Here is a 56172-nt window from a genome sequence, read left to right on the forward strand (position 1 = left end):
GTACCGCTGGCCGAGGCCCTCGCGGCGCCGGCCGCACCCGCGGCGCGCGAGCCGGCTCCCGCCCCGGCGCCGCAGCCCGAGCGCGAGCAGGGCGAGGCCCCACCCGCGCCTGCGCCTGAGCTCGCGCCCGCCGCGGCGACGCCGTCGCCCGGCCCCGGCGCCGAGCCGCCGAGCGAGCCGGCACCCGCGAAGCGGGCGCGCACGAAGCCGGTGAAGCCGCGCGCGAAGCGCAGCGCCCCCAGGGCGCCGAAGAAGAAGAAGGCCCGCAAGGGGACGCGTCGCGAGAAGTGAACTCGCTTCCCGCCCGAGCCTTCTTTCCTTCTTTCCATTTGCCCGCACCCCGGCCGGTGGCTAGCATCCCGCGCATATGACGAGACCCACCGTGCTCCTCGCCGCGCTCGCGGCTGCCCTCGCCGCGCCCGCGGCGCGCGCAGCGACCCCCGCCGCCGGCGGACAGGGCAAGGACCAGTACGCCGTCTTCGAGACCTCGCGCGGAACGATCGGCGTGAAGCTGCTCCCGCGGAAGGCGCCGAAGGCCGTCGAGAACTTCGTGGAGCTCGCCCAGGGCAAGAAGACCTGGACGGATCCGACGACGGGACGGAGAGTGACCGAGCCGCTCTACGACGGCACCCTGTTCCACCGCGTCATCCCGAGCTTCATGATCCAGGGCGGCGATCCGCTCTCTCGCGGCGCGGCGCTCGGCGCGACGGCGGCGCCGAACGGCCGGCCGTTCGGCTCGGGCGATCCCGGGTACCGCTTCGAGGACGAGCTCGAGAAGCCGCCGGCGAAGCCCTTCGCGAAGGGGTGCCAGCTCGCGATGGCGAACAGCGGCCCCAACACGAACGGCTCGCAGTTCTTCATCACCGAGGTGGCGACCCCCTGGCTCGATCCCAAGCCGTGCAACGCCCCGGGGGGCGTGTGCGGGTACGTGCACATCGGCGAGGGAGTGTGCGGCTGTGAGCTCGTGGCGCCGATCGCGCGGGCCGGGAACGGCCAGACGAAGCTCGTGAAGGTCACCATCACGAACAAGGCGCCCACCTGCAAGTGAGCGGCGTCGCCCGGGCGGTCGAACCGCGCCGGGGAGGACGGGAGGACGGACATGGCTGAGCAGCTCTACGCGACGTTTCAGACTTCTCTCGGCGAGATCGTCGTGAAGCTCCTGCCGGAGAAGGCGCCGAAGACCGTCGAGAACTTCGTCGGCCTCGCCGAGGGGACGAAGGAGTGGACGGACCCGCGCACCGGCCAGAAGCAGAAGAAGCCGCTGTACGACGGCACGGTGTTCCACCGCGTGATCCCCGAGTTCATGATCCAGGGCGGCGATCCGCTGGGGACCGGCACGGGCGGGCCCGGCTACAAGTTCGGGGACGAGATCGGCCCGGACAACCGGTTCACGAAGGGCGGCCTCCTCGCGATGGCCAACGCCGGCCCGAACACCAACGGCTCGCAGTTCTTCATCACGGAGATCGCGACCCCCTGGCTCGACAAGGGGCACACGATCTTCGGCGAGGTGGTGCGCGGCGAGGAGCTCGTGCCCAAGATCGCCCGCACCGGCAACGCGAAGGTAAAGCTCGAGAAGGTCACCATCACCCGCGGCGCGCAGCCGTAAGGCTCCGCCGCAAGGAAACCCAGGCGCCCGCCGGTGGCCGTCGTGCCGCCGGCGGGCGCGATCACCTCATGACCAGCAAGAAGCAGCCCCCGTTCCGCGCCGGGTTCGTCGCCATCGTCGGGCGGCCGAACGTCGGCAAGTCCACCCTCCTGAACCGCGTGCTCGGCGAGCACGTCGCGATCGTCACGCCGCGCCCGCAGACGACCCGCACCCGCATCCTCGGGATCTGGAACGCGAAGGGCGCCCAGATCGCCTTCTTCGACACGCCCGGCCTGCACCGCGCGAAGGGGCCGCTCAACCGGCGGATGGTCGAGGTCGCGCTCACCACGCTCGACGAGGTCGACGCGGTGCTGATGCTCGTCGAGGCGGGCACGGGGCCCGACGGCCGGGTGGAGGTCGGCGAGTCGACGCGCTGGGCGATCGAGGAGGTCGCCCGGCGGCGGAAGCCCGCCATCCTGGGGATCTCCAAGATGGACCGGGCGCCGCGCGCGACGCTCCTGCCCGTCATCGACGCGTACAAGGGCCTCCACGCGTGGACCGACATCGTCCCGTTCTCCGGGCTCACCGGCGAGAACGTGGACACGCTGCTCGAGGTGCTCGGGAAGCACCTGCCCGAGTCGGAGGCGCCGCTCTTCCCGCCCGACCAGCTCACCGATCAGGCGGAGCGCGCCCTCGCCGCGGAGTACGTGCGCGAGCAGGTGATGCTCCAGACGCGCCAGGAGATCCCGTACTCGGTCGCGGTGGACATCGAGGAATTCGACGAGGCCGAGCGCCGCGACGACGGCGGGCTCGTCCGCATCTCGGGGGTGATCCTCGTCGAGCGCGAGTCGCAGAAGGCGATCGTGATCGGCAAGGGCGGCGCGATGCTGAAGAAGATCGGGACCCGCGCGCGGGAGAACCTCGAGCGGCTCCTCGGCTGCAAGGTCTTCCTGGGGCTGACCGTCAAGGTGGAGGAGCGCTGGAGCGAGCGCGCCACCGCGCTGAAGAGGCTCGGCCTGTGAGCGCGCCCACCGTCCCCGCGCCGCGCGCGCTCGTCGCGCTCGTCGGCCGCCCCAACGTGGGCAAGTCCACGCTCTTCAACCGGATCGCCGGCCGCCGCGCCGCGATCGTCCAGGACGTGCCGGGCGTCACCCGCGACCGGAACTACGCCGACTTCACCTTCGAGGGCCGGGCGCTGTCGGTCGTGGACACCGGCGGGTTCGAGCCGGAGTCGTCCGACCGGCTCATGGCGCAGGTCCGCCGGCAGGCCCAGCTCGCGGTCGAGGAGGCCGCCGCGGTGGTGCTCGTCGTCGACGGGCGCGAGGGGCTCTCGCCGGTGGACTCCGCCGTCGCCGACCTGCTGCGCCGCGCGGGCAAGCCGCTATTCGTGGCGGTGAACAAGGTGGACACCGCCCGCACCGAGGAGGAGATCCCGCTCGCGGAGTTCTTCCGGCTGGGCTTCGGGGACGTGCACACCGTCTCGGCCGAGCACGGCCGCGGGGTGGGGGAGCTGGTCGACGCGATCGTCGCGAAGCTCGCGCTCCCGGAGGCCCCGCCGGCCCCCGAGGACGCCGAGGAGCCGGAGGAGGTCAGCGAGGACGACCGGCCGAAGGGCGACATCCGCCTCGCCATCGTGGGCCGCCCGAACGTCGGCAAGAGCACGTTCGTGAACGCGCTCCTCGGGATGGAGCGCTTCGTCGTCTCCGACGTCCCCGGGACGACGCGCGACGCGATCGACTCCCTCGTCGAGCACCGCGGCCAGCGCTTCGTCGTCACCGACACCGCCGGGATCCGGCGCAAGAGCGCCATCGCCCAGAGCGTGGAGGCGTACTCCGTCGTGCGCTCGATGAAGGCCATCGACCGGGCGGAGGTGGTCGCCTGCCTGCTCGACGCGACGGAGGCCGGCGTGGAGCAGGACGCGCGCCTGCTGGGGCTCATCTCCGAGAAGTCGAAGGCGCTCCTCATCGTGGTGAACAAGTGGGACGTCGCGGAGCGCGAGGGCGCGACGCAGGACTGGTACCGCAAGGAGCTGTACAAGCGGCTGCCGTTCGTCTCGTTCGCGCCGATGCTGTTCGTCTCGGCGAAGGAAGGGCGCGGCGTCACCCGCGTGCTCGAGCGCGCCGCGCGGCTCGTCGAGCAGTACCGCGCCCGCTTCCCGACCCCGGCCCTGAACGAGCTGCTCGAGACGATCCAGGAGGAGCACCCCGCTCCCCTCGCGAAGGGCCACCCGGTGAAGCTGTACTACGTCGCCCAGGTCGCCTACGCGCCGCCCACCTTCGTGATGCAGTGCAACCGGCCGGAGGCGATCGGCGAGCCGTACCGCCGCTTCGTGGAGAACCGCTTCCGCGCCGCCTTCGGGCTGGAGGTGCCGATGCGGCTCGTCTTCCGGGAGCGGAAGCGCCGCAGCCGCCCGCCGCCGAAGCGGCGCGGGTGAGCGGCCGTCCGGCTTTCGCTTGACGGCCTCTGCCCCGGCCCTCTAGATTGGCCCGGTTTTCTTCAGGAATCTCGCGCGTTGCGCCCCCGAGAGGTGCCATGTCGTCGAAGCCCAGCGTCATCACCCGCAAGGACATGAAGGAGCCGGACAAGTTCCAGCACGCGGCGGAGCAGGCCGCCGGCTGGGTCGCGGCCCGGAAGCGGCAGGCCGTCCTGCTCGGCGGCGGGGCCGTCGTGCTCGTGCTCCTCGCGGTGGTCGTGCTCGTCGTGCAGTCGCACCGGTCCGAGGCCTCCGGCGCTGCGGTCTCGCAGATGCTCGAGACGGTCGGCGGGACGGTGTCGGCGGTGCCGCTCCCCGGCCAGCCGGGGCCGTTCTTCCCGACGGAGGAGGCGCACCAGCGCGCCATCGTCGGCGCGGCGGACCAGGTGCTCGCGCAGCACGGCGGCAGCGCCGCGGCGCTCGCGGCGCTCGCGAAGGGGGACGCGCACCTGCGCCTTCGCGAGTGGGAGCCCGCCAGGGCGGCCTACCAGCGGTATCTCGAGACCGCCGACAAGGACGATTCGCTCCGGTTCGGCGCGCTCGAGGGGCTCGCGCTCGCGGCCGAGGGGAAGGGTGACCTCGCCGCGGCGGCCGAAGGGTTCGCGCGGATGGCGAAGGAGGCGCCGGCGTTCGCCGATCGCGCCGATCTCGACCGCGCCCGCGTGCTCGCCACCGCCGGCAAGACGGACGAGGCGCGCCAGGTGCTGGCCGCGTTCCCCGAGCAGCACAAGGAGTCGCCCCTCGCGCCCGAGGCGTCGCAGCGGCTCGGCAAGCTCGGCGGCAAGTAGATGACGGCGCTCGCCCTCGCGCTCGCGCTCGCCGCGACGGCTCCCGGCATGAGGAGCGGGCTGCCCCCCGCGCCGCGGGAGCTCTACCGGTTCGCCTGGCAGCGGTCGGTGGTCACGCCGCAGGCGCTCGAGTGGAAGCCGCGCGAGCCCGGCGGCCTCGCCGTCGATCCCGCGAGCGGGATCGTGGTGTTCGGGACCCGCGACGGCTGGCTCCACGCGATCCGCGACGACGGGAGGGTCGCCTGGGAGCTCAAGACGGAGGGCGGCTTCTCGGGCCCACCGGCGATCGACGGCGGCACCGTCTACGCCGGCTCGAGCGACGGGCGGCTCTACGCGGTCGCGCTCGCGACGGGCAAGGAGCGCTGGCGCTACGACGCGAAGGAGGAGCTCGGGACCCGCCCGGCCGTCGTCGGCGGCACGCTCTACGTGGCGAGCCTGCAGGACACCGTCTTCGCGCTCGACGCGAAGACCGGCGCCTGGAAGTGGCATCACCGGCGCGAGCCGCGCCCGGGCTTCACCATCCGCGGCGCCGCGCCGGTGCAGGTGCGCGGAGGCACGGTCTACGCGGCGTACTCCGACGGCTTCGTGGCGGCGCTCGATCCGGCGACGGGCACGGCGCGCTGGGAGCGGATGATCGCGCCCGCCGGCGACGAGCTCGACGTCGACGGCCTGGTGGCGGAGGGGGATCGCGTGTACGCCGCCGCCTACTCCGGCGCGGTGCTCGCGCTCGACGCGGCCTCCGGCGAGACGCGCTGGACCTTCGAGGCGCCCGGGGCGGTGAAGCTCGCGCTCGCGCCGGGCGGGACGCTCGTCGCGGTCGCGACCGCCGGCGTGTACGCGCTCTCGGCCAAGGACGGCACGGTGCTCTGGTCGTCTCCGCTCGGCCGCGGCGTGCCTTCGGGCGAGCCGGTCGTCGCGGGTGCCTGGGTGCTCGTCCCCGCCACCACCGGCGGGCTCCGCTGGCTCGAGGCGTCGAGCGGACGGCTCATGCGCGTGCTCGACCCGGGGAGCGGGATCTCGGGGACCCCCGCCGTCGTGGACCGGCGCGTGTACGTCCTGTCGAACCGCGGCGAGCTCTACGCGCTCGACCTGCCGTGAGGCGCATCCGCGTCGTCGCGGCCGTCGTCCGGCGCGCGGAGCTGCTGCTCGTCACGAGGCGCCCCGACCGTGCGGGCGCGCGGGGGCAGTGGGAGTTCCCGGGCGGCAAGGTCGAGCCGGGCGAGGACGAGCCCGCGGCGCTGCGCCGGGAGCTCGTCGAGGAGCTCGGCTGCGACGCCGCGGTGGGGCCGCTCCTCCTCCGCCACGCTCACGCCTACCCGGAGCTCGAGGTCGAGCTCGCCTTCTACCGCTGCGCGCTCGAGCCCGGGGTCGAGCCGCGCCCGCTCGGCGTGGCCGAGATCGCCTGGGCACGCCCGGGCACGCTCGAGAGCTACGACTTCCTCGAGGCGGATCGGGCGGTGCTCGCCGAGCTCGAGCGCCTCGCCTCGGACGAGCCCGCCGATCGCGAGTGAGCGCTTGCCTCCGGGCGGTGGCCGGCGCGCTCCGCGTGCCCCGATAGCGCTGCCCGCTCGGGCGTTTCCCTGCTGCGGCACACGCTGGCTGCCTGCGGCGGCTCATCATTCATCACAAGTGCAGGTACTCGCCGGGCGAGCGGTGGGTGTTTCGACCGCGGTTTCGGTGCGCAGGGCGGATTCGGGCATCGACGGGATCTGCGCACGCGCTCCGGGCGCGACCCGATGAACGCGGGGGAGGCGGTAGAGCAGGCGAACGTCTCGTCGTGTCGGGCCGGCGTCGCAGCGTTTCTTCGCGCGGGTCCGTGCAGCAACACGCGTTCGCGCTCGCCCCGCCACATGGGCCGGAGCGTCGCGCCAGTGTTCACAATGCGTGACAGCTATCGCCAGCGGTAGTGCTCCCCGACGTCGCGGCTTCCCTCGCGCGAAGAAACGAAGCGTCCCTGTTGCGGTGGGTGAAACATTGCCCATTGACGCCTTCTCGCCTCGATCGCGCTCGGGCAAACGGGCGGCGCGTGAGGGCCGCTCTCGCGCACACACTTTGCGCGTGAAGCGCGCGCCGATCGGTTTGAGGCTCCGACGAGGGCGCAGCGGAGAACGCCGCGCAAGAGCGGGCCTGGAGCGTCTCCGGAGCTCCGGAATTCGCGTGTTACGAAGGGTGTACTGGAGGTGCATCCCATGTCCGCGCTCGCCCCCGCTTCTCTCGAGTCGAACGTCCTCGCCCTGCGCCTGCGCGAGCTCGCCGGAGAGGAACGAAACGTCCAGGTCGACTTCCTCCTGCACCTCGACGAGTTCGATCGGCGCCGCGCCTTCGTCGAGGCCGGCCATGCGTCCCTGTGGGCCTATTGCCTTGAGGCGCTCCACCTGCGCGAGGGCGCCGCCGGGCGGCGCATCCAGGCGATGCGGGTGCTGCGCCGCTTTCCGACACTGGAAGCTCCGCTGCGGGATGGGCGTCTTTGCCTGTCCACCCTGGCGCTCCTCGGCCAGGTGCTCACCGAGGAGAACGTGGACGATCTCCTCACTCGCGCCGCCTTCCGGACCCGGGCCGAGGTCGAGCACCTCGTCGCCTCCGTCCAGGCCCGCACCGCTCCGCGCGCTGGCCTCCGCAAGCTGACCGAGCGCGCGCCCGCCGCGGCGAGCGCAACGCTACCGCTCCCGGCGTCCGATGCAGGGGCCGAGGCGGCGCCACTGGCCGGCCCTGCTGAGCCGACCCTCGGCCCGGACCCCATCGCCGACTCGCGGCCTGCGCTCCCGCCCACCGTCGCGCAGCCGAAGCGAAGGGCCGTGACGCTCGCCGTCTCGGAGACGCACTGGTCGCTCCGGGTCACCCTCGACCGCGCCTGCAAGGAGGACCTCGAGACGCTCCTGTCACTCCTGTGCACAAGGTTCCGGACGGCGACCTCGCGGCGGTGCTCCACGAGGCGATCCGCTGCGCCATCGAGAAGCACGGCAAGCGCAAGGGCGCTGTCGCGCCGGAGCGGAAGACGAAGGACGCGAAGGAAGGTTCGAAGGAGCGCGCGAAGGAGGGCTCCGAGGAAGGCTCGACCGAGGGCGAGAAGCGGGTCGCGGCGAAGCCACCGGCGGCGAGGACCACGATCCCGGCGATAGTGCGCCGCGCGGTGTGGACGCGCGACGGCGGGCGCTGCGCCTGGGTCGGTCCGGACGGCTGCCGCTGCAACAGCCGCTGGAAGCTCGAGCTCGACCACCTCCAACCCGCCGCCCTCGGGGGGCCGTCCACGATCGACAATCTTCGGCTCGCCTGTCGAGCGCACAACCTGCTTCACGCAGAGAGAACTTTCGGGCGCGAGCACATGGATCGCTTCCGCCGCGACTCGGGTGACGGGCCGACGCCATTCGAGCAACCGGGCGTGGCGCCTCTGTCTACCGTCATGCATCTGGGACGTGGGCGCCGTGATGCTGCGGCGGCCCGCTAGGTTGCCGAACCTCCGGCTGACCGGGGATTCGCATGCGGCCGGAGCGACGGCTCGCCGCCCACGACCCACGTACGCCCGTGACGCTCAACGCTGTCAGCGGCGGCTGCGCCGCTTTCGCGAGGCGGGCTTCGCCTTCGGCTTCGGCTCGGGCTTCGGCGGCTCGCCCGCGACCAGCACGCCGAGGCTCAGCGGCGCGTACGCGCGGCCCGCGGCGTCGTGGATCTCGCGCGAGCGCGCGCCGTCGAGACGCAGCTGGTAGCGCGAGCCGGGGACGAGCGGCGCCGACGGCGTGAGCGTGAACGCGGAGGACGCGCCGACCTCGCGCGTGCCGCTCGAGGGCACGATCGCGTCGGCGCCGTCGAGCAGGACGAGCCGCGCCTCCGGGAGCTCCGCCGCGAGCACGAGCCGGAACGTGGTGGCGGGATCGACCACCGTCTCCTCCTCGCGAGAGAGGGGGATCGGGCCGGTCGGGTCGTTGGCGACCGCCTCGCGGACGAGGCTCGTCGCAGGGGAGGCAGGCGCGGGGGCGGGGACGCCCTCCGCCGGAGGGGCGCCGCCCTGCGCGACGGGGGCGGGGAGCACGGCCCCTGTGCCCTCCGGGGCAACGACGGGAACGACCGGGGCGGCCGGGCTGGGCACGTCCGCGCTCGGACTCGCGGGCGCCGCAGCCGCTGGCGGGGGAGCGCCCGCCTCCGCGGCCGGCGTGCGGTCGCGGCAGGCGGGGAGGGACAGCGCGACGGCCAGGGTGCCGAGCACGAGGGGGCGCGTCATCGGCCCGGAGGGTACCACGACCCGGGGGGTGCCGAGCGTGGGCGTGCGCTCGGGCGGTAGCCCGCCCCTCACGCGCACCGTTGGACTCCAAACGGTTCGCGCCCGGCCGGGCGCGGGGTCGCATGTCACCCGGGGAGGAGCGCGGCATGGCCGAGAAGGTGTACGTCGTCCTCGGGGCCACCGGCCACGTCGGCAGCCCCGTGGCGCGCCGGCTCGCGGAGGCGAGGCGACCCCTCCGCGTGGTCGCGCGGAGCGCCGCGGCGCTCGCCGCGCACGCGGACGCGGAGCAGCTGGTCGGCAGCGTCGAGGATCCCGAGCTCGTCCGGCGCGCGCTCGACGGCGCGGGCGCGGCGTTCGTGCAGCTTCCGCCGTACCTCGGTCCGGGCGCGCGTGCCTGGCAGGATCGGGTCGCGGGCATCCTCGCCGACGGCCTGGAGGCGGCGCGCGTTCCCTACGCCGTGGCGCTCTCCAGCCTGGGCGCGCAGCTCGCGAGCGGGACCGGCCCCGTGGCCGGGCTGCACACGCTCGAGGAGCGCCTCGGGCGCGTCCCGGGCCTGAGCGTGCTCGCGCTGCGCCCGGGCTACTTCTTCGAGAACCACCTCAGCGCCATCGGCGTCGTGCGGTCCGCCGGGTTCTACGCCGGCGCGCTCGCCCCCGAGCTGCGCATGGCGCAGATCGCCGCGGCCGACGTGGGAGAGGTGGCCGCCCGGCGGCTCCTCGCGCTCGACTGGCGAGGCCGGGAGATCCAGGAGCTGCACGGCGAGCGGGACGTGACGCCGGTCGAGGTCGCGCGCGCGCTCGGCGCCGCGATCGGCAAGCCGGACCTCGCCTACGTCCAGCTCTCCTACGCCGACGCGCACGCGGGCCTGGTGCAGGCCGGGCTGTCCGAGGAGGTCGCCGCGCTGTACGTGGAGCTGGCGCGCGCCCTCAACGACGGGCGCATCGCGTCCGACGAGCCGCGATCGCCGGCGACGACGACGCCCACCTCCATCGAGGCGTGGGCGCGCGAGGTGTTCGCGCGCGAGCTTCGCGCGGGGTGAGCTCGGCGGCGGCCGCCATGGCCTCGCCGAGGGCGCCCTTCGCCGGCGAGCCTGGGCCGGAGTCTCAGCGAGCGGCCTTCGGGTAGGCGCCGCGGATCGTCCGCGCGAGCCGCTGGAGCGCGGGGGCGAGCGGCGACCGGCGGCGCCACGCGAGCGTGATCGTCCGGTGCGGCGCGGGCGCCGCGAACGGGCGGAGCCGGAGGTCGCCGCGACGGGTCTCGGCCGCGAGCGACAGCTCGGGGAGCAGCGTCACGCCCGCGCCGCCCGCCACCATCTGCACCAGGGTGGGCAGGCTCGTCGCCCGGAACTCCAGCTCGTGGGCGCGAGCCCGCGCGCAGACGTCGAGCGCCTGCGCGCGAAGGCAGTGCCCGTCGTCGAGGAGCAGCACGTCGGCGCCGCGCAGCTCCGCCGCGGTGGCGGGCGCCGCTCGCGCGCCGAGCGGGTGGTCGCGGGCCGTCGCGAGCACGAACGGATCCCGGGCGATGTCCGCGTGCTCGACGTCGCCGAGCTCCGCCTCGAGCGCGAGGAGCGCGGCGTCGAGCGCGCCCGCCTCGAGCCGGCGCACGAGCTCGTCCGTCTTGTCCTCGACCCAGGTGAGGACGAGCCGCGGGTAGGCAGCCCGGAGCGCGGGGGCGACCCGGGGCAGGAGGTAGGGCGAGATGGTCGGGATGACCCCCAGCCGCAGCGGCCCGGCGAGCGGATCGCCCGCGGCGCGCGCGGCGCCGGCGAGGTCGTCCGCGTCGACGAGCACGCGCCGCGCGCGGGCGAGGAGCGCCTCGCCGGCGGCCGTGACCAGCACGCGCCGGCGATCGCGCTCGAACAGCCGCACGCCGAGGGCCGACTCGAGCTGGGCGATCTGGGTCGAGAGCGACGGCTGCGCGACCCGGCAGCGCTCCGCGGCCCGCCGGAAGCTCAGCGTCTCGGCGACGGCCAGGGCGTACTGGAGCTGGCGCAGGGTGAAGGCGTGGGGCGGGAGCGGAGTCATAGGCAGAGCCTAACGAAGTGGTCGAAAGGATGTATTGGGAAAATCAGCGCTCCGGCGGCACCTTCTGCCTGCGACGCGGCGATCCCGCCGCCCCGAAGGAGATGATCGAATGCTGACCGTGGGTGACCGCTTCCCCGAGTACCGCCTCAAGGCCGTCGTGAGCCGCGCCGCCGGCGAGGAGTTCCAGGACGTCACGCCCGAGAGCCACCGCGGGCGCTGGCGGGTGGTGTTCTTCTGGCCCATGGACTTCACCTTCGTGTGCCCGACCGAGATCGCCGAGTTCGGCCGGCGCGATCGCGACTTCCGCGAGCGCGAGGCGCAGGTGCTCGGCGTCTCCACCGACACGCACTACGTCCACCTCGCCTGGCGGAACGGCCACCCGGAGCTGAAGGACCTGCCGTTCCCGATGGTCGCCGACACGAAGCGCGAGCTCTCGACGGCGCTCGGGATCCTGCACCCGGACGGCGTCCCGCTCCGGGCGACGTTCATCGTCGACCCGGCGGGCGTCATCCGGCACGTGTCGGTGAACGACCTGTCGGTGGGGCGGAACGTGGAGGAGACGCTCCGCGTCCTCGACGCGCTAAAGACCGACGAGCTCACCCCCTGCAACTGGAGGAAGGGCGAGCCCACGCTGGAGGTGGCGCGGTGAGCGCGCTCGGGCGGCTCCGCGGGGCGCTCCCGGACGCGTCCGCGCTGCCCGCCTGAGCCCGACGGGGGTGCTCCAGGGCGGAGCGCCCTCCAGGCCGCAGCGCCGGGGCGTCGCGGTGACCTCCGCCGCTGCGGCCGGAGCCCGGCGCTTCGCCGCGACGAGCCACGCTGGAGCCCCGATGTCAGCCCGGCGTGTACGCTGGCGGTGTGGCGCTCCGGATCCTGCACACCTCCGACTGGCATCTGGGCCGCGCGCTCCACGAGGAGTCGCTGCTCGAGGACCAGGCCTGGGCGCTCGATCGGCTCTGCGAGCTCCTCCGCGACGCGCGACCGGACGCGCTGGTCGTGGCGGGCGACGTCTTCGACCGGGCGGTGCCGTCGGCGGAGGCGGTCTCGCTCCTCGACGACCTCCTGAACCGCGTGGCGGCGCTGGGCGTGCCGCTCGTCGCCATCGCCGGGAACCACGACTCGGCCGAGCGGCTCGCGTTCGGCGCGCGGCTCCTCGAGGCTCGCGGCGTCCACCTGCGCGGGGCGATCTCGCGCGCGGCGGAGCCGGTGGAGCTCGCGGGCAAGGGGTTCCTCTACCCGGTGCCCTACCTCGATCCCGAGGTCGTGCGCGGCGCCGAGGGGGACGACGAGCTGCGTGGCCATGCGGCCGCGACCGAGCGCGTGCTGGCGCGCGTGCGGGCCGACGCGGCGACGCGCGTGCTCCCGACGGTGCTCGTCGCGCACGCCTTCGTCCAGGGCGCCTCCGAGACCCCGGACAGCGAGCGCCCGCTCGCGGTGGGCGGATCCGGCTGCGTGCCCGCCGCGTCGCTCGGCGGGTTCGACTACGTCGCGCTCGGACACCTGCACGCGCCGCAGGAGGTCGCGCCCGCGGTCCGCTACTCCGGCTCGCTCCTCAAGTACTCCTTCGGCGAGGCGGGGCACGCGAAGGGCGTCGTCCTGGCCGAGGTCGAGCGGGGCGCGGCGCGGGTCGAGCTCGTCCCGCTCGGCGCCCGGCGCGAGGTGGTGCGGCTCTCGGGCACGCTCGACGAGCTTTTGCGCCGTCCGGAGCTCGCCGCGTTCGAGCGCGCGCTCGTCGAGGTGACGCTCCGCGACGAGGGGTACGTCTTCGACGCGAAGCACCGGCTCCAGGCGCGCTTCGCCCACGTGCTGAACGTCCTCCGCGAGGACCTCGCGGGCGGCGGGGAGGGGACGTTCGCGGCGCGGGTGGACGGCGCCGGGGGCGACGACCTCCGCCTGTTCGAGGCGTTCTTCGAGACGGTGGCGGGCGCGACGCCCGGCCCGGAGCACCGGGAGATCTTCGCGGGCGCGCTCGCGGAGGTCGTGCGCCGGGAGCGGGCGGCGTGAGACCGCTCACCCTCGAGCTCCAGGCGTTCGGGCCTTACGCCCGGGCGCAGAAGGTGGACTTCGGCGCGCTCGGCGGCGCCGATCTCTTCCTCATCCACGGGCCGACCGGCGCCGGGAAGACCACGCTCTTCGACGCCATGACCTTCGCGCTGTACGGCGAGGTGCCGGGGACGCGCGGCACCGGTCGGCTCCGCGCCGACCGCGCCCCGGAGGGCGCCGCGCCGAAGGTGGTCTTTCGCTTCCGGCTGGGCGAGGTGGTGTACCGCGCGGAGCGCACCGCGGCCTGGCAGCGGCCGAAGAAGCGGGGGGAGGGGACCCTCGAGGAGGCGCCCACCGCGAGCCTGTGGCGCGAGGGCGCCGACGCGCCGCTCGCGACGAAGCCGACCACCGTGACCGAGAAGGTGACGGAGCTCCTCGGCATGGGCGCGGAGCAGTTCACGCGCGTCGTGCTGCTGCCGCAGGGCGACTTCAAGCGGCTCCTCTGCGCGGACGCCCGGGAGCGGGAGGAGCTCCTGCAGCAGCTCTTCGGGACCGGCGTCTACAAGGACGTCGAGGAGCTGCTCGTCCGCAAGAAGAACGAGTTCGAGGCGGAGGCGCGGCGGCTCGCGGAGCGGCGCGAGGAGGCGCTCGGCGGGGCCGCGCCCGGCGCGCTCTCCGACGGGCGGGAGGAGCTCGAGCGCCAGCTCGCGGAGGCGCGCGAGGTCGCCGCGCGCCGGGCCGCCGAGGACACCGCGGCGCTCGCGGCGCTCGACGCGGGCCGGCAGCTGGCGGCCCGGTTCGAGGCGCTCGCGCGCGCCCGCGAGGAGGCGGCGCGGGCTGGGGCGGGCGCGGCGGAGCTGGGCCGCGATCGCGAGCGGCTCACGCGGGCCGCTGCGGCCGAGCGGGTCCGGGAGAGGCTCGTCGCCGCGCGGACCGCCGAGGAGTCTCGCGTCGCGCGCGGAGCCGACGAGGAGCTCGCGACCGGGCGGCGGGACGCGGCGGCCTCGGCGCTCGCGAGGGCGGCCGAGGCGCTCGCCCGAGCCGACGGGGACGGGCCCCGGCGCGCTGCGCTCGCGGCCAGGATCCAGCTCGTCGAGCGCGTCCTCCCGGAGCTCGAGCGGCTCGCGGTGGCCGAGCGCCGGCTCGCCGCCGCGCGCGTCGCGGCGGAGGCGGCCCGCGCGCGTTCGGACGGCGCCGCGGCGGCCCTCGCCGGCGCGGAGGCGCGGCCCGTGGCGCTGGAGGCCGAGGCGGCGCGGCTCCGGCCGATCGCGTCGGACGAGGGGGCGCGCGTCGAGGCCGCTGCGCGGGCGGAGGGCGCGGTCCGTGAGGCGCGGGAGCGGGACGCGCGCCAGGCGGAGCTCGAGCGGCTCGCGCGGGCCCTCGCCGCGGAGGAGCGCCAGGTTCGTGCGTCCGCGGAGGCGGCCCGGGAGGCGAGCGCGCGCGCGGACGCGCTCAACGCCGCGCGCGAGCGGGAGATCGCGGCCTGGCTCGCGAAGCGGCTCGCCCCCGGCCAGCCGTGCGCCGTCTGCGGCTCGCACGAGCACCCGGCCCCGGCGCGCTCCCGCGAGCGGATCCCGGAGAAGGAGGAGATCGCCGAGGCGCGCAGCGTCGAGCGCCAGCTCGCGGAGCGCGCGGCCGAGGCGGAGAAGGCGCGCGCCCGGACCGCGGGGCTCCTCGCGGAGACGCAGCAGCGCGGCGCCGACGCCGTCTGTGACGGGAGGCCGCTCGCTGAGCTCGAGCACGAGCTCCGCGTGGCCGCCGCCGCCCTGCGAGAGGCCCGCGAGGCGGCCGCGCGGCTGCGGAAGGTGGAGGCCGAGCTCGCGACCGCGCGCGCGGAGGTCGAGGCGGCGCGCGCCCTGCGTGACGAGGAGGCCCGGGCGCACGCCGCGGCCGTCAGGGAGGTCGCGGCCCTCGAGGCCTCGCACGGGGAGCTCGCGCGGCAGCTCGAGACCGCTGGCGTGGGCCTCGACGCGCGCGCGGGGCTCGCGGCCGCGCGGCGGGAGCTCGAGGCGCTGGAGGCCACGGCGGCGGCGGCGCGGGCGGCCGAGGGAGACGCCCGCGCGGTGCACGCCTCGGCGGTCGAGCGGCTCGTGGCGTGCGCCGAGGAGCGCGCGCGCGCCGAGGCGGCCGCGTCCGTGGCGCGCGCGGCCGCGGAGCGGGCCTGCGCGGGGGAGGGCTTCGACGGGCTCGCCGCGTGCGAGGCGGCGCTCCTCGGCGGCGCGGAGCGCGCCGCGCTGGAGGCCTCGATCGAGGCGCGCGTGGTCGCCTCGAAGGCGGCGGACGAGCGGGTCCGGAGGCTCGCGGCCGAGCTCGCCGGGACGGCGGCGCCCGAGCTCGCGGCGCTCGAGGCGGCGCGCTCGACCGCCGCCGGCGCGGCGCGGCTCGCGCGCGACGAGGGCGTCCGGCTCGAGAAGGACCTGGAGCGCCTGCGCGCGCTCGAGGCGCGCGTGGGGGAGCTCGACGCGCGGGCGGCGGTGGTCGCCCGCGAGCTCGCGGTGGCGGGCAAGGTCGCCGAGGTCGCCCGCGGGCACAATGCCCTCAACATGAGCCTGCAGCGGTTCGTGCTCGCGGCGCGGCTCGAGGAGGTCGCCGAGGCCGCCAGCCGGCGGCTGCTCCAGATGTCGCGCGGGCGGTTCCGGCTGCGCCACGACACCGCCGTCGCGCGCAAGAACCAGGCCTCGGGGCTCGCGCTCGTGGTGGAGGACGCCTGGACGGGCGTGACCGATCGCCCGGTGGGGGCGCTCTCGGGCGGCGAGAGCTTCCTCGCGAGCCTCGCGCTGGCGCTCGGGCTCTCCGACGTGGTCCTCCGCCGCTCGGGCGGCCTGCGCCTCGACGCGCTCTTCGTGGACGAGGGCTTCGGCGCGCTCGACGAGGACACGCTCGACGACGCGGTCCGGACGCTCGAGGACCTGCGCAAGAGCGGCCGGGTGGTCGGCGTCATCTCGCACGTCCCGGAGCTCAGGCGGCGCATCCCGGCGCGCATCGAGATCCAGCGGAAGGCCGAAGGCTCGGTCGCGGTCGTTCGCGCAGGGTGAGCGATCGCGCGGCCGGTCCGCTGCCTTGCGCCAGCACGGAGCGCCGGCCGGGCGGGCGGCCGCGCGCAGCGCCCACGATCGTGCGCGGCGGTATCCTGTGGTCGGGTCGGACGTGCTCGGACGCGGGAGGGGCGACATGGTCCACACGGGAGACTTGAGCGAGAACATGAAGGTGCGCGCGCGCGGCGGCGAGGTGCTCGGCACGATCATCCGGCTCGAGGACCGGAGCATCCTCGTGGAGAAGGGCGCCTTGATGAAGGACTACTCCGTGCCGCTCGAGCTCGTGGCCGAGGTCGTCGACGGAGACGCCTACCTGTCGATCACGGCCGACGAGGTCCGCGCCGGCGCGGGGTGGAAGTTCGCCTCCCGCACGCTCAGCGACGAGAGCTCCGAGTTCGCGCACGAGGGCCCGGAGCTGGCCATCGCCGACAACCTCCGGGAGCCGGGGGCTTGAACTAGGCGGGCCCGGCAGGCTCGCGGGGCGTGGCGTCGGGCGGCCCCGCGACGGGCAGCTCGACGCGGAACGTCGCCCCCGCGCCCGGGACGCTCTCCACCTCGATGCGTCCACCGAGCGCGCCAACGATCTCGCGCGTGATCCAGAGCCCGAGGCCGAAGCCGCCGTACCCGCGGGTGGCGCGCCCGCGCTCGAACCGCTCGAAGATGCGCTGCTGCTCTCCGCGAGGGATCCCCATCCCCTGGTCGGCCACCACGAGCCGGGCGAGGCGGCCGTCGGACTCGACGCGGACCGACACGGGCCTTCCTTCGCCGTACTTGAGCGCGTTCGAGACGAGGTTCGTCGCCACCTGCTCGAGCCGCAGCCGGTCCCAGCGCCCGGAGACGTCCCCGGCCGCCTCGACGTGGATGCGCGAGGGCGCCAGCTCCGCGTCGCCGCCGAGCCGGGAGACGACCTCGCGCGCGACCGCCGAGAGATCCACCGGCTCGAGCTCCAGCTGGAGCCGCGCCTCGTTCAGGCGCGACACGTCGAGGAGCGTGTCCACGAGCGCGGTGAGCCGGACGACCTGCCGCCGGATGGAGTCGGCCGTCTTCGCGAGCGGCGCGGCGACGCCCGCACGGGCGCGCAGGAGCGACTCGACCTGGAGCTGGAGCGAGGTGATCGGGGTCTTCAGCTCGTGCGACGCCATCGCCAGGAACGAATCTCGTGTGCGGACCGCCTCGGAGAGCTTGGTCACGTCGATGAACGCCGAGACGGAACCGCGGAGCCGGCCCAGGTCGTCGAAGATCGGCTCCGCGTTCCCCAGGATCGTGCGACGCGTCCCGTCCTCGAACGCGATCTCGAGCTCGATGTCCCGCGCCCTCGCTCCGGTGCGGGCCGCCGCCTGCGTGGGCAGCTCCTGGGGCGGGACCTCGCGCCCGTCCTTCAGCACGCGGAAATGGGGCGGCGGCCGGTCGCCGGTCTTGGACACGTTGCCGCCGGGCGCCATCCGGAGGAGCTCGTACGCGGCGCGGCTCCCGGTCATCTGCCGCGCCTCGGGGTCGTGGGCGATGAGGACGACGGCCGGGACCGCGTCCATGATGGCCTGCACCTCCGCCGCCCGCGCGCGCTCTCGCGCCTCGCTCTGCCGGAGCGTCTCGGCGGCCCGCTCGCGCTCGCGGAACCCGGCGCGCGCGGCCGAGCCGATGGCGGCGATCACCAGGGCGGTCGGGACGAACCAGGCGACGCCCAGGTGCGCGCTCGCGGGCGCCACGGCGGGCGCGCCGCCGGACACGAACGCGTACCCGAGCGCGGCCGAGAGCGCCACGGCGACGAGCCCGCCGACGAGCCCGCCGGCCCATGCAGCGAGCACCACCGCGAGCGTGAAGAGGACGTACGGAACACCGATGAACAGCTCGCGGAGCGACCACTCCAGGGAGAAGACCAGGAGCGGGAGTCCGGCCGCCACGCTCAGCGCCGCCGCGTCGGACAGCCGAGGGGGAGCAGGGATTCGGAACCGTTCGGCCATGGTCGATAGCCTCGCTGGTAACCGGGGTGGAGAGCCGTGCCGGCGAGGCCCAGCGAGGGGGTCCGATCGTACCGGATTGGAGCGCTCGTGAGCGGCAGAGCAGGCAGCGGCAAGGAGTCCGAGGGGCCCACCTTGAGTCCGATAATGTAGATTATGGTAACTAGCCGGGCGGCCGGCCGGACGGTCCCGGACACGCTCGAGCCTGGGCTCAGTTCGGGTCTTGGGCGCGCTGCCCCGCGCCTTTCCGGTCTCTCCCCCGCCTTCCAGTTGCGCCTGATCCCGAGACCGCGCGCTCCTCGCCGCGAGCGGGTTCGACGAAGCCGCCGACGCGGATGCGGTCGAGCGGAAGCGCGCCGCCGTGGGCCCCCGCGCTAGCACCGAGCCGGCCGATCGGGTCCCGTCACGCCGTGGCGAGCCAGATCGGCGGGTCTCCGCCTCAGGTCCCCGAGGTCTTGCGGACAACGGCCGGCGGAACGGCCGCGCGGGCATGCTCCGCCTGCTCGGCGGCGACCGGCGGGTACGGATGGTGCCCGCAGCAGCCCTGCTGGCGCGCCAGCACGCGCACGATCCGCGGCGCCCCGGCCTCCTCGGCCACCGCGCACGGGCACTGCTCGACGCCCGCGGACGACAGCCGCTCCTGGATCGTCGAGAGCGCGTCGAGGAGCTCGCGCTTCACGCGCCGGAGCCGCTCGAGGCGACGCTGGGCCTGCTCGAGGTGGCCGGCCAGGACGGACTGGAACCGGATGGCGAACTCGGCCGCGCTGTGGCAGCCGGTCCGCAGCTCGAGGATCGAGCGGATCTCGCAGAGCGACAGCCCGAGCTCGCGCAGATCGGTGATGAGCCGGAGCCGCTCGAGATCGTCCTCGGTGTAGCGGCGGTGGCCGCCGTCGCTCACCACCGACGGCTTGAGCAGACCTTCCTCCTCGTAGAACCGGATCGTGCGGACCGTGTTGCCGGTCGCGCGCGCGAGGTCTCCGGATGAGAGGTCTGCGCCCATTCGAGGCTCGTCTAACGGCGCGCGCGCGCCGTGTCAACGCACACCCGGTCTCTCGTGACGGCCCCACGACGGGCCGGAGTTGGTCTTGACCGGCGTCACCGTACGGGATTATTCGACGCGGGATCCCGTCGCCTCGGGACACGTGGAGGTGCCGAAAGACATGGGCAACGTGGTGGCGGTGAAGGGCCGCACGCAGCGCAGCGAGAGCGTCTTCATCTACGCCGAAGCCCCCCTCCCCACCCATCGCGGGCTCTTTCGCACGGTGGTGTTCCGGGAACCGCAGAGCGGCGCCGAGCACGTCGCGATGGTCATGGGCGACGTCGGCGGCGAGAACGTCCCGGTGCGGATTCACTCCGAGTGCCTCACGAGCGAGGTGCTCGGGTCGCTCAAGTGCGACTGCCGCGCCCAGCTCGATCGCGCGCTGGATCTCATCGCCGAGCGCGGCCGCGGCGTGCTCCTCTACCTCCGCCAGGAGGGCCGCGGCATCGGGCTCGGGAACAAGATCCGCGCCTACGCGCTCCAGGCGCAGGGCCACGACACGTACGAGGCGAACCGGCTCCTCGGCTTCCCGGACGACCTGCGGACCTACGGAGTCGCCGCGGAGATGCTGCGGCTCCTGGGCGTCCGCTCGGTCGAGCTCGTGACGAACAACCCGCTCAAGGTCGCGGGCCTGCAGGAGGCGAACATCGCCGTCCGCGGCCGCATCCAGCTGCCCTCGCCGGCGAACCCGCACAACATCGGTTACCTGCGGGTGAAGCGCGAGCGGACCGGACACCTCATCGAGCTCGACGAGGATCCCACCGCCCGCGCGGGCTGAGCCGGTCCCGCGCGGCGCTCCTTCACGGCGGGGCGCGCGCGTCTCAGGCGCCGGTCCACTGCGCGGGGCGCTTCTCCAGGAAGGCCCGCATGCCCTCCTTCGCGTCCGCGCTCCCGAAGAGCGCCGCGAAGGCCTGCCGCTCGAGCTCGTTCGCGGTGCCGAGATCCGGCTCTGCGCCCCGCCGGAGCACCCGCTTCGCCTGACCGACGGCCACCGGCCCCTTCGCCGCGATCTTCCGCGCCTTCTCGCGGGCGTGCGCGAGCAGGTCCGCCGCCGGGACGACGTCGAGGACGAGGCCGATCGCCTTCGCCTGGGCGGCGTCGAGCTGATCGCCGGTGAGGACGATCTCGAGGGCGCGCATCACGCCCACGCGCCGCGCGAGCCGCTGCGTTCCGCCGAAGCCCGGGATGAGCCCGAGGTTCACCTCCGGCTGGCCGAAGCGCGCCCGGTCGCTCGCGTAGACCAGGTCGCACGCGAGCGTGACCTCGCAGCCGCCGCCGAGCGCGTAGCCGTTCACCGCGGCGACGGTCGGGATCGGCAGCCGCTCGAGCCGCTCGAGCACGTCGTGCGCCGACTCCGCGAAGCGCCGCGCCTCGATGGGCCCCATCGTCGACATGGCCGCGATGTCGGCGCCGGCGATGAACGCCTTGTCGCCCGCCCCCGTCAGCACGATCGCCCGCACCCCCGCGTCCGCCTCGACCGCGCGCACGACGTCCGCGAGCTCCTCGATCGTCCGGGTGCTCATCGCGTTCAGGACCTTCGGACGGTTGAACGTCAGCGTGCCGATGCCGTCCTGCACATCCCACAGGAGGTTCTCGTAGGTCATGGTCGTCTCCAGCGGCCGCGGGCGGCGGGGCGTCAGGCGTCGTACCGGTAGAAGCCGCGACCGGACTTGCGGCCGTACCACCCCGCCGCGACGTACTGGCGGAGCAGCGGCGCGGGCCGGTACTTGTCGTCGCCGAGCTCCCGGTGCAGCACCTCGGCGATGTAGAGGCAGGTGTCGAGGCCGATGAAGTCGGCGAGCGTGAGCGGGCCCATCGGGTGGTTGAGCCCCAGCTTCACGCCGGTGTCGATGTCCTCGGGCGACGCGAGCCCCTCCTGCAGGGCGAAGCACGCCTCGTTGAGGAGCGGGATGAGGATCCGGTTCACGATGAAGCCGGGCGCGTCCTTGGACGTGACGGTCGTCTTGCCGAGCTTCTTCGCGAGCGCCACGACCGTGGCGTAGGTCTCGTCGGAGGTCTGGAGCCCGCGGATGATCTCGATGAGCTGCATCACCGGCGGCGGGTTCATGAAGTGCATGCCGATGAACTGGCCGGGGCGCTTCGTCGCCGCGGCGAGCGCGGTGATCGAGATGGAGCTCGTGTTCGAGGCGAGGATCGCGTGCGGCGGCAGGAGCGCGTCGAGCTTGCGGAAGAGCTCCGTCTTCACGCCCTGGTTCTCGACGATCGCCTCGATGGCGAGATCCGCCCCGGCGCAGTCCTCGAGGCTGGCGGCGGGCTTGATGCGGCCGAGGATCGCGTCCCGGTCGGCGACCGCGATCTTCCCCTTCTCGACGAGCTTGCCGAGCGTCCCCCCGAGCTTCTCCACCGCCTTGCGGGCCAGCTCCGGCGCGGCGTCGCCGAGCACGACGGAGAGCCCCGCCTGCGCCGCCACCTGCGCGATGCCCGACCCCATCTGCCCTGCCCCGATGACCGCGATTCGCTCGATGGCCATGCGTCCCTCCGTGGTGCAGGCCGCCGTCCAGGAGGCGGTCCCGCCGTCTTGTGGATGAGCGGGCCGAGCGTGTTCCGAATGGGCTGGTGGAGGCGAGACCTCAGGCGGGGCGCGCCGGCAAGAAAACCGCCCGGTCCAGGCGTGTTCCGCGGGTGGGCGCCGCTCCGACCGTCCCGTCAGGACGGCGGGAACCGTCCGCCGCGCAGCGCGTCACGGGCGCGGGCGGCCTGGGTGCGCCGTCCGCGAGCGGTTCCCGAAGAACAGCACCGCTACCCCGCGCGCGAGGACGCGGCGCGCGCCTCCTCGCGCGAGGCATGGGCGCGGAGGTGCCGGTAGGCGATCGCCGCGAGCTCGTCGAAGGTGGGTACCGGAAAGTCCGCGTCGTGCGCGGCGCGGTGCCACTCGCAGAAGGCCAGGAACGCCTCGAGCTGCTCCGGGCTGGGCGAGATCACCGGCCGGGCGTCCTTGGCGCGCGAGAGCGCCTCGAGCGGCGGGTGCCCGCGGGCCACCAGCACGCACAGGGCGAGCAGCGCGCTCCGGCCGATGCCGTACTGACAGTGTATGAGGACGCGCTCGCCGCGCGCGAGCGCGCCCGTCACGAAGGCCACGCCGTCCCGGATCATGCGCTGCGAGATGGCGCGCGTGTCCTGGGTCGGGAGGTGCAGGAGCCGGATGCCGTGGAGCGCGAGGACCGCCTCGTCGTCGCACGCCTCCACGCGGACGTCGACGACCTGGGTGATCCCGTGCTCCTGGGCGAGCCGGGCGGCGGCCCCCATCGGGAAGTGCGCACCCAGCGCGAGCCCGTCCGCGACGAAGTGCAGGTCGATCATCTCCACCAACCTGGGCAGGCCCGCGCGCCCCGGCACGCGGCGACGACGGCCCCGCTATCGCCCCAGGGGGAGGACGATCGTGCCCTCCTCCTCGACGTCGAGCGTGCGCTCGCCGGAACGTGCCCCCGCCGGGCCGGTGGCGCGCCAGGCGAGCGCGTACGCTCCCCGCGGGAGCCGCAGGGCATGGCGGACCTGCCGCTCGGGGCCGCTCACGCGGAACTCGGCGTGGCGCACGAGCGCGTCGCCGCGCCGGAGGTCGACCTCGAGGGCGGTCGTCCCGGGGGCGTCCCCCAGGTCGTAGACGAAGACCACGTCGCGCGGTGACGACGAGAAGAGGAACACCCCGACGGCCAGCGCGCCGAGGAGCGCGACGAGCCGCGCCGCGCGCTTCACCGCTTGGCCTTGCGCCGCGCCCGCTTGCCCCTCGTCGCGGCGGTCTTCACCTCCGCGCGCGGCGCGCCTTCCGCGTCGGGCCGGACGCGGATCTCCATCTTCACCTCGATGGTGCGGTCGGCGAGCGCGTTCAGGAACTCCCGGCGCAGCGCCTCGGACTGCAGGAAGCCGCGGATCTCGTCGCTCACGGCGCGGAGGATCTCGTCCTTCGCGGCGTGGGCCTGGTTCCCGACGAAGGCGATCACGTCCTTCGGCAGCTTCCAGTCGCGCGCGAGCCGCCGCGCCCCCTCCTCCGTCATGAAGACGGCGCCGACGCCCGCGAGGATGGCCTTCTTCACCGCCTCCGGGATGAGCCCGCGCGAGCCGGCGGCGTCGCCGCCCGCCTCGAGCTCGAGGTCGTCGGGCGCGAAACCCTCGTCTTCACCCTGCGGCGGCGGTCGCTCCATGGGGGCCTCTTCAGGCGCGCTGCTGCGCGCCGATGACCGGCAGGCGCGGCGCCTTCAGGATCTGCGTGCTCACCGCGCCCGCGACGTTCTTCGCGACGGCGAGGAACGCCTCCGCCTGCGGGCTGTCGGGCTGGCCGACGACGATCGGCACGCCCTTGTCGCCGCCCTCGCGGATGGCGAGGTCGATCGGCACGTCGCCGAGGAAGCGGATGCCCATCTTCTCCGCCGCCGTCCGCGCGCCGCCCTTGTCGAAGATGGCGGTCTCGGTGCGGCAGTGCGGGCAGACGAAGGCGGACATGTTCTCGACGAGCCCGAGCACGGGGATCGAGACCTTGTCGAACATGAGCTTCGCGCGGATGACGTCCGCGAGAGCGAGGTCCTGCGGCGTCGAGACGAGCACGACGCCCGCCGCGCGGATGTTCTGCGCCAGCGTGAGCGGGATGTCGCCGGTGCCCGGCGGGAGGTCCAGCACGAGGTAGTCGAGCTCGCCCCAGTTCACGTCGCGCAGGAGCTGGATGAGCGCGCCGGTCACCATCGGTCCGCGCCAGATGAGCGCCTGGTCGGGGTCGATGAGGAACCCGATCGACATCACCTTCATGCCGTGCGCCGTGAGCGGCTCGAGCCGCTGGCCGTCCTTCGAGGTGGGGCGCTCGGTGACGCCGGTGAGGATCGGGATCGACGGACCGTAGATGTCCGCGTCGAGGATGCCGACCTTGGCGCCGGTGCGGGCGAGGCCGGCGGCGACGTTCACCGCCACCGTGCTCTTGCCGACGCCCCCCTTCCCCGCCCCGACCAGGATGATGTTCTTCACGCCCGGCGTGAGCTGCGCCTGGGAGACCCCCGGCGCGGAGCGGACCTGGGCGCCCCAGGACAGCTCCACGCGGCGGAAGCCCGCGCCCTCGAGCGCCGCCTTCACGTCGCGCCCGATGGTGTCCTTGAGCGGGCAGGCCGGCGTGGTGAGCTCCACCTTGAGCCGCACGGCGTCGCCCTCCACCGCGACGTCCTTCACCATCCCGAGCGACACGAGGTCGCGGTGAAGCTCGGGGTCCATCACCTTGCGGAGGGCGTCGAGGGCGGTCTTGGGGTCGAGCGGCATGGGAGCGCCTTTATAGCCGCCACCCGAGGGCTTCTCAACGCCGCGTGGCGCCGCTCCGTCACTCCAGCGCGTCGACCTTCCAGCCCCCGTCCTCCAGGACCACCACCGCGGCGTGATCCCCCCCGAGCGGGAGCCGGGCCACCCTGCCTTCCCGGACGAGTGGCGACCCCGCGTCGAGCGCCGAGAGGGCGCGCGCCGCCGCCTCGCGCCCGGCCGGCCCCGCGCCGGCGAGGTCCTGGGCGAGGCGGCGCGGCGTGTACGCCTGGCGCCAGCGGGCGGAGAGGAGCGCGTGCGCCGCCTCGAACCGACCGCCGGCGAGCGCCGTGGCGAACGCGCGGAGCGCGGCGTCCGGCGCGTCGGCCCGGGTGGCACGGGCCGCCCGGCCGCCGGCACAGCCGAGCGCCGCGGCGACGACCAGGGTGCCGAGGATGACGAGGAGCCGGCGCACGAGCGCCTCGCTTACACCATCGCGCGGCGGCCCGCCATGGGATGCTAGGCTGCGCCCGGTGCGCGGGCCGTGGCCAGCGCGGGGAGGCGAGCGCGTGCGGGTGCTGCGGTGGGACGAAGGACGCGTGCGGGCCGGCGGGCGCGAGCTCGTCGAGCCGGGCGCGCGGCTGTGGATCGACGCCGGGCCGGACCCCGAGACGCTCGCCTTCCTGGGCGAGACGTTCGGGTTCCACCCGCTCGCCCTGGAGGACTGCGCGCACGAGGATCAGCGGCCCAAGTACGAGCCCTTCCCCGGTAGCCTCTTCTGCGTCGTCCACCGGGTCATCCCCTCGGCCGACGAGAGCGAGGTCCTCTCCCACGAGCTGCACGCGTTCCTCACCGCGGACGCGCTCGTGACGGTCCACGCGGTCCCCATCGCCGAGGTGGACAAGGTGTTCGCCCGCTGCGCCGGCGAGCCGGCGCTGCTCGAGCGCGGGCCGGACTTCGCCCTCTACCTCGTGCACGACGCCGTCACGGACGTGCACTTCGCGCTCGTGGACGCGCTCACCGAGGAGGTCGAGGCGCTCGCGGACCTGACGTCCGAGCCCGACGGCGGCGCGATGGACGAGGACGTGCTGCCGCGGATCGTCGCCGCGCGCCGGGCGCACGGGCACCTCCGCCGCCGCCTCGCGCCCCAGCGCGAGGTGTTCGCCGCGCTCGCCCGCCCCGGCCAGCCGTTCGTGCGGGACGCGACGGCGGTCTACTTCCGCGACGTGGTCGATCACGCCGTGCGGCTCGCGGAGGAGGTGGACACCGGCCGCGATCTCCTCGCCTCCACGATGGAGGCCTACCTGTCGCGCACCAACAACCGGCTCTCGGCGCTCACCGCCCGCCTGACGCTCGTCGCGACCATCTTCCTCCCGCTCAACTTCGTCGCCGGCTTCTTCGGGATGAACCTCCAGATCATCCCGCCGCGGGTCGCGGCGCCGCTCGTGCTCGTGCTCGTCGCCGCGACCCCGCTCGCGCTGTGGGCGATCTTTCGCCGGAAGCGGTGGCTGTGACGCGGCCGGATCGCCACGGGGCGGCTCAGCTCGGCGCTGCGCTCGCGGTCCTCTCGGCGGCCGCGCTCTTCGGCACGACGGGGACCGCGCAGGCGCTGGGGCCCGGCGGCACGACGCCGCTCGGGGTCGGGGCGGTGCGGCTCGCCATCGGCGCGGTCGTGCTCGCCGCCGTCGCCCTCGCGGGAGGATCGGCGCGGCGCCCGCGGTGGCGGTCGCACGCCGCGGCCCTCGCGATCGGCGGGGTCGCGGTGGCCGCGTACCAGCTTGCCTGGTTCGCGGGCCTTCGCCGCACGGGCGTGACGCTGGGGACGATCGTGGGCATCGGGAGCGGCCCGGTGTTCGCGGGGCTCTTCCACCTGACGCGAAGGGCCGGCGCGCTCTCGCGCGCGTGGGTGCTCGGGACCGGGCTCACCGTCGCCGGGGCCGCGCTGCTCGCCGCCCACGGCGCGGCGGACGGCGCGCCTCCGGACGCGGTGGGGCTCTGCCTCATGCTGGGCGCCGGCCTCAGCTACGCCGTCTACGCGCAGGCCGCGAAGCACGCGATGGACGCCGGCCTCCACCCCGCGCAGGCGATGGCCGGGGTCTTCGGGGTGGGGGCGCTGCTCATGGCGCCGCTCCTCTCGCGCGAGCCGATGGCCTGGCTCGCCAGCCCGCGGGGGAGCGCGATGGCGCTGCACCTCGGCGTGCTCACCGTGGGCCTGGCGTACTGGCTCTACGGCAAGGGATTGCGCCGGCTGGCCGTGCCCACCGTGGTGACGCTCACGCTCGCGGAGCCCCTCACCGCCGCGGTCCTGGGCGTGGGCGTGCTCGGCGAGCGGCTCGGGCCCATGGGCTGGGTCGGGGCGGCGGCGATCGCGCTCGGCCTCGCCGTCGCGGGCCGCGGCGACCGCGCGCGAGTGACCGAGGCGCTGCCCGCGTGAGGCGCGCCGGGGCTCGCGCTACCCCGAGGTGAGGGGCACGACCTCGGCCGCGCCGCCGGCGGGCTGCACCCGCACCTCGCCCTCCCCCTCCTGACCCTCGACGATGGCGATCTCGACGTCGAGGAAGCGCCGGATGATCGCGGCGTTCGTGGTGAGGTGCTTCGTCACTCCGTCCACGGTGTAGCGCGTGACCGGGACGATGCCTGGCGGCGACGGCACGAGCCCGGCGGCGAGGAGCGCCGCGGGGAGCAGGAGCTGATCCCCGAGGTGGCGGTCCACTGCGGCCCCGCCCGTGAGGTACGCGCGGAAGCCGCCCACCGCCTCCTCCGCGATCTGCTCCGGGGAGCGCTCGCGCGCGCTCACCGCCCCGTGGCCGGCCCGGGCGCGCTGGAAGGTGGAGACGACGAGCACGTGGCCCCCGCGCGACGCGCGCGAAGGCATGGGCACCCGCTCCGCCTGCGCGGCGATGCCCGCCTCGCGCAGGAGCCGCAGCGCGCGCGCCGCCTGCCGCTCGGCGACGTCGAACCCGAGGCCGCAGACCATCGAGACGACCTCGACGTCCTGCAGGGTCCCCCGGTGACGCAGGTCGAGCGGGGGCATCGGGTGGGCCGGCTCCACCCGCGCGGTGAACTCGCCGCCGCCCTCCGGGTAGAACCCCGCGGCCTGGAGCGCGAGCTCGAACCGGAACCCGAGCCGCGCGACGGCCGGCGCCCACACGAGCGCGAGGTAGTGGAAGCTCGGCGCGTGGTCCTGGTGCGTGCCGCCGCGGAGCGTGAGCGTCGAGCTCTTGCCCGCGAGCGCGAGCGGCCAGCACACGGTCTGGAAGAGGAGCGGAGTCGAGCCGGCGGTGCCGATGTCGAACGCCCAGTCGCCCGCCTGCACCGGCCGCCGCGGGTGGAACTCGAGCCGCTCCGAGCCGACCTCGTCGCCGGCGAGCCGCGCGTCGCACAGGCGCGCGACCGCCCGGGCGGCCTCGCGGTGCTGCGGGCGGAGGCCCGGCTTCTCGCGGTTCGCGCGGATCCGATCGATCGCGAACGGCTTCCCGGTGATCGCGGAGACCGAGAGCGCGGTGCGGAGGATCTGGCCGCCGCCCTCGCCGGTGCTGCCGTCCAGGACGATCGGGAGATCGGGGGGCACGGCAGCAATGTAGCCCTTGCGTGGCGCGCCGAGCGAGTTCGCGCGGGGCCTCGCCTCGACCCGGCGGGGGACTCCCGTGGTAAGTACGTGCCGTGGTCGCCGCCGTCGCCGTGTTCTCCGTGACGTACGTGGCGGTCGCCGCGGGTCGCCTGCCGTTCCTGTCGCTCGATCGGCCGGCCGCGGCGCTGCTCGGTGCCGTGCTGATGGTCGCCTCCGGCGTCCTGACGCCCGGCGAGGCGGGCGGCGCGGTGAACGGGGACACCCTCGGCCTGCTGCTCGGGATGATGCTCCTCTCGGCGTATCTCGCGGAGGCGCGCTTCTTCCGCTGGACGAGCTTCCGGATCCTCGGCGCGGTCCGCACGCCGAGGTCGCTCCTGTGGGCGGTCGTCTTCGCCGCGGGGACCCTCTCGGTGCTGCTCGTGAACGACACGGTGTGCGTGATGGTCACGCCCATCGTGCTCTCGGTCGTCGAGGACGCCGAGCTCCCGCCCCTGCCGTACCTGCTCGCGCTCGCCTTCGGCTCGAACGCGGGCTCGGTCGCGACCCTGACCGGCAACCCGCAGAACATGATCGTCGGGACGCTGTCGGGGATCTCCTACGCCCGCTTCGCGGCCGCGCTCGCGCTCCCGGCGCTCGCGTCGCTCGTCGTCGTCGCGCTCGTCCTCGAGCGCGTCTTCCGCGAGGACCTGCCGCGCCGCGTGCTCGCGCCGACCCGGGTCGCGGCCCCCGAGCTCGACAGGCCGCTCCTCGCCCGCGCCCTCCTCGCCACCGCCCTCGCGGTGGCGGGCTTCCTGGCGGGCTTCCCCCTCGCCTGGACCGCGCTCTTCGCCGCCGCGCTCTGCATGGCCGTCGCCGGGCGCGCGCCGCGCGAGGCGCTCCAGCGCGTCGACTGGCCGCTGCTCGTGTTCTTCGCGGGGCTCTTCGTCGTGGTGGCCGGGATCGGGAAGGCGGGCATCGCGTCGCGGATGTTCGACCTCATCGTCCCCGCGCTCGGCCATGACGCCGTCCGGCAGTCGGCCGTGTTCTCGCTCTTCACGGTCGGGGCGTCGCAGGTCGTCTCGAACGTCCCGTTCGTGCTGCTCGCGGGCGAGTGGATCCCGCGGCTCGCCGAGCCGCGCCTGGCGTGGCTCGCGACCGCGCTCGCCGCCACGCTCGCCGGCAACCTGACGGTGCTCGGATCGGTCGCGAACCTGATCGTCCTGGAGCTGGCGGGCTCCCGGGCGGGCATCGGCTTCTGGCGCTTCTTCCGGATCGGCGCGCTGGTCACGGCCGCGACGCTCACCGTGTCCTTCGCGATCCTGCTCGGAGAGCGAGCGCTCGGGCTCGTCTGAACGCAAGCGTCCGGATCGACTGAGGTTTACCGGGAGGACGCCCGGAGGCGCGCCCACCACCCGCCCGGGCGGGCCTGCGCGAAATAGAAACCCGCGCGATCCGTAGGGTTCTTCATGATTGCGGCCGCGGCGCTCGCCGATCTAGGTTTCGCCCTCTCGTGGCAGGTGGAGGAGCGCTCGTTGGCGCCACCGGTGGTGACCGGCGAGGCCGCCCTGACGCGCTCGGCCGCGAAGGGCGACCGCAAGGCCTTCGGCCAGCTCGTCGACGCGCACAAGCGCGCCGTGTACGGGCTCTGCTTCCGCCTGCTGCGCGAGCCCGAGGAGGCGCGCGACGCCGCCCAGGAGGCCTTCGCGCGCGCCTACGCGGCGCTCTCCACCTATGACGCCGCCCAGCCGTTCGTCCCGTGGGTGCTCCGCATCGCGCGCAACCACTGCCTCGACGTCCTGCGCCGGCGCCTGCCGGACACCCAGCGCGTCGAGCTCGACGCCGAGCCGGACGAGGGCGCGCCGCGCGAGCTCGCCGATCCGGCCGCCGTCCGTGCCGACGACGCGCTCGAGCGGCGCCAACTCGCGGGCGCGCTCGAGGCGGCGGTCGCGGCGCTGCCCCAGAACTACCGCGAGGTCGTGCACCTCTTCCACGTCGAGCACCTCTCCTACAAGGAGATCGCGGCCACGCTCGACGTCCCCCTCGGCACCGTGATGACCTGGCTCCACCGCGCGCGCGCCCGCCTCAAGGAAGCGCTCGCGGAGCCGGGCGCGGAGAACCTGCGATGAGCCTCTTCGACGGACACCTCACGGACGCCCAGGCCCAGCGGATGGTCGACGGCGCGCTGCTCGAGCCCGAGACGGCCTCGGTCGAGCGGCACGTGGCGGAGTGCCCCGAGTGCCAGGCGGCGGTCGAGTCGTACCGGATGCTCGCGATCGCGCTCGAGGACCTCGAGGTCCCCCCGCTCCCCGCCGACTTCACGGTGGGCGTCCTCGCCCGCATCGACGCGGCCGAGCGCGCCGCCGCCCGCGAGCGGCGCTGGGCGCTCGGCATCCTCGCCGGCGTCGCCCTCGCGACGATCGTCGCGTTCGTCGCGGCCGGCGCCCGGGCCTGGGCGCCCTCCGTCTCCGGCGTCGCCGAGCGGCTCGGTGACGTCGCGCTCGCCGTCCGCGTCGGCGCCGGGTTCCTCCCGGCGCTCGTCGGCGTCTTCCGCCTGCAGATCATCCTCGTCGCGGCCGTCGTCGCGATCCCCCTCCTCGTCGCCCTCGCGCGCCTGATGCCCGCGCCCGAGGCGCGGGCCGAGGTCGCCTGATGGAGACCCCCATGCTCGCGCTCCTGCTCGCCGCCCTGGTCTTCCAGCCCTCCCCGGAGACGCCCTCCGCGCCTCCCCCGCCGGCCGCCGCCCGCCCCGGCGCCGAGCTCCCGGCGCCGCCGGTGCCGGCCCGTCCCGGCGCGGCGCCGAGGCCCCCGGCCCGTCCGTCGGCACGCCCCACTCCGCCCCTCCCCGCGCTCCCGCCGCCGACCGGCGCCGCCGATCCGCTCGTCGGCGAGTGGCCCGCCGAGCCGTCCGGCAAGCACGTCACGATCTCGGACACGGTCTCCCTCGACGACGCGCTCGAGAAGATCGCCGACGCGGCGGGCTGGAACCTCGTCCTCAACACGGGTCGGACCGGCAACATCCAGCTCGTCCTGAAGCTCCGCGACGTGCCGGTCGAGGACGCGCTGCGCGCCGCCCTGAGCGGCACGCTCCTCGAGGCGTCGCGCCGGCGCAACACGGTCGTGGTCGCGCCGTCGAGCGGCCCCGTCGCGCGGCAGCCCACGCTCGTGGGGTTCGAGAAGCCGAGCGGGAAGCGCTTCACGGGCGAGTTCGAGGAGACCGACGTCGACGACGCGCTCCGGCACGTCGCCGCCGCGGGTGGGCTCTCCATCGTCATCCCGCCGGGCGTCCGCGGCGAGGTGTCCGGGGTGTTCAACGCGACGCCGGTGGAGGAGGCGCTGCGGGCGGTGCTCGATCAGGCCGGGCTCGCGGCGGAGCTGCAGGGCGGCGTCGTGGTGGTGCGTGCGCAGCCCCTCGGCGGGTTCGCCGGCATCGGCGCGGAGGCGCGCCGCACGGCCGAGCGCGCCATCCGCGACGCCAGGCGCGAGTGGGACGACGGGCGCGAGACCGGGCAGGACGCCCGCGACCGCGTCGAGAACGGCGACGTCACGATCCACCCGGGCGAGGAGGTCCGCGACGTCGTCGCCATCCGCGGGAACGTGCGCCTCGAGCCGGGCTCGACCGCGCGCAACGTCGTCGCGGTGCTCGGCGGCGTGAAGCTCGAGGCCGGCGCCACCGCGAGGGAGGTGACGGCCGTGCTGGGGAGCGTCGAGCTCGGCCCGGGCGCGGTGGTGGAGCGGAACGCGACCGCCGTCGGCGGGTCCGTGAAGCCCGATCCGCACGCGACCATCGGGGGCGACCAGACGAGCGTCTCGGTCCCCGGGCTCCCGGGGATCGGCGGGATGTTCGGATCGAGCCTCCTCTTCGGTGGCCGCGAGTCGGTGCTCTGGTCCGTCGGCCAGGTGCTCGCGAAGTTCGCCCTCTTCTTCGCGCTCGGGCTCCTCGTGGTCGCGCTCTTCCCGCGCCGCGTCGACGCCGTCGCCGAGGCGATGCTCGCGAGCCCGTGGAAGTCGATCCTCACGGGCCTGCTCGGCCTCGTCGCGACGCCGGTCCTCGCGCTCCTGCTCGTGGTGACCATCATCGGCATCCCGCTCGTCGCGGTGCTCGCCCTGCTCGTCCTCGCGGCCGGGGTGCTCGGGTTCACGTCCCTCGCCATCCACGTCGGCCGCTCGATCCCGCTCCCGCAGCAGCGCAGCGCGTGGGTCCTGCAGCTCGCGATCGGCACCGCGATCGTCGTGCTGGTGACGGCCGTGCCGTTCCTCGGCGGGCTCGTCTGGATCGCCGCCGCCCTCGTCACCTTCGGCGCCGCGCTCCGGACGCGGTTCGGGCAGCAGAGGCCGGTGCTGCCGACGACGATGGCGCCCGGGATCTGACGGGGCAGCGTGGAGCTGCGTCCCCGGCCCGCCGGCGGCGGACCGCCGGGCGCGCCGTTCGCGAGGCCAGGTCTACGGCCGGGGGCGCGGCGCGCCCGACGGGAGCTTCGCGAGCGCCTCGACCGCGGCGCGGCGGACCCGGCCGTAATAGTCGCTCCGCAGCGCCTCGAGCCGCCCGGAGGCGGGCTCGTAGGCGAGCTTCCCCAGCGCGCGCGCTGCGGCGGCGCGGACCTCGGGACGATCGTTCGTGAGCTGCGCGGCGATGACGGGCGCCGCGTCGCGGGCGCCGAGGGCGGCGAGCGCGTCGATCGCCTGCGCTCGCGCCGGAGCGTCGGGACGGGCGAGGTAGGCCGCGAGGGGCGCCGCCGCCCCGGGCGCGCCGCTCCTCGCGAGGGCCTCGGCGGCGCTCGCCGCGGCGGGACCGTCGAGGAGCGCCGCGAGCGCGGGCACCGCCTCCGCGCTGCCCGCCTCCCCGAGGGCGCGCGCGAGGGCGTCCGCCCACTCCGGCTCGCGGAACCTCCCGGCCGTCGCCGCCTTCGCGAGGGCGACGGCGCCGCGGGTCCCCTGCCGGCCGAGCGCATCCGCGGCGACGAGGCGCACCCGCGGCTCCGGGTCGCCGAGCGCCGCGACCACGCGCTCGACCGCGCCCGGTGACCCGAGCTGGGCGAGCCCCTCCACCGCCCCCGCCCGTACCGCGGCCAGCGGATCCGAGGCGCCCTGGCGCAGCAGCGCGTCCGCGCCGTCCGCGCGCAGGCGCCCCGCCGCCTCCAGCAGCGCGCCGAGCTCTTCCGCCTCCTCCGCCCCGAGCGTCCCCGCTGCGCCCGCGCGCTGCGCCGCGATCGCCGCCGCGCGGCGCATGAGCGCCGGGCCGGCCGAGGTCTGGCTGGCGCGCGCGAGGAACCGCGCGGCGGCCGCGCGGGCGGCGGCGTCGCCGCGTCCGGGGTCGAGCGAGGCCGCGACGCGCGCGGCGGTCTCCGGCGACGGCGCGCCGAGCGCGCCGAGGGCGGCGATCGCCGCGGCGCTCCCGGGGCGGCCCAGCCTGGAGACGAACGGGCGCGCCGGGCACTCGGCCTCGCGCGCGGCCGCGGCCTGCGCCGTCAGCGCGGCGATGGCGGGATCTCGCGTCCGCTGCGCGACGCCGCAGAGGGCCACGCCGACCTCCGGTGCGGCCGGGAGCGCGGCGAGCGCCTCCGCGGCCGCCGCCGCGATCCGCGCGGGGCCGTCCGCCGCGACGAGCGCGAGGGGCGGCGCCGCGGCGGGGTCTCCGAGCCGGGCCAGCGCCGCGGCCGCGGCCTCCGCGGTGGTCACGTCGCCCTCCGACAGGAGCGCCTCGAGGAACGGTCGCGCGCTCCAGTCCCCCGCCTCGGCGAGGCCGCGCGCTGCCGCGGCCGCGAGCGGCCGATCCGGGTTCCGGTTCGGATCGACGAGGGGGAGGAGCCGCTTCACCGCCTCCGCGCGGGCGCTCGCGCCGATCTCCTCGGCCGCGCCGGCGCGGGCCGGCCCCGCGTTCGCCGCGAGCGCCGCGACGTTCCGCTCCCACAGCGCGCGCGCCTCCGCCTCGACGGCCTCGCGCAGCGAGACCCCGAGCGCGTCGAGCGCCTCCGCGATCGCGGTCCGCGCGGCGGGGCCCGCCGCCCCGTAGGCGCGCACGAGGTCCTCGCGCCCGCCGCTCTCCGCGCCCAGGCCGACGAGGCCGCGCGCCGCCGCTGCGGCGACGTCCGGCGCGGGATCGAGCAGGAGCGCGCCGAGCGCCTCCGCCGCGCCGGGCCCTCCGCGCGCGGCGAACGCCTCGGCCGCCGCGCGGCGGACGAGCGCGCTCGGGTCGCGCTGGGCGACGAGGAGGACCGGCAGGTCTCCGCGGCCGAGCGCGCGCACCGCGGCGGCGCGGCGCTCCGGATCCGACGCCTCGAGATCCCTGCGCGCGCAGGCGAGGACGCCGAGCGCGGCGGCGAGGACGAGGGCGCGTCGCGAAAGCATGGGCGGGCATGCTCCGTCAGGAGGCCGCCCAGGCGCAAGGAGGTCGGCGTGCGCCTGCGGAGGCGGAGACCCCTGACCCCTGAGCTGGATCGCCACTGCGGCGCAGGCTGGCTCGCTGCGCCGGGCAGCCCTCTCCCTGCGCTGCTCGCCGAACCTCGAAGGCCCCGCCCTCGCTGCTCGGCCCGGCTCGCCGACGCCACACGCGAATCGTGAGGCGATCCGATCGACCGGGCGGCGCGCTAGCGCCCGCGCCGGGAGCCGCCACCGCGCGGGTCGCGGCGTCCGGCGCGACCGCGACCGTCTCGCGCGTCTCCGCGCGGCGAACGTCTGTCGGTGCCCTGCGCGCCGCGGTCCCGGCGGCCGGACTGCTCCGGCGGGTTCGTCCGATCTCGCCGCTCGGGGCGACTCGCCTGCTCTGCCCGGTCGCGGTTGCCGCCACGGTCCGGCCGCTCCGTCCGGTCGCGCTGGCCGCCCCGGTCCGTCCGCTCCGACCGGTCGCGGTTGCCGCCCCGGTCCGTCCGCTCGCGGCGATCGCCTCGCTCTGCCCGGTCGCGGCTGTCGCCCCGATCCGTCCGCTCGCGGCGATCGCCTCGCTCCGTCCGGTCGCGGCTGCCGCCCCGGTCCGGCCGCTCCGCCCGATCGCGCTGGCCGCTCCGATCCGTCCGCTCGCGGCGATCGCCTCGCTCTGCCCGGTCGCGGCTGCCGCCACGATCCTTCCGCTCCATCCGGTCGCGCTCGCCGCCGCGCTCGCGGCGATCGCTCCGCTCCGTCTGCTCCGCCCGGTCGCGGCCGCTGCCGCGCTCTGGCCGCTCGGACCGCTCCGCTCGCTCGCGACGGTCGCCCTCCGGACGAGCCGAGCGCTCCGGCGTATCCCCCCGCTCTTCGCCGCTGCGCGAACCCGCCCCGCGCGGCGCGGGGGCCTCGGGCGGTGGCGGCGGCCCGTGGCCGTGCCGGCGCGCCGCGCGCGGGAGGACGCGGGGCGGCGCCGCCGCGGCCCCGGCCGCAGGAGCGGCGCCGCCGAGACCGATGGAGGTCTTCAGGGCGCGCAGCTCGACCGGCGTGAGCGCCCGGAACTGACCGGGCCGGAGCCCCTCGACGGTCACGCCGCCGAACTCGGGCCGGTAGAGCCGCTGGACGAAGAGGCCCACCGCCTCGCACAGCCGCTTCACGAGGTGGAAGCGCCCCTCCCCTACCACCACGCGGATCCAGACGTTCTTCTCGGCGTGCTCGTGGGGGACCGCCTCGAGGGCGCGGGCGGGCCCGTCCTCGAGGCGCACGCCCGCCACCATCCGCTCGAGCGCGCCCGGCGGCGGCTCGCCGCGCACCTTCACGAGGTAGGTCCGGCGGTGGCCGTAGCGCGGGTGCGCGAGCCGGTTGGCGAGCTCGCCGTCGTCGGTGAAGAGGACCGCCCCCTCCGCGTCGTAGTCGAGCCGCCCGACCGAGAACACGCGCTCCTTCACGCCGCGCAGGTACTCCAGCGCGGTGGGGCGGCCCTCGGGGTCGGACGCCGTCGTCACGCAGCCGGGCGGCTTGTAGAGCAGGTAGTAGCTCTTCGTGTCGCGGCGCGAGACGAGCTTCCCGTCGACGGTGACGAGATCGCGCTCCGGGTCGACCCTCGACCCGAGCTGGGTCACCCGCTGCGCGTTCACCTTCACGCGTCCGGCGAGGATGAGCTCCTCCGCCTTCCGGCGCGAGGCGACTCCCCCCTCCGCGAGGAACTTCTGCAGCCGTACTCCGTCCCCGCCCTGGGCGCCGGTCACCGCTCCGCCTCCGGACCTTCGTCCTCTTCCTTCTTCTGCTTCTCCTCCAGCGTGGCCTGCACCGCCTGACTCTTCTCGTCGGCCGCCTCGATGGCGCGCTCGAGCTCCTCGAGGGCCGCGTCGCTCTCCGCGCGCTTCGCCTCGAGCTCCGCGCGGAGCTTCTCGTCCGAGAGGTCGGCCACGATGCCCGAGATGCCGCCGTCCTGCGGCTCGGGCTGCTTCTCGACGATCTCGCGGTGCTCCTCGGAGAGCTCGTGGAACTCGCGCAGCGTCGGCAGCGAGGCGAGGTCCTTGAGCGCGAAGAACTCGAGGAACTCCCGCGTCGTGCCGTACAGCATCGGGCGCCCGGGCTCCTCCTTCTTGCCGAGGATCTTGATGAGCTTGCGCTCGAGGAGCGCCTTCACCACGGCCCCGCAGTCGACGCCGCGGATCTCCTCGATCTCGGGGCGCGTGACCGGCTGGCGGTAGGCGATGATCGCGAGCGTCTCCAGCGCGGCGCGGGTGAGCCGCTGCGGCTTCACCTTGAGCCAGCGGCGCGCGAAGGCGGCGTTGTCCGGCGAGCTCCGCAGCTGCCAGCCCCCCGCGACCTCGTGCAGCACGATCCCGCAGACGCCCTCGCGATAGTGGCCGGAGAGCTTGTCGAGGGCCTTCTCGACCCGCTCGACGTCGATGCCGGTCGCCTGGCGCAGCTCCTCCGATGAGAGCGGCCGCTCGGCGAGGAACAGCAGGGTCTCGAGGATGGTCCGCACGCGATCGGCGCTGAGCCGCTTCGCGGCCGCCGCGAGCTTCTCGAACGGCTCCTCCTTCTCCTCGTCCGAGCCGGGGGCGTCGATGGCGGCCGACTCGACCTCCTCGAGCTCGGGGTCGCCGGCCTTCGCCTCCTCCGCGGCCTGCATCGCCTGGAGCTCGGCCTCGGACAGCCCGCCCGCGCGCGCGCCGGCCCGAGCCGGCGTCTCGGCCGGGGACGCCGGCGGCGCGTCCGGCGTTCCACCGGCTCGCTCCGCCGCAGCCTCACCCGGCTGCGCCTCCGGCCGGGCTGCGAGCTCCGCCGTCTCCGGGGCCGGCGCGCTCGGCTCCCCCTCCGCGGCGGGCGCCGCGCTCGGGGTCGTCGGGTCGTCGTGATCCACGGTCATCGATAGTCCTCTCCGCCGGGCGCGGGAACGTCGTCGCCGAGGGTGTCCTTCGCCTCGACGAGAATCTCCGCGCCGGGGCCCGCCTCGTCGAGCGGGGGCTGGAAGATCCGGACGAGCTTCAGCTTCGCCATCTCGAGGATCGCGAGGAACGTCGCGATCACGTCGGCGCGCGTGTGCCGCCGCTCGACCGGGCCGGAGAGGAGCTCCTCGAACGTGGCGCGGCGCTGCAGGCGCAGCACGTCGGCGACGCGCGCGATGGCGTCGGTGATGGTGAGGCGGTCGGTGACCACCTCGTGCGTGTGCTCGGGGCGCGCGTGCTTGAGCGCGCGATCGAGCGCCTCGATGAGCTTGAAGACGGAGACGTCGGCGAGCCCCTCGGGCCCTTCGGGCGCCTCGGAGCGCTCGACCCGCACCTTCCGGGCGAACACCGTGCGCTCGAGGATGTCGCGCTCGCCGAGCTCCTCGCCGGCGGCCTTGTACTTCTGGTACTCGAGCAGCCGGCGCACGAGCTCCGCACGCGGGTCCACCCCGACGTCCTCCGCGCCGGGCGCGTCCTCGGCGACCTCGGTCCTCGGCAGGAGCAGCTTCGACTTCATCAGCATGAGCTGCGCCGCCATGTGGAGGAACTCGCCGGCGATGTCGATGTCGAGCTCGCGCATCGCCTCGAGCGTGGCGAGGTAGCTCTCCGTGATCTGCGCGATGGGGATGTCGAAGAGATCGACCTCGTGCTCCTTCACGAGGTGCAGGATCAGGTCGAGGGGGCCCTCGAACGGCGGCTGTCCGGCGCGGAGCGGGGGGAGCGAGACCCGGAACGCGTCCGCCGCGGCGCGCGCGGAGGCCTCCTCCGTCGCCTGCTGGGCGCCGGCGGTCGCGTCGCTCTCCGGGTGGTGCCTGGCCATCGCGAAGGGACGCCCCCGTGCTCCTCAGGCGAGCTTCAGCTTCATCGCCGCGCGGACCTCGTCCATGGAGCGGGCCGCCACGGCGCGCGCCTTGGAGGTGCCGAGCTGGACGAGCGCGTCGACCTCCCCGGGCCGGGCGAGCAGCGCCTCGCGCCGCTCCCGCATCCGCTCCTGCTCGGGCAGGAGCTTCTCGAGGAGCTTCTTCTTGCAGTCGACGCAGCCGATCCCCGCGCTGCGGCAGTTCACGTCCACCCAGGAGATGGTCTCCGCGTCGCTCGTCACCTTGTGCAGGTAGAAGATCCCGCAGACGTCCGGGTTGCCCGGATCCTGGCGGCGCTTGCGCGCCGGATCCGTCACCATCCCCATGATCTTCTTCGTCGTCGACTCGGCGCTCTCGCCGAGGTCGATGGTGTTCCCGTAGCTCTTCGACATCTTCCGCCCGTCCGTGCCGAGGATCTTCGGCGCGGCGGTGAGGAGCGGCTGGGGCTCGGGGAACACCGGCCCGTAGTGGTGATTGAACCGGCGGGCGATCTCGCGCGAGAGCTCGAGGTGCGGGACCTGGTCCACGCCCACCGGCACCCGCGTCGCCTTGTACAGGATGATGTCGGCGGTCATGAGCACCGGGTAGCCCAGGAAGCCGTAGAGGGCGAGATCGCGATCGGTGATGTTCTCGCGCATCTCCTTGTACGACGGCGAGCGCTCGAGCCAGCCGAGCGGCGTGATCATGCCGAGCAGCAGGTAGAGCTCGGCGTGCTCCTTCACCTCGCTCTGCACGAAGAGCGTCGCCTTCTCCGGGTCGACGCCGGCGGCGATGAAGTCGACGAACATCTCCCGCTCGGCGGGCTTGATGATCGCGGTGTCGTGGTAGTTCGTCGTGAGCGCGTGCCAGTCCGCGCTGAAGAAGAAGCAGGTGTTCTCCTCCTGCAGCCGCACCCAGTTCGCGAGCGCGCCGTGGAGGTGGCCGAGGTGGAGGCGGCCGGTGGGCCGCATGCCGCTGACGACGATGGGGCGCTGTTCGGACATCGGACCTAGGTGGCGATCGAGAGGGTCAGCTGCTGGAGGAGCCCGAAGACGAACACGACGGGCGGGTAGATGAGCCCGCGTCCGAAGACGATGAGGCCGAGGAGGATGAACGGCGAGAACCGCGCGAACTGCTCCCAGGCCGGCCGGAAGCGGTACGGCATGAGGTTCTCGGCGACGTGGCTGCCGTCGAGGGGCGGCACGGGCAGGAGGTTGAAGATGGCGAGCCCGGCGTTCACGATCATGAGCCGCTGCAGGAGCTCGAGCGCGCCGCCGCCGGGCCGGACCGTCTCCGGGGAGAACCGGAAGACGAGGCCGAGCGTGATGGCGGCCAGGGTCCCGAGGAGCAGGTTCGAGAGCGGCCCCGCCGCGCTCACGATGATGTCCCCGGTCGACTGCCGGACGCTCTTGCGGAACCGCGCCGGGTTCACCGGCACGGGCTTCGCCCAGCCGATGGGCGCGCCGAGGAGCGGCAGGAGCAGCGTCCCGATGGGATCGATGTGCGGCACCGGGTTCAGGGTGAGTCGGCCGAGGCGTGCCGCCGTGTCGTCCCCGAGCCGCCAGGCGGACCACGCATGGAAGAACTCGTGGAACGTCAGGGAGAGCAGGAGCACGATGAGGTTCAGCACCCGCTCGAGGATGAGGGCGTTGTCCAACCTAAAGCCTCGCAGGGAAAGGGGGTTCTTTAGCAGCACGAGGGGGGCCGGTCAACGCGGACGACGGCCGCTCGCCCCCTCGGAGCCGGGGCGCGCGCGGGCGGCGCGGCCGCCTCAGGCCCGCGGGTGGAAGCGGTCGTACAGCCGCTTCACGTGGCTGCGATCCACGTGCGTGTAGATCTGCGTCGTGGAGACGTCCGCGTGGCCGAGCATCGCCTGAACCGCGCGCAGGTCCGCCCCGCCCTCGAGGAGGTGGGTCGCGAACGAGTGCCGGAGCTTGTGGGGCGAGACGCGGCGCCGGATGCCCGCGGCGCGGGCGTAGCGCCCGAGCAGCTTGGCGAAGCCCTGTCGCGTCATCCGGCCTCCCCGCGGCGTGACGAAGAGGTCCTTGGAGCGGCGCCCGCGCAGGAGCCGCTCGCGGGAGACCGCGAGGTACGCCTTCACCGCGTCCGCCGCCGGCGCGCCGACGGGCACGATCCGCTCCTTGTTCCCCTTCCCCCGCGCGACGAGCACCCGGGTCTCGAGGTTCACGTCGTTCACGCCGAGCGACACGAGCTCGGAGACGCGCAGGCCGGTCGCGTAGAGGAGCTCGAGCATGGCCCGGTCGCGCAGGCCCGCCGCGCCGCGAGGATCGGGCGCCGCGAGGAGCCGCGCGATCTCCTCGTGCGAGAGGAGCTCCGGCAGGCGCCGGCCCGGCGCCGGGGAGTCGATCTCGTCCGCGGCGTCGAGCGGGGTCAGCCGCTCCGCGAAGAGCAGCCCGTGGAGCGAGCGGATCGCCGAGAGCGCCCGCGCCTGCGAGCGCGCCGAGAGCCCGCGGCGGACCAGCTCGCCGAGGTGGGCCTGGATCTCGGCCCGGCCGACCCGCTCCCAGGCGGTGACGCCGAGCGCGTCGAGGTGCTCGACGTAGCGTCGGAGGTCGCGCAGATACGCCTCCACGCTGTTCTCGGCGAGGCCCTTCTCGACGCGGACGTGCGCGATGAACAGGTCGAGCGCGGGCTCGAGCGGGGACATGGCGCGACGATAGCGCGGGGCGACCGCGGGTCCAGTTCGCGTCCCTCGACCTCGCGCTGCCGCCGGCGCGGCGGCGCCGCGGTGGGACGAGCGGCCGACGCACCCGCCTCAGGCGAGCAGGTCCGAGACGTCGCCCTTGCCGACGCGGAGCACCCGCGGCTCGGCGCCGGAGAGCTCGATGACCGAGGACGGCTCGTTCGGCTTGTAGCCGCCGTCGAGCACGAGCTCGAGGCCGTGCCCGAGCTTCTCCTTGATGTCGTGCGCGTCGATGAGCACCTCGCCGTCCGGGGTCGCGGCCGAGGTGGAGATGAGCGGGTGGCCGAGGCGCCGGACGATCTCGAGCGCGATGGGGCTGTCGGGGATCCGGATGCCGACGGTCTTCTGGCGGCGCAGGACGAGGTCGGGCACGAGCCGCGTCGCCGGGAGGATGAACGTGTACGGCCCGGGCACCTTGCGGCGCAGCACGCGGTAGGCGGCGTTGTCGACGATCGCGTAGCGCGCGATCTCGGCGAGGTCCTGGCAGATGAAGGACAGCTCGTGCGAGCGGGGCAGCTGCTTCAGCTGGTAGATCCGCTCGATGGCGCGCTTGTCGAAGAGATCGCAGCCCAGCCCGTAATAGGTGTCGGTCGGGAAGGCGAGCAGCCCGCCGGACGAGAGCACCGAGACCGCCCGCTCGACCACGCGGGGCTGGGGGTGCAGCGGATCGATCTCGACGATGGGGGCGACCGGCATGGGCGCCTCCTTTTCTAGCAGCTTTCCGCAGTCGGTGGGAGGTTCGGGACGCCCCACCTTTCCAGCGTCCCGTGCGTGGCCGCGCACTGTCAGCAAAAACGAGCACGCCCGCCCGGGATCCCCGGACGGGCGCCTCGCGGCGTCGCCGCCGCGCTCGACTCCTAGCCGACCTCAGCCGCGGGACTTCCCGCGCTCGATGAGCTCGCGGACCTTCTGCCCGCCCTTTCGGCCGATCTCCTCGTAGAACGAGTGACCGCGCTCGTCCCGGACGGCGATGCCGCCCTTCCGTCCCGCCTCCGACACCGTCATCCCGCGGCGACCCTCTTCCGGCTCGCCGCGACGCGCGCCCTTCTCTTCGTCCGCCATCGTACCCCCCTCAAGAGCACCTCATCGGTGCGTCAACGCTCGCCGCCCGTGTGACCGGCGCCGGCGTCCTCCTCCGCCCCAGCCTTCCCCTTCTCGATGAGCTCGCGGACCTTGTGGCCACCCTTCCGGCCGATCTCCTCGTAGAACGGCGTCCCCCGCTCGGCCTTGATCGTCTCGCCGCCCTTCTTCCCGATCTCCTCGTAGAAGCGGGGCCCGCGCTCGGCCTTGACGGTGTCGCCACCCTTCTTGCCGATCTCCTCGTAGAACTTGCGACCGCGCTCGGCCTTCACGGTCTCGCCGCCCTTCTTCCCGATCTCCTCGTAGAACTTGCGGCCGCGTGTCTCGCGGACGCGCACGCCGCCCTTGCGACCGGCCTCCGAGACCGTCATCGCTCCCTTGCTGCCGCCCTTCTTCTCCTCAGCCATTTGTCGCCCCCATCCAGTCAGGAACAATGTGGTCGCTGGCCACGCGCCGGCGCAGCGCCCGACCGAGCACGTGCTCGGCGATGGCCTCCGCCATGTCGAGGCCCGTGGCCTCGAGGATCCCCTGCCAGCTGGGGTTCCCGTTCACCTCGATGACGGTGGGCCCTTCGGGTCCCACCACGACGTCGACGCCCGCGTAGTCGAGCCCGATGGCCGACGCCGCAGCCTCGGCCACCGCGGCGAGCGCGGACCCGAGCGGCACCGCCTCGGCCCGTCCCCCGGTGGCCACGTTCGTTCGCCAGTCCCCGGGTGGCGCGTGCCGCTCGATCGCGGCGCGTGCGCGCCCCCCGACCACGAACACCCGGACGTCGCGTCCGGGATGAGGAACGTAGCTCTGGAGGTAGACCGCGCCCTCGCGCGCGAGCCGGTCGCGGAGCACCGCCCTCCCGGCGGCGTCCGCGCGAACCCGCTCGACCCCGTCCCCGAGCGAGCCTGCGATGGGCTTCACCACGGCCTCGCCGAGCGCCGCGAGCGCGCCCTCCGCGCCGCGCGCGGTCTGCGCGACCGCGGCGCGGGGCGTTCGCACCCCGGCGCGCGCGAGGAGCCACGACGTCCTGAACTTGTCCTGCGCGGCGAGGAGCGGGTCGATGCGGTTCACGACCACGGCGCCGCTGTCCTCGAGCGCGCGGTAGATCTCGAACTGCACGTCGGCGTCCCCGGCGCGGCCCATCCCCCGCGCGAGCACGAAGGCATCGAAGGCCTCGGCCTCACGCCCCTCCGCAGTCACCGTCACGCCGCCGTCCCTGTCCACGATCGCCGCGAGCTCCGCTGGATCGATCACCGCCGCCTCGCCGTGGCGAGCGCAGGCGCTGACGAGCCGCTTGCTGTGCCAATCGTCCTCGGGCCAGGCGGTCACGATCCCGATTCGGATGACATCGTTCATGCGACGCTTGCTTCCCTTCCCCTACCCCGACCGCCCGCGCAACACGGTGTCCACGCCCGGCCGGCCGGACAAGAGCGCGCCATCCCGCATCTTTTCGGTGGTGCCCGACTGAGCCCCGCCGCGCTCCCCAGGGAGGACGCGAGCGACGTCTCGCCGAGATCGCGCGCCCGGAGGGCGGCGCAGATGGGCTCCGCGTCGGCGCCTAGGGGAAAGGCCCGGAGCCCTGCTCGGGCCGGGCCAGCGCCGCGGTCAGGGCGGCGACCACGCGGGCGGCGCGCTCCCCCTCGAGCGGCCTACCGTCGGGCGTGCGGACGTAGAAGGCGTCGGACGCGCGGTGCCCCTCCGTCGCGATCCGGGCGAGATCGACGGAGAGCTCGAGGTCGAAGAACGTGCGGGCGAGCGTGTGCAGGAGGCCCACGCGATCGGCGGTGAACACGTCCACGACCGAGTGCGTCCGTGCGCTGTCGTTGTCGATGACGATCTTGGTGGGCACGCGTGGCAGCGGCTTCTCGGGGAGCGAGGAGGCGCGCAGGCGCCGCGCGAGCAGCGCGTCGAGCGACTCCTCTCCCGCGAGCACGCGCGCGAGATCGCCGCGCGCCCCGCGCCAGCGCGCCGGGTCGACCGCGCCCTCCTCCGGTCCGCGCAGCTCGAACACGTCGAGCGCGCGCCCGGCGAGCCACCCGAGGCCCGGGTCGTCCGCGGACGAGAACACCTCGGCGGCCTGGATGTCGATCCGGTGCGCCGCGAGGACGCCGGCGACGGTCGCGAGGAGGCCCGGCCGATCGCGCGCGGCGAGGGACAGCTCGGAGTAGCCGAGCGCCGGGTGGTGGCGGAGCGCCGTCGCGACGGGCAGGTCCCGCCCGCGGCGCAGGAGCCGCAGGTGGCGCGGGGCGAGCGCGGGGTCCACGGTGACGAAGTAGCGCGCCGGCATGGCCTGGACGAACCGGGCGTGCTCCGCGTCGGCCACCCCCGCGCGTGCGAGCAGCGCGGCGGCGACGCGCTCGCGGCCCGCGGCCTCGGCGGTGCCGGGCTCCGGGCGGCGCTCGCCCTTCTCGAGCACCTCGCGCGTCTTCCCGTAGAGCTCGCGGATGAGGCGCGCCTTCCAGTCGGTCCAGGTGCGCGGCCCGACCGTCGCGATGTCCGCGTAGGTGAGGAGGTAGAGCTTGTCGAGCCGGTCCTTCGTCCCCACCTCCTCCGCGAAGGCGTGGATGAGGTCGGGATCCGAGAGGTCTCGCCGCTGGGCGATGGCGCTCATGCGCAGGTGCTTCAGGACGAGCCACTCGATGTCGGCGGCGTCGGCGGGATCGAGCCCCATCCGCACGCACGCCTCGGCGGCGATCTCCGCCCCCCGCGCCGAGTGATCCTTCCCGGCCCCCTTGCCGATGTCGTGGAACAGCGTCCCGAGGTAGAGCGCGAGCGGCCGCTGGACCGCGCGCGCGAGGTCGCCGAGGCCGTCCTCGCTCACGTCGCCGCAGCGCAGCGCGAGCAGGCGCCGCACCGCGAACAGCGTGTGAACGTCCACCGTGTACACGTGGTAGACGTCGATCTGCCGCCGCGCCGTCACCCGCGCGAACTCGGGCAGCACGCGGGGGAGGACGCCGATCTCGTGCATCTGCGTGAGGAAGCGCCCGCGCGTCCCGGGGCGCGTGAAGCACGCGAGCAGCTCCTGGTTCAGCTCCGGGTCGCTCGCCGCCTCCGGCGCGAGCTCCTCCGCCGCCTGCCTCGCGAGGTCGCGGGCGTAGGGGTAGAGATCGAGCTGCTCGCGGTCGGCGGTCGCGAAGAGGCGCACGAGCGCGGCGGGGGACCGCCGCAGGACGTCGGTGTCCACCACCGTGAGCCGCCCGCGGAACACCTTGAACTCCCCGCCCGGCAGGAGCCGCTCCGACGCGCGCGGCGGCCGCCCGCCCAGCACGGGCACCGCGAGCTCGGCGCCGAGCGTGGCGGCGGGAGGCGGCACCATGCGCCAGCCCATCGCGGCCTGCGGCTCGAGGCAGCGATCCACGATCGCGTCGCTCGCGACGAGGACCGTCTTCGCCGCGAGGTAGTAGTGGCGCATGAACTCCTCGACGGCCGAGCCGTGCTCGGGGTCGAGGTAGCCCATCGCCCGCGCCACCTCGGGCTGGACGTCGAAGGTGAGCTGGTCCCACTTGCGGCCCGCGAGGTAGTGCATCTCGTTGCGGACCCGCCAGAGGAAGTCGCGGGCGCGCCGCATCTCGCGGATCTCGCGCTCGGGGAGGAGCGCGCGCGCGAGGAGCTCCGTGATCCCGGCGACCTTGAAGCGGACGCGGGCGAGCCAGAGCGCGGACTGGAGGTCCCGCAGCCCGCCCTCGGACTCCTTCACGTTCGGCTCGAGGAGGTAGATCGAGTCGCCGAAGCGCTCGCGCCGCGCGCGGATCTCGTCGAGCTTGTCGGCGAGGAACTTCTCCACCTTCTGGGCCGAGAGCCCGTGCAGCTCCTCGCGCTCGAGCTCCGTGTACAGGGCGCGGTCGCCCGCGAGCCAGCGCAGATCCAGGAGCGCGGTGCGCGCGGTGTGGTCCTGGGTCGCGAGCTCGTCGCAGGCGCGGAGGTCGCGCACGCCGTAGCCGACCTCGAGCCGGAGGTCCCAGAGCGCGTAGAGGAACCGCTCGCTCGCGGCCTTCACGAAGGCGTCCGGCTCACCCGGGCCATGCAGCACGAGGAGGTCGAGATCGCTGTGCGGCGCGAGCTCGCGGCGGCCGTATCCCCCGAGCGCGACGAGCGACACCGGCGAGGGCGCCTCCGCGTCCCGCGCCGCGGCGCAGGCGCGCTCCCACAGCGCCGTGACGATCCGGTCCATGGCCGCGCTCTGGAGGCGGACGACGGTGTGGCCGCTCCCCCCGGCGCGGTGCACCTCCTCGACGAACCGGCGCTGCGCGGCGAAGTCCGCCTTGACGTCGCCGGTGAGCGCCGGGAGCTCGGCGAGGCGGGCCTCGAGCTCGAACGGCGCCGCGGCCGGCAGGGTCGGGTGGACTTCGGGCGGGCGCATCACGCGAATATAGCCGGGCGGCGGCTCACCGCACGGCGGCGACCCGCGCCTCGCTCCGCGCGAACGCCGTCACCGCCCGCGTGATGCCCCAGGCGACCTCGTCCTGGTAGCCGGCGGACGCGAGGCGCTGCTCCTCGAGGCGGTTCGAGATGAAGGCGGTCTCCACCAGCACGGCCGGCATGCGCGCCCCGAGGAGCACGTAGAAGAGCGCGCTCTTCACCCCGAGGTCGCGCACCTCGCCGACGCGCGCCCGGACGCCCGTCGTGAGCTCGCGCTGCACGAGCCCGGCGAGCCGCTCCGAGGCACCGGCGCTCGCCTTCGCGTCGAGATCCGTGAGGATCCGCCCGACGTCCCCGGCGCCCCGGTCGGACGGGTCCATGCCGTTCTCCCGCGCCGCGAGCCGCGCCGCGTAGCGGTCGTCGGCGACGTTGAGGAAGTAGGTCTCGACGCCGCTCCGGTTGCGGCGCGGGTGCGCGTTCGCGTGGATCGACACGAACAGGTCGCCGCCGGCGGTGTTCGCGATCGCGGTGCGCTCCTCGAGCGCCAGGTACCGGTCGTCCTTGCGGGTGAGCACGACCTCGAACCCCTCGGCGCGCAGCCGGCTGGCGAGCCGCTTCGCGATCGCGAGGGTCACCTGCTTCTCGCGCACGCGGCGCGGGCCGATGGCGCCCGGATCGTGCCCGCCGTGCCCGGCGTCCACCACGATCCGCCGGATGCGCGTGGGCAGGTCGTGCTCGGGCGCGCGCTCGACCCGCGCGAAGGACGCGGGCCGCGGCGTGGGCCGCCCCGTCGCGGCGGGAGGCGGCTCGGGCGCAGGGTGCGCCGGCTCGGCGGGCGGCGGCGCCTCGGCGACGCTCCGGCGGGCGGAGACCGTCCCCACGTCCACGATGAGGCGCGGCGGGTCGTCGAGGCCGAACAGCTGCACGCGATCGCTGCCGGGCAGGTCGAGCACGACGCGGACCGTCTCCGCGTCGTTCTGCGCGGCGCGCACGCGCTCCACCCGCTCGCCCGAGACCGGCCGCGCCAGCGCGCGCCCGGCGAGCGTGGCGGGGCGGAGATCCACCGCGAGCCGCCGCGGGAGGCCGACCGCCGGGGCGAGCTCGAGCTTCTGCCAGCCCACCCAGTGCGACAGGTAGATGGCGACGCGCGTGTAGTCGTCGGTCGACCAGGTGCGCACCTCGGTGACCCGCGCGCGCCCTTCCCCGCCCGACTCGCCGAGGGCGAGCGCCGGGGCGGAGCTCGCGCCGGTCAGGTCCGCCAACGCCGCGTCGAGCGCGGGATCGGGCTCGGAGTCCTGGGGCGCCTCCTCGGGCGCGGGCGACGGGGCGGCGCCGGGGCCGCGCGCCGGCCTCGGCGCGGGGCGATCGTCGCCCGCCTCGCGGCGGATGGCGGCCTCGAGCTCGCGCGCCTCGCGGGAGCCGAGCTTCGCGGCGCGCCCCGCGTTGAGCAGGGCCTTCTCGCGGTCCGCCTCGTCGGCCGACCAGCGGTAGAGCGCGTAGCGTGCGCGGGCCGCCTCGAGGAACGCCGGCGCCCGGTCCTTCCCCTTCGCCTCGCGGACCAGCCCGGCGATGGCGCGCTCCCAGTGGTGCCGGTAGCGGCGCTTCCCTCGGTCCTGCGTGAGCGCGCGCATGGAAGCCTTCGCGCGCTCGAGCCCGCTCTGGCTCGCGCGCGGCGCGACCCGCGCCTTGGAAGCGTTGCGCGCCTTCGCGGGGGTGCGGGCCATCGCCGGAGCGCGGGCCGCGCGCGCGGCCGGCTTCACGGAACGCGACGCCGCCGCGGGCTTGGCGCGGTGCGTCGCGGCAGAGGTCCCTTGCGGGGCCGCGAGAGCGAGGAGGAGGAGGGCAAGCGACCCGCGGCCCATGAGACGAGCAGTCTCCGCGACGCCGATATCGAGGTCCACTTTTCGGCCACCCGGCCCCGCCGTGGGGCGCTGTCCCACCGCCTCGCCGCGGCGTAGGATCGTGCCCTCCATCCCCTTTCCTTCGCGGAGGTGTCCCTTGGCCAATCCCAAGCGCGTGGGCGTCGTGCTCGCCGGCTGCGGCTTCCTCGACGGGGCCGAGATCCAGGAGGCGACCTGCACGCTGCTCTCGCTCGACCGCCGCGGCGCCGAGCTCGTGGCGGCGGCGCCCGACGTGGAGCAGATGCACGTCGTCGACCACCTGCGCCAGGCGCCGGCGGAGGGCGAGCGCCGCAACGTGCTCGCCGAGTCCGCGCGCATCGTCCGCGGGCGGATCCGCGATCTCGCGACCCTCTCCGCGAAGGATCTCGACGCGCTCGTCTTTCCCGGCGGGTTCGGCGTGGCGAAGAACCTCTGCTCGTTCGCGGTCGAGGGGCGCGCGATGCGCGTGCTGCCCGAGGTCGAGCGGCTCGTTCGCGAGATGCGGGCCGCGTCGAAGCCGATGGGCTTCATCTGCATCGCCCCCGTGATCGCGGCGCGCGTGCTCGGCGCGGACGGCGTGCAGGTCACGATCGGAAACGACCCGGACACCGCCGCGGCGATCGCGTCCTGGGGCGCGCGCCACGTCGAGCGGCGCGTGGACGAGATCGCGGTGGACGATCGGCTGAAGGTGGTGTCGACGCCTGCCTACATGCTCGGCCCGTGGATCTCCGGGGTCGCCGCCGGGATCGACAAGCTCGTCTCGGCGGTGCTGGAAATGGCCTGATTCGAGCACGTGCGGAGCAGGCCGGAGAGGGCCCTCTCGCGCAAGTGAGACGCAATCTCAATCGACCAATATGGGCGGTTACGACCCCACGCAATTGTGGCTCGGGATCGTGAATATCGAGTAGGCTCCGCCGTCCCTAAGCCGGGCGGGCTGGTCCGCCCCGATCTCAGGAGCACGACAAGTGACCAAGTTCCTCGCTGCGCTGTTCGCCGTCGTCGTTGCCACCGCCACGTTCGCCGCCGACACCGGCCCCGACTCGATCACCCTCGAGGCCAAGAACGGCAACATCACCTTCCCCCACAAGGCGCACCAGGCGAAGCTGAAGTGCGAGACCTGCCACGCGACCGCCGCGGGTGGCAAGATCGAGGGCTTCGGCAAGGAGAAGGCCCACGGCACCTGCGTCGAGTGCCACAAGAAGGAGGCGAAGGGCCCGACGAAGTGCGCGGAGTGCCACAAGAAGGCGTAACGCGCTCGCCGAGTCGTTCGCAGTGACGAGGGGCCGGGAAACCGGCCCCTTTCATTTTGTGCGGCAGGATCCGGCTCCTCGGGCTGCGGCGGCCCGTCGCGCGCCGACAAACCGCAGAGACCCGTGACCGATGGTCGCTCTACATTGCGACGCCACGCCGCGGCGGGATTCACCCGTCGTGCATGCGAACACGAGAGGTCATGCAGATGAAGATCCGGATCGTTTCGCTCCTCGCCGCCGTCCTCTTCGCGGGTGCCGCCTTCGCGGCCGACGCGCCGGCCGCGCCGGTCACGCTCCAGGCGAAGAACGGGAACGTCACCTTCAACCACAAGACGCACTCCGCCCAGAAGTGCGAGGCCTGCCACGCGACCGCCGCGGGCGGCAAGATCGAGGGCTTCGGCAAGGACAAGGCTCACGCCCTCTGCGTCGAGTGCCACAAGAAGGAGGCGAAGGGCCCGGCGAAGTGCGCGGAGTGCCACAAGAAGGCGTAGCGCGCACCTAGCTCCAGAGATCGCAGTCAGGCGCTTAGGGACGGAGGGGCCGCGAGAGCGGCCCCTCTTTTTTTTCGCAGGCGCGGCCGCCGCGGAGCCCGGGTGCGATCGGGTCGCGTCGCGAGGCGCGCGACGGCGCGGCCAGCGAGCGTGCGCCGCAGGTCGACGGGGCTCCGCCTCAGCGGTTCCCGAGCTTCGCGCGCCAGGCCGCGAGGAGGTTCAGCGCGTCGAGCGGGCGGAGCGTGTCCGGCTCGGCGGCGCGGAGCGCGGCGGCGATCTCGAGGAGCGCCGGGTCCACCGGCGCCGGGGGCGGCGCGAACAGGCCGAGCTGGCTCTGCGGCTCCGCGCGCCTCGCCTTCCGCCCGCGGGCGAGCGCCGCGTGACCGCCCTCGTCGACCTCGAGGGCCTCGAGGTTCTTCAGGATCTCCCGCGCGCGCGCGAGCACCGCGGCCGGCAGTCCGGCGAGCTTCGCGACCTCGATGCCGTAGCTCCGCGACGCCCCGCCCTGCACGAGCTTGCGGAGGAACACCACCTGATCGCCGACCTCGCGCACGGCGACGGTGAGGTTCCGGACGGCGGGGCGCTCGCGGGCGAGGTCCTGCAGCTCGTGGTAGTGCGTCGCGAACAGCGTGCGGCAGCCCACCTCGTCGTGCAGGTGCTCCGCGACCGCCCACGCGATGGAGACGCCGTCGAAGGTGGACGTGCCGCGGCCGATCTCGTCGAGCACCACGAGCGAGCGGCGCGTCGCGTTGTGGAGGATGGCGGCGGTCTCGGTCATCTCGACCATGAACGTCGAGCGGCCGCGGGCGAGGTCGTCGGACGCGCCCACCCGGGTGAAGATCCGGTCGACGATGCCCACCCGCGCCCGGCGCGCCGGCACGAACGAGCCCATCTGGGCGAGCAGCGTCACGAGCGCCGCCTGGCGCATGACCGTGCTCTTGCCCGCCATGTTCGGCCCGGTGATGACGTGCAGCGCGCCGAGCCGCTCGCAGTCGGGGGCGCCGCGCGAGGCGACGAGCACGTCGTTCGGGACGAACGCGGCCGGCCCCTCCGGGAGCACCGCCTCCACCACCGGGTGGCGCCCGTCGACGATCTCGAGCACCTCCGAGCCGTCCACCTCCGGCCGCGCGTAGCCGCGCTCCGCCGCGACGCGCGCGAGCCCGAGCAGTGCGTCCGCGGTGGCGGCCGCGTCGGCGGCCGTGCGGATGCGCGGCGCCGCCTCGATGACCCGCTGGCGCAGCTCCTCGAAGAGGCGCGCCTCGATCCCGAAGCGGCGCTCCTCGGCGGTGAGCACCGTCTCCTCGAAGCGCTTCAGCTCCGGGGTGACGAACCGCTCGCCGCCCACGGTGGTCTGGCGCCGCTCGTAGTCGGCGGGCACCGCGTGCAGGTTCGCCTTCGTGACCTCGAGGTAGTAGCCGAAGACCTTGTTGAAGCGGACCTTGAGGGAGCCGATCCCGGTCCGCTCCTTCTCGCGCGCCTCGAGGCGGGCGATGAAACCCTTGCCGTCCTCGGCGACGGCGACGATCTCGTCGAGTTCGGGCGAGAAGCCGCGCCGGATGAGCCCGCCCTCCTTCAGCGTCGCCGGCGGCTCCTCGGCCACCGCGCGATCGAGGTGAGCGCCGAGCTCCTCGAGGCCGCGCAGCCGATCGCCGGCGTCGCGCAGCAGCGCCGCGGCTCTCGCGCCGAGGAGCGCCGACAGCGCCGGCAGGGCCAGCAGGGCGCCGGCGAGGGCGCGCAGATCGCGGGCGTTCCCCTGCCCCAGCACGAGGCGCGACAGGAGCCGCTCCGCGTCGGCGACCGGGCGGAGCGCCGCCGCGACGTCCTCGCGCGCCACCGACGAGCCCGCGAGCTCCTCGACGGCGTCGAGGCGCGCGTGGATGGCGGCGAGCTCGGTGAGCGGGTAGCGGAGCCACTCGGCGAGGCGCCGCCCGCCGGGCGCGGTGACGCTCCGGTCGAGGAGGGCGAGAAGCGAGCCCTTCTTGCGGGCCCCGGCGAGGGTCCGCTCGAGCTCGAGGTTCGTGCGCGTCGCCTCGTCGAGGAGGAGGACGTCGTCGGTGCGCAGGCGCGACAGGCGATCGACGTGGCGCGGCGCCGCGCGCTGGGTGTCCGCGAGGTAGGCCAGCGCGGCCGCCGCCGCGGCGAGGCCGAGCGGCTCGCCGCCGACGCCGAACCCGTCGAGGCTCGCGACGCCCAGGTGGCGCCGGAGCTTCTCCTCCGCCCGCTCGTAGTCCGCCGCCGGCCGCCGCGCGGCCGGGACCGCGACCGCCCGCAGGACGCGCTCGACGCGGGCGTCGTCGGCGCCGAGCGGCAGCACGAGCTCGCGGACGCCCGCACGCCGGAGCTCGTCCACGAGCCGCGCGTCGTCCGGCACCTCGCCGCACTGGAGGTGACCGGTCGAGGCGTCGAGGAGCGCGAGCCCCGAGCGGCCCTCGCCGAGGGCGACCACGCCGAGGTAGCTCGCCTCGCGCGGATCGAGCACCTGGTCGTCGAACACCATGCCCGGGGTCACGACGCGCGTGACCTCGCGCTTCACGATCGCGGACTTCCCCGGCTCCTCGACCTGATCGCAGATGGCGACCTTGAAGCCCTTCTCGAGCAGCTTCGCGACGTAGCCGCGGGCGGCGTGGTGCGGCACGCCGCACATCGGCACCTTGTCGTCGCCCTTCGAGCGCGCGGTGAGCGTGATCTGCAGCGCCTCGGAGGCGGTGACCGCGTCCTCGAAGAAGAGCTCGAAGAAATCGCCGAGCCTGAAGAAGAGGAGCGCGTCCGGGTACCTCGCCTTCGTCTCGAGGTACTGCCGCATCATCGGAGTGGCCTGGGCGATCTCCGGCATCGGGCCGTGGGTTCTACCACGCGGGGCCGACCCTGCGCGCGGCGCCGCGCGCGCCGCCGGACCCGCACGCCGCGTGGCGAGGCCTCGATCGCGGTGCTACAGTCCGCCCGGTCTCATGCTCGAGCGAACCCTCCAGGATCTGAACCGGCTCCGCCAGATCGCCTATGCGGTCGCGCGGCATGGCTTCGGCTCCTACCTCGAGAAGACGCGGCTCCGGGACGTGCTCGGGCGCGACGCCCCGCCGGTGGAGGGCACGCCGCCGCCGCCGCCGGACCACAAGACCGCCGCGCGGTTCCGCCAGCTCCTCGCCGAGCTCGGGCCCACCTTCACGAAGCTCGGGCAGCTCCTCTCGACCCGGCCGGACGTGCTCCCGTCCCACTGGATCGAGGAGCTCGAGTCGCTGCAGGACGACTGCCCGCCGCTGCCCATCGCCGAGGTGCTCCACCAGATCGAGCGCGGCCTCGGCCGCGGCGTGGAGGAGCTGTTCGCCTCCCTCGACGAGGTGCCGCTCGCGAGCGCCTCGATCGCGCAGGTGCACCGGGCGGTGACGCACGCCGGGGTGCCGGTCGTCGTGAAGGTGCAGCGCCCGAGGATCCGCGAGCAGATCGAGTCCGATCTCGCCCTCCTCCACTACCTCGCGCGCCTGCTCGAGGCGGTCGTGGAGGAGACCGGCATCTACACGCCGACCGGGATCATCGAGGAGTTCGACCGCACCGTCCACGAGGAGCTCGACTTCGGCAACGAGGCGGGGAACGCGCGGGCGATGCGGGACGCCGCCGAGGGGCGCGAGGTCGTCGTCATCCCCCGCGTCCACGCGGAGCTCTCCTCCTCCACCATCCTCACGCTCGACTACGTCGACGGGACCAAGATCTCCGACGTCCGCGCCGAGGACGGCCACGATCTCGAGCAGGTCGCGAAGAACGTCATCGAGACCGCGTTCCGGCAGCTCTTCGAGGACGGGCTCTTCCACGGCGACCCGCACCCGGGGAACGTCCTCGTCCTCGCCGACGACCGGATCGCGCTCATCGACTTCGGCCTCGTCGGCCGGCTCACGCGCCAGCAGCAGGAGTCGCTCGTCACGCTCATCGTGGCGGTGGCGCTGCGCGACCCGGACACCGTGGCGCGGCTCCTCAACCGCATCGGCGTCCCGGACGCGCGCACCCCCATCACCGAGTTCCGCGAGGACATCCGCGGGATCCTGGACCGCTACCTCGGCCTCAAGCTCGACGAGATCCGGACCGCGACCCTGCTCCGCGATCTCCTCGATCTCGCGATCCGCCACCGGATCCGGATCCCGAAGGAGTACGCGGTCCTCGCCAAGGCCGCGATCACGATCGAGGGGATGATCCGCCGGCTCTACCCGAAGCTCGACGTGCTGGAGGTGGGGCTGCCCTACGCGAAGGAGCTGCTCCTCTCGCGCTTCAACCCTTCCGACGCCTCCGGCGTCCTCATGAAGTCGCTCCTCAAGCTGCAGGGGCTCGCCGAGGACGTGCCGAGCCAGCTCAGCCAGATCCTGGTCGATCTCGAGGCCGGCAAGTTCCGCGTGAACGTCGCGGGCGAGGCGATGGACCGGATCGGCGGCCAGGTCCGGGCGCTCGGGGTGATGGTCTTCCTGGGGCTCCTCGCGGCCGGGCTCACCGTGGGTGGGCTCGTGGTGCTCGCGAGCCCCTCCGCCCACGTCCTGGGATGGGCCGCGCTCGCCGGCTCGGTGCTGCTCTCCGCCGCGGCCGCGGGGTACCACGTCGCGACCGTGCGGATGAAGAAGATCTCGATCCGGCAGCTGCTGCGGCGCTGACTCGGGAGCCGGCGCCCGTCAATCGCGCGCGTCGGCGCAGACGAGCGCCGCGAGGGTCCCGAGCCAGGCCAGGTCCACCAGGGCGGCGACGCCCGCCGCGGCGACGGCGAGCATGAGGTTCGGCCCGGCCAGCAGGAGCGCCGGCGCGTCCTTCACGAGGCCGGTCGCGGCGCCGCCGAACGCCTCCACCGTCGCGGGCGCGAGCGACGCGACGAAGCCGAAGACCATCGCCGCGAGCACGAACGTCCCGGGGCGGGCGAGGAACCGGCGCACCGCGGAGGCGAACGCCCGCGCCGGGCCCTCCGCGCGCAGCGCCGCGCGGGCGACCGCCGCGTCCGCCACGACCGAGAGCGCGAGGGGCACCGCGATCGCGAGGGTGAGCGCACCGGCGACCGCCACGGCGAGCACCGCCGACCCGTTTCCCCCCGCGGCGTGGAGCGTGATGCGCAGCGCGCCGAGGGCGAGCGTCAGCGCGAACAGCCCCGCGGAGAGGTCCAGGACGAGCCCCAGCAGCGACGCGGCGAGCACCCGCGGCGTGCCGTAGGCCACCCCCGCCGCGAAGCGCGGCGTGCCGCCCTCCCCCACCGCGGCGCCCGCGAGCGTCGGGAGCGCTCCCGCGAGCCAGACGCCGCGCAGCGCCGCCCCGCAGAGCACGCCCGCGAGCCACAGGCCACCGACGAGCGCCAGGAACCGCGGCGAGCTCGCGGTCGCGGCCGCGCCTGCGAGCGCGGCGCCGGGATCGAGCGGCCGGTGCGAGAGAGCGAGCAGCGCGCCGCGGGCGAGGAGCGCCCAGGCGACTGCGAGGGCGGGCCAGGTGAGCACGCGCCGCGCGATCGCGACGACGAGCCCGGGCGCCAGGAGCCAGGCCTGGCGGCGCAGCGCGGAGAGGCCGAGGCCGAGGGCGGCGCCGAAGGTCGGGGGCACGCGCGGACGGTATCCGCCGCGCGCCGCGCGGGCAACCGCGTGGCCGGGTTCTTGCCTTCTGAACGTGGGGACAGTATACCGGTGTTCAGTCCAGCTCGAGGAGGACCGATGGACGCGTTGACGGACCGGCAGCTCGAGGTGCTCCGCTTCATCGCCCGGCAGATCGAGGAGTGTGGCTACCCCCCGACCATCCGCGAGATCGGCGAGGCGCTCGACATCCGCTCGACGAACGGCGTCAACGACCACCTGAAGGCGCTCGAGCGCAAGGGCTACCTCACCCGCGATCCCGTGAAGTCGCGCGCGCTGATCCCGACGCCGCAGGCCCGTGAGGTGCTCGGCGGCGAGGTCGGCGCGCGCACGTCCAACGTCGTCCCCTTCACGCGCACCCCCGCCTCGGCCCTGAAGCCCTCCGGGCGCCTCGTCGAGATCCCGATCATCGGCCGCGTCGCCGCCGGCCAGCCGATCCTCGCGCAGGAGCGCGTCGAGGACACGGTGCAGGTGGACTCGTTCCTGCTCGGCACGAACAAGAAGGTGTACGGCCTGCGCGTGCAGGGCGACTCGATGATCGGCGACGGGATCCTGCCCGGCGACTACATCTTCGTGAAGAAGCAGCTTCACGCGCAGGACGGAGAGATCGTGGTCGCCATGATCGACGAGGAGGCGACCGTGAAGCGCGTCTACTTCGAGGGCGACCGCGTGCGGTTCCAGCCCTCGAACCCGCGCATGGCGCCCATCTACGTGCGCGCGTCCGACTTCCGCACGACGATGATCCTCGGCGTCGTCGTGGGCGTCTACCGCAAGCTCGGCTGATCGCAGGCCGGGCGCCCGCCT

51 protein-coding genes and 2 pseudogenes are annotated in these 56172 nt (G+C 74.8%); 26 read left to right on the plus strand and 27 right to left on the minus strand.

All coding sequences use genetic code 11. The features are described 5' to 3' along the window. The 9 genes and pseudogenes from MLV88_RS03370 to MLV88_RS03410 all read left to right on the plus strand — a co-directional run. A pseudogene (locus MLV88_RS03370) lies at positions 1–291 on the plus strand (ribonuclease III); the annotation flags it as partial. A gap of 76 nt (positions 292–367) precedes the next feature. Next, positions 368–1048, plus strand: a complete 681-nt coding sequence (locus MLV88_RS03375; protein ID WP_242341289.1) for a peptidylprolyl isomerase — start codon at positions 368–370, stop codon at positions 1046–1048. 51 nt (positions 1049–1099) lie between these two features. Then, positions 1100–1606: a peptidylprolyl isomerase gene (locus MLV88_RS03380; protein WP_242341288.1), complete on the plus strand. Its 507-nt coding sequence runs from the start codon at positions 1100–1102 to the stop codon at positions 1604–1606. Between the two features lie 68 nt (positions 1607–1674). Beyond that, complete coding sequence (era, locus tag MLV88_RS03385; protein WP_242341287.1) at positions 1675–2607, plus strand: GTPase Era; 933 nt, start codon at positions 1675–1677, stop codon at positions 2605–2607. Next, positions 2604–4019 carry a ribosome biogenesis GTPase Der gene (der, locus tag MLV88_RS03390; RefSeq protein ID WP_242341286.1) on the plus strand — a complete coding sequence of 472 codons (1416 nt, stop codon included), beginning with the start codon at positions 2604–2606 and terminating at the stop codon, positions 4017–4019. Before era ends, der begins: the two co-directional genes overlap by 4 nt. Positions 4020–4117: 98 nt before the next feature. Next, complete coding sequence (locus tag MLV88_RS03395; RefSeq protein WP_242341285.1) at positions 4118–4846, plus strand: tetratricopeptide repeat protein; 729 nt, start codon at positions 4118–4120, stop codon at positions 4844–4846. Then, positions 4847–5944 (plus strand): outer membrane protein assembly factor BamB family protein, encoded by a 1098-nt coding sequence (locus MLV88_RS03400; protein ID WP_242341284.1) that lies wholly within the window; start codon positions 4847–4849, stop codon positions 5942–5944. After that, positions 5941–6357, plus strand: a complete 417-nt coding sequence (locus MLV88_RS03405; protein WP_242341283.1) for a (deoxy)nucleoside triphosphate pyrophosphohydrolase — start codon at positions 5941–5943, stop codon at positions 6355–6357. Before MLV88_RS03400 ends, MLV88_RS03405 begins: the two co-directional genes overlap by 4 nt. Positions 6358–7035: 678 nt before the next feature. Next, positions 7036–8291: pseudogene (locus MLV88_RS03410) on the plus strand (HNH endonuclease). Between the two features lie 93 nt (positions 8292–8384). Here MLV88_RS03410 and MLV88_RS03415 read toward each other — a convergent pair. Next, complete coding sequence (locus MLV88_RS03415) at positions 8385–8873, minus strand: hypothetical protein (protein ID WP_242341399.1); 489 nt, start codon at positions 8871–8873, stop codon at positions 8385–8387. Positions 8874–9208: 335 nt separating this feature from the next. On the opposite strand from MLV88_RS03415, the gene MLV88_RS03420 reads away from it, so the two are divergent. After that, the gene (locus MLV88_RS03420; protein ID WP_242341398.1) at positions 9209–10102 is read left to right on the plus strand and encodes an NAD(P)H-binding protein; all 894 of its coding nucleotides are present in this window, start codon (positions 9209–9211) and stop codon (positions 10100–10102) included. A 64-nt stretch (positions 10103–10166) separates the two neighbouring features. On the opposite strand, the gene MLV88_RS03425 is transcribed toward MLV88_RS03420, so the two are convergent. Further along, a complete protein-coding gene (locus MLV88_RS03425; RefSeq protein WP_242341397.1) occupies positions 10167–11087 on the minus strand; it encodes a LysR substrate-binding domain-containing protein in 921 nt (306 codons plus the stop codon). A 109-nt stretch (positions 11088–11196) separates the two neighbouring features. Here MLV88_RS03425 and MLV88_RS03430 point away from each other — a divergent pair, with 109 nt between their 5' ends. From MLV88_RS03430 to MLV88_RS03445, 4 genes are all read left to right on the plus strand, one after another. Then, positions 11197–11736 (plus strand): peroxiredoxin, encoded by a 540-nt coding sequence (locus MLV88_RS03430; RefSeq protein ID WP_242341396.1) that lies wholly within the window; start codon positions 11197–11199, stop codon positions 11734–11736. 206 nt (positions 11737–11942) lie between these two features. Continuing rightward, entirely contained in the window at positions 11943–13088 is a 1146-nt protein-coding gene (locus tag MLV88_RS03435) for an exonuclease SbcCD subunit D (protein WP_242356604.1), read from the plus strand. Further along, the gene (locus tag MLV88_RS24460; RefSeq protein WP_243336878.1) at positions 13085–16102 is read left to right on the plus strand and encodes an AAA family ATPase; all 3018 of its coding nucleotides are present in this window, start codon (positions 13085–13087) and stop codon (positions 16100–16102) included. The genes MLV88_RS03435 and MLV88_RS24460 overlap by 4 nt, the downstream gene beginning before the upstream one ends. A 136-nt stretch (positions 16103–16238) precedes the next feature. After that, entirely contained in the window at positions 16239–16556 is a 318-nt protein-coding gene (locus MLV88_RS03445) for a DUF2171 domain-containing protein (RefSeq protein ID WP_242340602.1), read from the plus strand. 1 nt (position 16557) lies between these two features. On the opposite strand, the gene MLV88_RS03450 is transcribed toward MLV88_RS03445, so the two are convergent. Both MLV88_RS03450 and MLV88_RS03455 read right to left on the minus strand, forming a co-directional pair. Further along, a complete protein-coding gene (locus MLV88_RS03450) occupies positions 16558–18063 on the minus strand; it encodes a sensor histidine kinase (protein ID WP_242356477.1) in 1506 nt (501 codons plus the stop codon). Positions 18064–18499: 436 nt separating this feature from the next. Next, positions 18500–19060 carry a MerR family transcriptional regulator gene (locus MLV88_RS03455; protein ID WP_242340604.1) on the minus strand — a complete coding sequence of 187 codons (561 nt, stop codon included), beginning with the start codon at positions 19058–19060 and terminating at the stop codon, positions 18500–18502. Positions 19061–19220: 160 nt separating this feature from the next. Between MLV88_RS03455 and ribA the strand changes: the two genes are divergently transcribed. Continuing rightward, positions 19221–19877: a GTP cyclohydrolase II gene (gene ribA / locus MLV88_RS03460; RefSeq protein WP_242340605.1), complete on the plus strand. Its 657-nt coding sequence runs from the start codon at positions 19221–19223 to the stop codon at positions 19875–19877. Positions 19878–19920: 43 nt separating this feature from the next. Here ribA and MLV88_RS03465 read toward each other — a convergent pair whose 3' ends face one another. From MLV88_RS03465 to MLV88_RS03495, 7 genes are all read right to left on the minus strand, one after another. Then, positions 19921–20703 (minus strand): enoyl-CoA hydratase/isomerase family protein, encoded by a 783-nt coding sequence (locus tag MLV88_RS03465; RefSeq protein ID WP_242340606.1) that lies wholly within the window; start codon positions 20701–20703, stop codon positions 19921–19923. A gap of 32 nt (positions 20704–20735) precedes the next feature. After that, complete coding sequence (locus tag MLV88_RS03470) at positions 20736–21590, minus strand: 3-hydroxyacyl-CoA dehydrogenase family protein (protein ID WP_242340607.1); 855 nt, start codon at positions 21588–21590, stop codon at positions 20736–20738. 269 nt (positions 21591–21859) lie between these two features. Beyond that, entirely contained in the window at positions 21860–22420 is a 561-nt protein-coding gene (locus MLV88_RS03475) for a protein-tyrosine phosphatase family protein (RefSeq protein WP_242372201.1), read from the minus strand. A gap of 54 nt (positions 22421–22474) precedes the next feature. Continuing rightward, the gene (locus MLV88_RS03480) at positions 22475–22813 is read right to left on the minus strand and encodes a hypothetical protein (RefSeq protein WP_242372202.1); all 339 of its coding nucleotides are present in this window, start codon (positions 22811–22813) and stop codon (positions 22475–22477) included. Next, positions 22810–23259 carry a hypothetical protein gene (locus tag MLV88_RS03485; protein ID WP_242361625.1) on the minus strand — a complete coding sequence of 150 codons (450 nt, stop codon included), beginning with the start codon at positions 23257–23259 and terminating at the stop codon, positions 22810–22812. Before MLV88_RS03485 ends, MLV88_RS03480 begins: the two co-directional genes overlap by 4 nt. 10 nt (positions 23260–23269) lie before the next feature. Next, a complete protein-coding gene (gene apbC, locus MLV88_RS03490; protein WP_242361628.1) occupies positions 23270–24355 on the minus strand; it encodes an iron-sulfur cluster carrier protein ApbC in 1086 nt (361 codons plus the stop codon). Between the two features lie 58 nt (positions 24356–24413). Next, entirely contained in the window at positions 24414–24803 is a 390-nt protein-coding gene (locus MLV88_RS03495; RefSeq protein ID WP_242340612.1) for a hypothetical protein, read from the minus strand. Positions 24804–24897: 94 nt separating this feature from the next. Between MLV88_RS03495 and MLV88_RS03500 the strand changes: the two genes are divergently transcribed. Together MLV88_RS03500 and MLV88_RS24465 are read left to right on the plus strand one after the other, a co-directional pair. Further along, on the plus strand, positions 24898–25842 hold the full coding sequence (locus MLV88_RS03500; protein ID WP_242340613.1) for a magnesium transporter CorA family protein: 945 nt from the start codon (positions 24898–24900) through the stop codon (positions 25840–25842). Continuing rightward, on the plus strand, positions 25833–26762 hold the full coding sequence (locus MLV88_RS24465) for a DMT family transporter (protein ID WP_242340614.1): 930 nt from the start codon (positions 25833–25835) through the stop codon (positions 26760–26762). The genes MLV88_RS03500 and MLV88_RS24465 overlap by 10 nt, the downstream gene beginning before the upstream one ends. A gap of 18 nt (positions 26763–26780) precedes the next feature. Here the strand turns inward: MLV88_RS24465 and rtcA are convergent, their stop codons facing one another. Next, entirely contained in the window at positions 26781–27899 is a 1119-nt protein-coding gene (gene rtcA, locus MLV88_RS03510; RefSeq protein WP_242340615.1) for an RNA 3'-terminal phosphate cyclase, read from the minus strand. A gap of 92 nt (positions 27900–27991) precedes the next feature. On the opposite strand from rtcA, the gene MLV88_RS03515 reads away from it, so the two are divergent. From MLV88_RS03515 to MLV88_RS03530, 4 genes are all read left to right on the plus strand, one after another. Next, positions 27992–29230, plus strand: coding sequence for an ArsB/NhaD family transporter (locus tag MLV88_RS03515; protein WP_242340616.1), 1239 nt, complete (start codon positions 27992–27994; stop codon positions 29228–29230). A 114-nt stretch (positions 29231–29344) separates the two neighbouring features. Further along, entirely contained in the window at positions 29345–30004 is a 660-nt protein-coding gene (locus MLV88_RS03520) for an RNA polymerase sigma factor (RefSeq protein ID WP_242340617.1), read from the plus strand. After that, a complete protein-coding gene (locus tag MLV88_RS03525; RefSeq protein ID WP_242340618.1) occupies positions 30001–30528 on the plus strand; it encodes an anti-sigma factor family protein in 528 nt (175 codons plus the stop codon). The genes MLV88_RS03520 and MLV88_RS03525 overlap by 4 nt, the downstream gene beginning before the upstream one ends. Then, a complete protein-coding gene (locus MLV88_RS03530) occupies positions 30528–32246 on the plus strand; it encodes an STN domain-containing protein (protein WP_243336880.1) in 1719 nt (572 codons plus the stop codon). The genes MLV88_RS03525 and MLV88_RS03530 overlap by 1 nt, the downstream gene beginning before the upstream one ends. A gap of 72 nt (positions 32247–32318) precedes the next feature. Here MLV88_RS03530 and MLV88_RS03535 read toward each other — a convergent pair whose 3' ends face one another. From MLV88_RS03535 to MLV88_RS03595, 13 genes are all read right to left on the minus strand, one after another. Then, the gene (locus MLV88_RS03535) at positions 32319–34223 is read right to left on the minus strand and encodes a HEAT repeat domain-containing protein (RefSeq protein ID WP_243336881.1); all 1905 of its coding nucleotides are present in this window, start codon (positions 34221–34223) and stop codon (positions 32319–32321) included. 239 nt (positions 34224–34462) lie between these two features. Then, positions 34463–35983 (minus strand): pseudouridine synthase, encoded by a 1521-nt coding sequence (locus MLV88_RS03540; protein ID WP_242340189.1) that lies wholly within the window; start codon positions 35981–35983, stop codon positions 34463–34465. Then, positions 35980–37116, minus strand: a complete 1137-nt coding sequence (scpB, locus tag MLV88_RS03545; RefSeq protein ID WP_242340190.1) for an SMC-Scp complex subunit ScpB — start codon at positions 37114–37116, stop codon at positions 35980–35982. Before scpB ends, MLV88_RS03540 begins: the two co-directional genes overlap by 4 nt. Next, a complete protein-coding gene (locus tag MLV88_RS03550; protein ID WP_242340191.1) occupies positions 37113–38015 on the minus strand; it encodes a segregation and condensation protein A in 903 nt (300 codons plus the stop codon). The genes scpB and MLV88_RS03550 overlap by 4 nt, the downstream gene beginning before the upstream one ends. 24 nt (positions 38016–38039) lie before the next feature. Further along, positions 38040–39038, minus strand: a complete 999-nt coding sequence (gene trpS / locus MLV88_RS03555) for a tryptophan--tRNA ligase (RefSeq protein ID WP_242340192.1) — start codon at positions 39036–39038, stop codon at positions 38040–38042. 5 nt (positions 39039–39043) lie between these two features. Beyond that, complete coding sequence (locus tag MLV88_RS03560) at positions 39044–39691, minus strand: site-2 protease family protein (protein WP_242340193.1); 648 nt, start codon at positions 39689–39691, stop codon at positions 39044–39046. Between the two features lie 114 nt (positions 39692–39805). Continuing rightward, a complete protein-coding gene (gene xerD / locus MLV88_RS03565) occupies positions 39806–40702 on the minus strand; it encodes a site-specific tyrosine recombinase XerD (RefSeq protein WP_242340194.1) in 897 nt (298 codons plus the stop codon). Positions 40703–40810: 108 nt separating this feature from the next. Next, entirely contained in the window at positions 40811–41434 is a 624-nt protein-coding gene (locus MLV88_RS03570) for an L-threonylcarbamoyladenylate synthase (RefSeq protein ID WP_242340195.1), read from the minus strand. A 171-nt stretch (positions 41435–41605) separates the two neighbouring features. Beyond that, positions 41606–41800, minus strand: coding sequence for a hypothetical protein (locus tag MLV88_RS03575; RefSeq protein ID WP_242340196.1), 195 nt, complete (start codon positions 41798–41800; stop codon positions 41606–41608). 32 nt (positions 41801–41832) lie between these two features. Next, on the minus strand, positions 41833–42225 hold the full coding sequence (locus tag MLV88_RS03580; RefSeq protein WP_242340197.1) for a general stress protein B: 393 nt from the start codon (positions 42223–42225) through the stop codon (positions 41833–41835). Beyond that, positions 42218–43165, minus strand: coding sequence for a RimK family alpha-L-glutamate ligase (locus MLV88_RS03585; protein WP_242340198.1), 948 nt, complete (start codon positions 43163–43165; stop codon positions 42218–42220). Before MLV88_RS03585 ends, MLV88_RS03580 begins: the two co-directional genes overlap by 8 nt. A gap of 202 nt (positions 43166–43367) precedes the next feature. Next, entirely contained in the window at positions 43368–46169 is a 2802-nt protein-coding gene (glnD, locus tag MLV88_RS03590; RefSeq protein ID WP_242340199.1) for a [protein-PII] uridylyltransferase, read from the minus strand. A gap of 25 nt (positions 46170–46194) precedes the next feature. Further along, the gene (locus MLV88_RS03595) at positions 46195–47799 is read right to left on the minus strand and encodes an N-acetylmuramoyl-L-alanine amidase (protein ID WP_243336884.1); all 1605 of its coding nucleotides are present in this window, start codon (positions 47797–47799) and stop codon (positions 46195–46197) included. A 367-nt stretch (positions 47800–48166) separates the two neighbouring features. Here MLV88_RS03595 and elbB point away from each other — a divergent pair, with 367 nt between their 5' ends. From elbB to MLV88_RS03610, 3 genes are all read left to right on the plus strand, one after another. Further along, complete coding sequence (elbB, locus tag MLV88_RS03600; protein WP_242340201.1) at positions 48167–48832, plus strand: isoprenoid biosynthesis glyoxalase ElbB; 666 nt, start codon at positions 48167–48169, stop codon at positions 48830–48832. A gap of 181 nt (positions 48833–49013) precedes the next feature. After that, a complete protein-coding gene (locus MLV88_RS03605) occupies positions 49014–49298 on the plus strand; it encodes a cytochrome c3 family protein (protein WP_242340202.1) in 285 nt (94 codons plus the stop codon). A gap of 206 nt (positions 49299–49504) precedes the next feature. After that, on the plus strand, positions 49505–49789 hold the full coding sequence (locus MLV88_RS03610) for a cytochrome c3 family protein (RefSeq protein WP_242340203.1): 285 nt from the start codon (positions 49505–49507) through the stop codon (positions 49787–49789). 178 nt (positions 49790–49967) lie between these two features. Here MLV88_RS03610 and mutS read toward each other — a convergent pair whose 3' ends face one another. Next, positions 49968–52622 carry a DNA mismatch repair protein MutS gene (gene mutS, locus MLV88_RS03615; RefSeq protein WP_243336886.1) on the minus strand — a complete coding sequence of 885 codons (2655 nt, stop codon included), beginning with the start codon at positions 52620–52622 and terminating at the stop codon, positions 49968–49970. 115 nt (positions 52623–52737) lie between these two features. Between mutS and MLV88_RS03620 the strand changes: the two genes are divergently transcribed. After that, on the plus strand, positions 52738–54417 hold the full coding sequence (locus MLV88_RS03620; RefSeq protein WP_242340205.1) for an ABC1 kinase family protein: 1680 nt from the start codon (positions 52738–52740) through the stop codon (positions 54415–54417). An 18-nt stretch (positions 54418–54435) separates the two neighbouring features. Here MLV88_RS03620 and MLV88_RS03625 read toward each other — a convergent pair whose 3' ends face one another. Continuing rightward, entirely contained in the window at positions 54436–55341 is a 906-nt protein-coding gene (locus MLV88_RS03625) for a hypothetical protein (protein WP_243336888.1), read from the minus strand. A 108-nt stretch (positions 55342–55449) separates the two neighbouring features. On the opposite strand from MLV88_RS03625, the gene lexA reads away from it, so the two are divergent. Continuing rightward, the gene (gene lexA / locus MLV88_RS03630) at positions 55450–56151 is read left to right on the plus strand and encodes a transcriptional repressor LexA (RefSeq protein WP_242340207.1); all 702 of its coding nucleotides are present in this window, start codon (positions 55450–55452) and stop codon (positions 56149–56151) included. Positions 56152–56172 lie beyond the last annotated feature (21 nt).

The sequence above is a fragment of the Anaeromyxobacter soli genome (assembly GCF_022808855.1).
GTDB lineage: Bacteria > Myxococcota > Myxococcia > Myxococcales > Anaeromyxobacteraceae > Anaeromyxobacter > Anaeromyxobacter soli.

Coding starts and splice junctions, on each gene's coding strand:
- MLV88_RS03375 (WP_242341289.1), top strand. CDS start 368: ATGACGAGACCCACCGTGCTCCTCGCCGCGCTCGCGGCTGCCCTCGCC.
- MLV88_RS03380 (WP_242341288.1), top strand. CDS start 1,100: ATGGCTGAGCAGCTCTACGCGACGTTTCAGACTTCTCTCGGCGAGATC.
- era (WP_242341287.1), top strand. CDS start 1,675: ATGACCAGCAAGAAGCAGCCCCCGTTCCGCGCCGGGTTCGTCGCCATC.
- MLV88_RS03395 (WP_242341285.1), top strand. CDS start 4,118: ATGTCGTCGAAGCCCAGCGTCATCACCCGCAAGGACATGAAGGAGCCG.
- MLV88_RS03400 (WP_242341284.1), top strand. CDS start 4,847: ATGACGGCGCTCGCCCTCGCGCTCGCGCTCGCCGCGACGGCTCCCGGC.
- MLV88_RS03420 (WP_242341398.1), top strand. CDS start 9,209: ATGGCCGAGAAGGTGTACGTCGTCCTCGGGGCCACCGGCCACGTCGGC.
- MLV88_RS03425 (WP_242341397.1), bottom strand. CDS start 11,087: ATGACTCCGCTCCCGCCCCACGCCTTCACCCTGCGCCAGCTCCAGTAC.
- MLV88_RS03430 (WP_242341396.1), top strand. CDS start 11,197: ATGCTGACCGTGGGTGACCGCTTCCCCGAGTACCGCCTCAAGGCCGTC.
- MLV88_RS03445 (WP_242340602.1), top strand. CDS start 16,239: ATGGTCCACACGGGAGACTTGAGCGAGAACATGAAGGTGCGCGCGCGC.
- MLV88_RS03450 (WP_242356477.1), bottom strand. CDS start 18,063: ATGGCCGAACGGTTCCGAATCCCTGCTCCCCCTCGGCTGTCCGACGCG.
- MLV88_RS03455 (WP_242340604.1), bottom strand. CDS start 19,060: ATGGGCGCAGACCTCTCATCCGGAGACCTCGCGCGCGCGACCGGCAAC.
- ribA (WP_242340605.1), top strand. CDS start 19,221: ATGGGCAACGTGGTGGCGGTGAAGGGCCGCACGCAGCGCAGCGAGAGC.
- MLV88_RS03465 (WP_242340606.1), bottom strand. CDS start 20,703: ATGACCTACGAGAACCTCCTGTGGGATGTGCAGGACGGCATCGGCACG.
- MLV88_RS03470 (WP_242340607.1), bottom strand. CDS start 21,590: ATGGCCATCGAGCGAATCGCGGTCATCGGGGCAGGGCAGATGGGGTCG.
- MLV88_RS03475 (WP_242372201.1), bottom strand. CDS start 22,420: ATGATCGACCTGCACTTCGTCGCGGACGGGCTCGCGCTGGGTGCGCAC.
- MLV88_RS03485 (WP_242361625.1), bottom strand. CDS start 23,259: ATGGAGCGACCGCCGCCGCAGGGTGAAGACGAGGGTTTCGCGCCCGAC.
- apbC (WP_242361628.1), bottom strand. CDS start 24,355: ATGCCGCTCGACCCCAAGACCGCCCTCGACGCCCTCCGCAAGGTGATG.
- MLV88_RS03520 (WP_242340617.1), top strand. CDS start 29,345: ATGATTGCGGCCGCGGCGCTCGCCGATCTAGGTTTCGCCCTCTCGTGG.
- MLV88_RS03525 (WP_242340618.1), top strand. CDS start 30,001: ATGAGCCTCTTCGACGGACACCTCACGGACGCCCAGGCCCAGCGGATG.
- MLV88_RS03530 (WP_243336880.1), top strand. CDS start 30,528: ATGGAGACCCCCATGCTCGCGCTCCTGCTCGCCGCCCTGGTCTTCCAG.
- MLV88_RS03535 (WP_243336881.1), bottom strand. CDS start 34,223: ATGCTTTCGCGACGCGCCCTCGTCCTCGCCGCCGCGCTCGGCGTCCTC.
- scpB (WP_242340190.1), bottom strand. CDS start 37,116: ATGACCGTGGATCACGACGACCCGACGACCCCGAGCGCGGCGCCCGCC.
- MLV88_RS03550 (WP_242340191.1), bottom strand. CDS start 38,015: ATGGCCAGGCACCACCCGGAGAGCGACGCGACCGCCGGCGCCCAGCAG.
- trpS (WP_242340192.1), bottom strand. CDS start 39,038: ATGTCCGAACAGCGCCCCATCGTCGTCAGCGGCATGCGGCCCACCGGC.
- xerD (WP_242340194.1), bottom strand. CDS start 40,702: ATGTCCCCGCTCGAGCCCGCGCTCGACCTGTTCATCGCGCACGTCCGC.
- MLV88_RS03570 (WP_242340195.1), bottom strand. CDS start 41,434: ATGCCGGTCGCCCCCATCGTCGAGATCGATCCGCTGCACCCCCAGCCC.
- MLV88_RS03575 (WP_242340196.1), bottom strand. CDS start 41,800: ATGGCGGACGAAGAGAAGGGCGCGCGTCGCGGCGAGCCGGAAGAGGGT.
- MLV88_RS03580 (WP_242340197.1), bottom strand. CDS start 42,225: ATGGCTGAGGAGAAGAAGGGCGGCAGCAAGGGAGCGATGACGGTCTCG.
- MLV88_RS03585 (WP_242340198.1), bottom strand. CDS start 43,165: ATGAACGATGTCATCCGAATCGGGATCGTGACCGCCTGGCCCGAGGAC.
- glnD (WP_242340199.1), bottom strand. CDS start 46,169: ATGCGCCCGCCCGAAGTCCACCCGACCCTGCCGGCCGCGGCGCCGTTC.
- MLV88_RS03595 (WP_243336884.1), bottom strand. CDS start 47,799: ATGCGCGCGCTCACGCAGGACCGAGGGAAGCGCCGCTACCGGCACCAC.
- MLV88_RS03610 (WP_242340203.1), top strand. CDS start 49,505: ATGAAGATCCGGATCGTTTCGCTCCTCGCCGCCGTCCTCTTCGCGGGT.
- mutS (WP_243336886.1), bottom strand. CDS start 52,622: ATGCCGGAGATCGCCCAGGCCACTCCGATGATGCGGCAGTACCTCGAG.
- MLV88_RS03620 (WP_242340205.1), top strand. CDS start 52,738: ATGCTCGAGCGAACCCTCCAGGATCTGAACCGGCTCCGCCAGATCGCC.
- lexA (WP_242340207.1), top strand. CDS start 55,450: ATGGACGCGTTGACGGACCGGCAGCTCGAGGTGCTCCGCTTCATCGCC.